Source organism: Isoptericola sp. NPDC058082 (genome assembly GCF_042885055.1).
GTDB lineage: Bacteria > Actinomycetota > Actinomycetes > Actinomycetales > Cellulomonadaceae > Isoptericola.
In genome coordinates, this window is the sequence record NZ_JBHVSQ010000006.1 from 19627 (window position 1) to 74346 (window position 54720).

General features: G+C 74.8%; 55 protein-coding genes and 1 pseudogene (1 of these 56 only partly in view). 35 read left to right on the plus strand and 21 right to left on the minus strand.

Annotation, left to right across the window (positions count from 1 at the left end):
* Positions 1 to 189: 189 nt before the first annotated feature.
* Entirely contained in the window at positions 190 to 1908 is a 1719-nt protein-coding gene (gene pgi / locus ACFVS0_RS10130; protein ID WP_430587866.1) for a glucose-6-phosphate isomerase, read from the minus strand.
* A gap of 103 nt (positions 1909 to 2011) precedes the next feature.
* Here pgi and ACFVS0_RS10135 point away from each other — a divergent pair, with 103 nt between their 5' ends.
* Positions 2012 to 2497, plus strand: coding sequence for a DUF1269 domain-containing protein (locus ACFVS0_RS10135; RefSeq protein ID WP_430551489.1), 486 nt, complete (start codon positions 2012 to 2014; stop codon positions 2495 to 2497).
* Between the two features lie 90 nt (positions 2498 to 2587).
* Here ACFVS0_RS10135 and ACFVS0_RS10140 read toward each other — a convergent pair whose 3' ends face one another.
* Complete coding sequence (locus ACFVS0_RS10140; protein WP_430551488.1) at positions 2588 to 2875, minus strand: hypothetical protein; 288 nt, start codon at positions 2873 to 2875, stop codon at positions 2588 to 2590.
* A gap of 218 nt (positions 2876 to 3093) precedes the next feature.
* Here ACFVS0_RS10140 and ACFVS0_RS10145 point away from each other — a divergent pair, with 218 nt between their 5' ends.
* The 3 genes from ACFVS0_RS10145 to ACFVS0_RS10155 all read left to right on the plus strand — a co-directional run bounded on the left by ACFVS0_RS10145 (position 3094) and on the right by ACFVS0_RS10155 (position 5119).
* The gene (locus ACFVS0_RS10145; RefSeq protein WP_430588013.1) at positions 3094 to 3831 is read left to right on the plus strand and encodes a copper homeostasis protein CutC; all 738 of its coding nucleotides are present in this window, start codon (positions 3094 to 3096) and stop codon (positions 3829 to 3831) included.
* Entirely contained in the window at positions 3828 to 4544 is a 717-nt protein-coding gene (locus tag ACFVS0_RS10150; RefSeq protein WP_430551487.1) for a DedA family protein, read from the plus strand. The genes ACFVS0_RS10145 and ACFVS0_RS10150 overlap by 4 nt, the downstream gene beginning before the upstream one ends.
* Before the next feature lie 74 nt (positions 4545 to 4618).
* Complete coding sequence (locus tag ACFVS0_RS10155) at positions 4619 to 5119, plus strand: hypothetical protein (protein ID WP_430564826.1); 501 nt, start codon at positions 4619 to 4621, stop codon at positions 5117 to 5119.
* Positions 5120 to 5180: 61 nt separating this feature from the next.
* Here ACFVS0_RS10155 and ACFVS0_RS10160 read toward each other — a convergent pair whose 3' ends face one another.
* The gene (locus tag ACFVS0_RS10160) at positions 5181 to 6227 is read right to left on the minus strand and encodes a LacI family DNA-binding transcriptional regulator (protein WP_430551485.1); all 1047 of its coding nucleotides are present in this window, start codon (positions 6225 to 6227) and stop codon (positions 5181 to 5183) included.
* A 197-nt stretch (positions 6228 to 6424) separates the two neighbouring features.
* On the opposite strand from ACFVS0_RS10160, the gene ACFVS0_RS10165 reads away from it, so the two are divergent.
* Genes ACFVS0_RS10165 through ACFVS0_RS10180 form a run of 4 tightly spaced genes read left to right on the plus strand, consistent with a single transcriptional unit; the run spans position 6425 to position 12078 of the window.
* Positions 6425 to 7741, plus strand: coding sequence for an ABC transporter substrate-binding protein (locus ACFVS0_RS10165; RefSeq protein WP_430587867.1), 1317 nt, complete (start codon positions 6425 to 6427; stop codon positions 7739 to 7741).
* Positions 7742 to 7748: 7 nt separating this feature from the next.
* Complete coding sequence (locus tag ACFVS0_RS10170; RefSeq protein ID WP_430587868.1) at positions 7749 to 8717, plus strand: carbohydrate ABC transporter permease; 969 nt, start codon at positions 7749 to 7751, stop codon at positions 8715 to 8717.
* Entirely contained in the window at positions 8714 to 9613 is a 900-nt protein-coding gene (locus ACFVS0_RS10175) for a carbohydrate ABC transporter permease (protein ID WP_430551482.1), read from the plus strand. Before ACFVS0_RS10170 ends, ACFVS0_RS10175 begins: the two co-directional genes overlap by 4 nt.
* Positions 9610 to 12078, plus strand: a complete 2469-nt coding sequence (locus tag ACFVS0_RS10180; RefSeq protein WP_430587869.1) for a beta-glucosidase — start codon at positions 9610 to 9612, stop codon at positions 12076 to 12078. The genes ACFVS0_RS10175 and ACFVS0_RS10180 overlap by 4 nt, the downstream gene beginning before the upstream one ends.
* 12 nt (positions 12079 to 12090) lie before the next feature.
* Here ACFVS0_RS10180 and ACFVS0_RS10185 read toward each other — a convergent pair whose 3' ends face one another.
* The gene (locus ACFVS0_RS10185; RefSeq protein ID WP_430585246.1) at positions 12091 to 12495 is read right to left on the minus strand and encodes a hypothetical protein; all 405 of its coding nucleotides are present in this window, start codon (positions 12493 to 12495) and stop codon (positions 12091 to 12093) included.
* 16 nt (positions 12496 to 12511) lie between these two features.
* Here ACFVS0_RS10185 and ACFVS0_RS10190 point away from each other — a divergent pair, with 16 nt between their 5' ends.
* A complete protein-coding gene (locus tag ACFVS0_RS10190; RefSeq protein ID WP_430587870.1) occupies positions 12512 to 13003 on the plus strand; it encodes a nitroreductase family deazaflavin-dependent oxidoreductase in 492 nt (163 codons plus the stop codon).
* Positions 13004 to 13006: 3 nt separating this feature from the next.
* Here the strand turns inward: ACFVS0_RS10190 and ACFVS0_RS10195 are convergent, their stop codons facing one another.
* The gene (locus ACFVS0_RS10195) at positions 13007 to 13921 is read right to left on the minus strand and encodes a helix-turn-helix domain-containing protein (protein WP_430587871.1); all 915 of its coding nucleotides are present in this window, start codon (positions 13919 to 13921) and stop codon (positions 13007 to 13009) included.
* A 55-nt stretch (positions 13922 to 13976) separates the two neighbouring features.
* On the opposite strand from ACFVS0_RS10195, the gene ACFVS0_RS10200 reads away from it, so the two are divergent.
* Genes ACFVS0_RS10200 through ACFVS0_RS10235 form a run of 8 tightly spaced genes read left to right on the plus strand, consistent with a single transcriptional unit; the run spans position 13977 to position 25000 of the window.
* Positions 13977 to 17276 carry a DUF5107 domain-containing protein gene (locus ACFVS0_RS10200; RefSeq protein WP_430587872.1) on the plus strand — a complete coding sequence of 1100 codons (3300 nt, stop codon included), beginning with the start codon at positions 13977 to 13979 and terminating at the stop codon, positions 17274 to 17276.
* 39 nt (positions 17277 to 17315) lie between these two features.
* Positions 17316 to 19745: a beta-galactosidase gene (locus ACFVS0_RS10205; RefSeq protein ID WP_430587873.1), complete on the plus strand. Its 2430-nt coding sequence runs from the start codon at positions 17316 to 17318 to the stop codon at positions 19743 to 19745.
* Positions 19736 to 21064 (plus strand): ABC transporter substrate-binding protein, encoded by a 1329-nt coding sequence (locus ACFVS0_RS10210; protein WP_430587874.1) that lies wholly within the window; start codon positions 19736 to 19738, stop codon positions 21062 to 21064. Before ACFVS0_RS10205 ends, ACFVS0_RS10210 begins: the two co-directional genes overlap by 10 nt.
* On the plus strand, positions 21061 to 21996 hold the full coding sequence (locus ACFVS0_RS10215) for a carbohydrate ABC transporter permease (protein ID WP_430551472.1): 936 nt from the start codon (positions 21061 to 21063) through the stop codon (positions 21994 to 21996). The genes ACFVS0_RS10210 and ACFVS0_RS10215 overlap by 4 nt, the downstream gene beginning before the upstream one ends.
* Positions 21993 to 22889 carry a carbohydrate ABC transporter permease gene (locus tag ACFVS0_RS10220; RefSeq protein ID WP_430587875.1) on the plus strand — a complete coding sequence of 299 codons (897 nt, stop codon included), beginning with the start codon at positions 21993 to 21995 and terminating at the stop codon, positions 22887 to 22889. Before ACFVS0_RS10215 ends, ACFVS0_RS10220 begins: the two co-directional genes overlap by 4 nt.
* A complete protein-coding gene (locus ACFVS0_RS10225) occupies positions 22886 to 24265 on the plus strand; it encodes a cellulase-like family protein (RefSeq protein WP_430587876.1) in 1380 nt (459 codons plus the stop codon). Before ACFVS0_RS10220 ends, ACFVS0_RS10225 begins: the two co-directional genes overlap by 4 nt.
* A 10-nt stretch (positions 24266 to 24275) precedes the next feature.
* Entirely contained in the window at positions 24276 to 24707 is a 432-nt protein-coding gene (locus ACFVS0_RS10230; RefSeq protein WP_430551469.1) for a GNAT family N-acetyltransferase, read from the plus strand.
* Positions 24708 to 24751: 44 nt separating this feature from the next.
* The gene (locus ACFVS0_RS10235; protein WP_430551468.1) at positions 24752 to 25000 is read left to right on the plus strand and encodes a DUF2630 family protein; all 249 of its coding nucleotides are present in this window, start codon (positions 24752 to 24754) and stop codon (positions 24998 to 25000) included.
* A 63-nt stretch (positions 25001 to 25063) separates the two neighbouring features.
* Here ACFVS0_RS10235 and ACFVS0_RS10240 read toward each other — a convergent pair whose 3' ends face one another.
* The 5 genes from ACFVS0_RS10240 to ACFVS0_RS10260 all read right to left on the minus strand — a co-directional run bounded on the left by ACFVS0_RS10240 (position 25064) and on the right by ACFVS0_RS10260 (position 30168).
* Positions 25064 to 26500, minus strand: coding sequence for a DUF2252 domain-containing protein (locus ACFVS0_RS10240; protein WP_430587877.1), 1437 nt, complete (start codon positions 26498 to 26500; stop codon positions 25064 to 25066).
* 84 nt (positions 26501 to 26584) lie between these two features.
* Positions 26585 to 26950, minus strand: a complete 366-nt coding sequence (locus ACFVS0_RS10245; RefSeq protein ID WP_430587878.1) for a DUF2255 family protein — start codon at positions 26948 to 26950, stop codon at positions 26585 to 26587.
* On the minus strand, positions 26947 to 27675 hold the full coding sequence (locus ACFVS0_RS10250) for a carboxymuconolactone decarboxylase family protein (RefSeq protein ID WP_430587879.1): 729 nt from the start codon (positions 27673 to 27675) through the stop codon (positions 26947 to 26949). Before ACFVS0_RS10250 ends, ACFVS0_RS10245 begins: the two co-directional genes overlap by 4 nt.
* 3 nt (positions 27676 to 27678) lie before the next feature.
* Positions 27679 to 28569: an aldo/keto reductase gene (locus ACFVS0_RS10255; protein WP_430587880.1), complete on the minus strand. Its 891-nt coding sequence runs from the start codon at positions 28567 to 28569 to the stop codon at positions 27679 to 27681.
* A 195-nt stretch (positions 28570 to 28764) separates the two neighbouring features.
* Complete coding sequence (locus tag ACFVS0_RS10260) at positions 28765 to 30168, minus strand: MFS transporter (protein WP_430587881.1); 1404 nt, start codon at positions 30166 to 30168, stop codon at positions 28765 to 28767.
* A gap of 101 nt (positions 30169 to 30269) precedes the next feature.
* Between ACFVS0_RS10260 and ACFVS0_RS10265 the strand changes: the two genes are divergently transcribed.
* A complete protein-coding gene (locus ACFVS0_RS10265; protein ID WP_430587882.1) occupies positions 30270 to 31187 on the plus strand; it encodes a helix-turn-helix transcriptional regulator in 918 nt (305 codons plus the stop codon).
* Complete coding sequence (locus tag ACFVS0_RS10270; protein ID WP_430563377.1) at positions 31184 to 31600, plus strand: cupin domain-containing protein; 417 nt, start codon at positions 31184 to 31186, stop codon at positions 31598 to 31600. Before ACFVS0_RS10265 ends, ACFVS0_RS10270 begins: the two co-directional genes overlap by 4 nt.
* Before the next feature lie 6 nt (positions 31601 to 31606).
* Here ACFVS0_RS10270 and ACFVS0_RS10275 read toward each other — a convergent pair whose 3' ends face one another.
* Together ACFVS0_RS10275 and aspA are read right to left on the minus strand one after the other, a co-directional pair.
* The gene (locus ACFVS0_RS10275) at positions 31607 to 32914 is read right to left on the minus strand and encodes an anaerobic C4-dicarboxylate transporter (RefSeq protein ID WP_430587883.1); all 1308 of its coding nucleotides are present in this window, start codon (positions 32912 to 32914) and stop codon (positions 31607 to 31609) included.
* A gap of 134 nt (positions 32915 to 33048) precedes the next feature.
* Positions 33049 to 34482 (minus strand): annotated as a pseudogene (gene aspA / locus ACFVS0_RS10280) (aspartate ammonia-lyase); the annotation flags it as partial.
* A gap of 147 nt (positions 34483 to 34629) precedes the next feature.
* Here aspA and ACFVS0_RS10285 point away from each other — a divergent pair.
* The 10 genes from ACFVS0_RS10285 (at position 34630) to ACFVS0_RS10330 (ending at position 41269) form a co-directional block, all read left to right on the plus strand.
* A complete protein-coding gene (locus ACFVS0_RS10285) occupies positions 34630 to 35556 on the plus strand; it encodes a hypothetical protein (RefSeq protein ID WP_430587884.1) in 927 nt (308 codons plus the stop codon).
* A 16-nt stretch (positions 35557 to 35572) separates the two neighbouring features.
* The gene (locus ACFVS0_RS10290) at positions 35573 to 35761 is read left to right on the plus strand and encodes a hypothetical protein (RefSeq protein ID WP_430551458.1); all 189 of its coding nucleotides are present in this window, start codon (positions 35573 to 35575) and stop codon (positions 35759 to 35761) included.
* Positions 35758 to 36018, plus strand: a complete 261-nt coding sequence (locus tag ACFVS0_RS10295) for a hypothetical protein (protein WP_430551457.1) — start codon at positions 35758 to 35760, stop codon at positions 36016 to 36018. Before ACFVS0_RS10290 ends, ACFVS0_RS10295 begins: the two co-directional genes overlap by 4 nt.
* Before the next feature lie 3 nt (positions 36019 to 36021).
* Positions 36022 to 36282, plus strand: coding sequence for a hypothetical protein (locus ACFVS0_RS10300; protein WP_430587885.1), 261 nt, complete (start codon positions 36022 to 36024; stop codon positions 36280 to 36282).
* Positions 36279 to 36878, plus strand: a complete 600-nt coding sequence (locus tag ACFVS0_RS10305) for an NADPH-dependent FMN reductase (RefSeq protein ID WP_430551455.1) — start codon at positions 36279 to 36281, stop codon at positions 36876 to 36878. The genes ACFVS0_RS10300 and ACFVS0_RS10305 overlap by 4 nt, the downstream gene beginning before the upstream one ends.
* A 76-nt stretch (positions 36879 to 36954) precedes the next feature.
* Positions 36955 to 38283: a sensor histidine kinase gene (locus tag ACFVS0_RS10310; RefSeq protein WP_430587886.1), complete on the plus strand. Its 1329-nt coding sequence runs from the start codon at positions 36955 to 36957 to the stop codon at positions 38281 to 38283.
* Positions 38280 to 38933, plus strand: a complete 654-nt coding sequence (locus ACFVS0_RS10315; RefSeq protein WP_430585228.1) for a response regulator — start codon at positions 38280 to 38282, stop codon at positions 38931 to 38933. The genes ACFVS0_RS10310 and ACFVS0_RS10315 overlap by 4 nt, the downstream gene beginning before the upstream one ends.
* A 12-nt stretch (positions 38934 to 38945) precedes the next feature.
* Positions 38946 to 39305, plus strand: coding sequence for an RNA-binding S4 domain-containing protein (locus tag ACFVS0_RS10320; protein ID WP_430587887.1), 360 nt, complete (start codon positions 38946 to 38948; stop codon positions 39303 to 39305).
* 9 nt (positions 39306 to 39314) lie between these two features.
* Entirely contained in the window at positions 39315 to 40532 is a 1218-nt protein-coding gene (locus ACFVS0_RS10325; protein WP_430587888.1) for a dipeptidase, read from the plus strand.
* A gap of 56 nt (positions 40533 to 40588) precedes the next feature.
* Complete coding sequence (locus ACFVS0_RS10330) at positions 40589 to 41269, plus strand: response regulator (protein WP_430587889.1); 681 nt, start codon at positions 40589 to 40591, stop codon at positions 41267 to 41269.
* Here ACFVS0_RS10330 and ACFVS0_RS10335 read toward each other — a convergent pair.
* The gene (locus ACFVS0_RS10335) at positions 41221 to 42942 is read right to left on the minus strand and encodes a GAF domain-containing protein (protein ID WP_430587890.1); all 1722 of its coding nucleotides are present in this window, start codon (positions 42940 to 42942) and stop codon (positions 41221 to 41223) included. The two genes, ACFVS0_RS10330 and ACFVS0_RS10335, sit on opposite strands and share 49 nt — an antisense overlap.
* A gap of 177 nt (positions 42943 to 43119) precedes the next feature.
* Here ACFVS0_RS10335 and ACFVS0_RS10340 point away from each other — a divergent pair, with 177 nt between their 5' ends.
* Positions 43120 to 44016 (plus strand): universal stress protein, encoded by an 897-nt coding sequence (locus tag ACFVS0_RS10340; RefSeq protein ID WP_430587891.1) that lies wholly within the window; start codon positions 43120 to 43122, stop codon positions 44014 to 44016.
* 60 nt (positions 44017 to 44076) lie between these two features.
* Here the strand turns inward: ACFVS0_RS10340 and ACFVS0_RS10345 are convergent, their stop codons facing one another.
* Entirely contained in the window at positions 44077 to 44373 is a 297-nt protein-coding gene (locus tag ACFVS0_RS10345) for a hypothetical protein (protein WP_430587892.1), read from the minus strand.
* 106 nt (positions 44374 to 44479) lie between these two features.
* Here ACFVS0_RS10345 and ACFVS0_RS10350 point away from each other — a divergent pair, with 106 nt between their 5' ends.
* Positions 44480 to 46540 (plus strand): hypothetical protein, encoded by a 2061-nt coding sequence (locus ACFVS0_RS10350; protein WP_430587893.1) that lies wholly within the window; start codon positions 44480 to 44482, stop codon positions 46538 to 46540.
* On the opposite strand, the gene ACFVS0_RS10355 is transcribed toward ACFVS0_RS10350, so the two are convergent.
* Together ACFVS0_RS10355 and ACFVS0_RS10360 are read right to left on the minus strand one after the other, a co-directional pair.
* Positions 46424 to 46990 (minus strand): GNAT family N-acetyltransferase, encoded by a 567-nt coding sequence (locus ACFVS0_RS10355; RefSeq protein ID WP_430587894.1) that lies wholly within the window; start codon positions 46988 to 46990, stop codon positions 46424 to 46426. The two genes, ACFVS0_RS10350 and ACFVS0_RS10355, sit on opposite strands and share 117 nt — an antisense overlap.
* 10 nt (positions 46991 to 47000) lie before the next feature.
* On the minus strand, positions 47001 to 47564 hold the full coding sequence (locus ACFVS0_RS10360) for a TetR/AcrR family transcriptional regulator (RefSeq protein ID WP_430587895.1): 564 nt from the start codon (positions 47562 to 47564) through the stop codon (positions 47001 to 47003).
* Between the two features lie 102 nt (positions 47565 to 47666).
* Between ACFVS0_RS10360 and ACFVS0_RS10365 the strand changes: the two genes are divergently transcribed.
* Positions 47667 to 48569 (plus strand): SDR family oxidoreductase, encoded by a 903-nt coding sequence (locus ACFVS0_RS10365; RefSeq protein WP_430587896.1) that lies wholly within the window; start codon positions 47667 to 47669, stop codon positions 48567 to 48569.
* Between the two features lie 15 nt (positions 48570 to 48584).
* Here ACFVS0_RS10365 and ACFVS0_RS10370 read toward each other — a convergent pair whose 3' ends face one another.
* Positions 48585 to 49166 carry a 1-acyl-sn-glycerol-3-phosphate acyltransferase gene (locus ACFVS0_RS10370; RefSeq protein WP_430587897.1) on the minus strand — a complete coding sequence of 194 codons (582 nt, stop codon included), beginning with the start codon at positions 49164 to 49166 and terminating at the stop codon, positions 48585 to 48587.
* Positions 49167 to 49229: 63 nt separating this feature from the next.
* Here ACFVS0_RS10370 and ACFVS0_RS10375 point away from each other — a divergent pair, with 63 nt between their 5' ends.
* Positions 49230 to 49610 (plus strand): VOC family protein, encoded by a 381-nt coding sequence (locus ACFVS0_RS10375; RefSeq protein WP_430587898.1) that lies wholly within the window; start codon positions 49230 to 49232, stop codon positions 49608 to 49610.
* 22 nt (positions 49611 to 49632) lie between these two features.
* Positions 49633 to 50223: a phosphoribosylglycinamide formyltransferase gene (locus ACFVS0_RS10380; protein ID WP_430587899.1), complete on the plus strand. Its 591-nt coding sequence runs from the start codon at positions 49633 to 49635 to the stop codon at positions 50221 to 50223.
* A gap of 81 nt (positions 50224 to 50304) precedes the next feature.
* Here ACFVS0_RS10380 and ACFVS0_RS10385 read toward each other — a convergent pair whose 3' ends face one another.
* On the minus strand, positions 50305 to 50772 hold the full coding sequence (locus tag ACFVS0_RS10385) for a luciferase family protein (protein ID WP_430585222.1): 468 nt from the start codon (positions 50770 to 50772) through the stop codon (positions 50305 to 50307).
* 33 nt (positions 50773 to 50805) lie between these two features.
* Positions 50806 to 51984 (minus strand): SLC13 family permease, encoded by a 1179-nt coding sequence (locus ACFVS0_RS10390; RefSeq protein ID WP_430587900.1) that lies wholly within the window; start codon positions 51982 to 51984, stop codon positions 50806 to 50808.
* 68 nt (positions 51985 to 52052) lie between these two features.
* Here ACFVS0_RS10390 and ACFVS0_RS10395 point away from each other — a divergent pair, with 68 nt between their 5' ends.
* Positions 52053 to 52634, plus strand: a complete 582-nt coding sequence (locus ACFVS0_RS10395; protein WP_430551439.1) for a hypothetical protein — start codon at positions 52053 to 52055, stop codon at positions 52632 to 52634.
* A 27-nt stretch (positions 52635 to 52661) separates the two neighbouring features.
* On the opposite strand, the gene ACFVS0_RS10400 is transcribed toward ACFVS0_RS10395, so the two are convergent.
* Positions 52662 to 53585, minus strand: coding sequence for a phosphotransferase family protein (locus ACFVS0_RS10400; protein ID WP_430587901.1), 924 nt, complete (start codon positions 53583 to 53585; stop codon positions 52662 to 52664).
* 16 nt (positions 53586 to 53601) lie between these two features.
* Positions 53602 to 54720 carry the 3' portion of a hypothetical protein gene (locus tag ACFVS0_RS10405; RefSeq protein ID WP_430587902.1) on the minus strand. Its footprint extends 240 nt past the window's final position, so the window shows 1119 of its 1359 coding nt (coding positions 241-1359); its start codon lies off the right edge, out of view; the stop codon is at positions 53602 to 53604.

Genomic DNA, 54720 nt, shown 5'->3' on the forward strand with positions numbered 1-54720 from the left:
AAAAAAAAAGAAAAAACAACCCGAAGGATGGACGGTTGTGGGGGGGGGGGGGGGGGGGAAAAGAAAAGGGGGCAAAAAGCGACGGGACCCCCGCCCCACCGTCGCCCCCCCCCGCTCCCGTGACCTGCGGTGCGTTCCTCGCGCTCCCGCAGATTTCACCCGCTCGCCGTCAGGTTCAGGCGCGCAGGTTCAGGCGCGGTGCTCCCGGTAGTAGCGGATGAGCGCCTGCGTCGAGGAGTCCTGCGCGGCGAGGGCGTCGTCGTCCCCGGACACGGCCGGGGCGATCTCCAGGGCGAGCTTCTTCCCGAGCTCCACCCCCCACTGGTCGAAGCTGTCGATGCCCCACACGACGCCCTGCACGAAGGTGATGTGCTCGTACAGCGCGACGAGCTGGCCCAGCACCGACGGCGTGAGCGCCGGCGCGACGATCGACGTCGTGGGCCGGTTCCCGGAGAAGACGCGGGCCGCGACGATCTCCTCGGGCGTGCCCTCGGCGCGTACCTCGTCGGCCGTCTTGCCGAAGGCGAGCGCCTTGGTCTGGGCGAAGAAGTTGGCGAGGAACAGCTCGTGCACGTCGGCGCCCGCGGCCACGGTCTTCCCGTCGCCCTCGTCGTCCTTGAGGGGGTAGGCGGGGGTGGCGACGGCGATGAAGTCCGCCGGGATGAGGCGCGTGCCCTGGTGGATGAGCTGGTAGAAGGCGTGCTGCCCGTTGGTGCCCGGCTCGCCCCAGAAGACCTCGCCCGTCTGGGTGGTGACGGGGGAGCCGTCCCAGCGCACCGACTTGCCGTTGGACTCCATCGTCAGCTGCTGCAGGTACGCGGGGAAGCGGTGCAGCTGCTGCGCGTACGGCAGGACGGCGTGCGTGTGGGCGCCGAGGAAGTTGTTGTACCAGACGTTCAGCATGCCCATGAGGACGGGCACGTTGGCCTCGAACGGCGTGCTCCGGAAGTGCTCGTCGACGGCGCGGAAGCCCGCGAGCAGGTCGCGGAAGACGTCGGGGCCGAACGTGATCGCCAGCGACGTGCCGATGGCGGAGTCCACGGAGTAGCGGCCGCCGACCCAGTCCCAGAAGCCGAACGCGTTGGCCGGGTCGATGCCGAAGTCGGCCACCTTGTCGAGGGCGGTCGAGACGGCCACGAAGTGCGCCTTGACGGCGGCCTGCTTCGCGTCGGGGTCGTCCTCGATGACGCCCGCCGCGATGAGGCGCTCCCACAGCCACGCCCGGGCGAGCCGCGCGTTGGTGAGCGTCTCCAGCGTCCCGAACGTCTTGGACGCCACGATGAACAGCGTGGTCTCCGGGTCGAGGTCCGCCGTCTTCTGCGCGACGTCGGTGGGGTCGATGTTGGAGACGAACCGGGCCTCGATGGCGTCGTCGCCCGTGCGGCCGTACGGCTTGAGCGCCTCGTAGACCATGACCGGCCCGAGGTCGGAGCCGCCGATGCCGATGTTGACCACCGTGCGCACCGGCTTGCCCGTGACGCCGGTCCACGCCCCGTCGCGGACCTGGTCGGCGAACGCGCTCAGCTTGTCGAGCTCGGCCTGGACGTCGGCGTCGACGTCCTGCCCGTCCACGACCAGCGGCGGCTGCGTGCCGGGGGCACGGCGCAGCGCCGTGTGCAGGACGGCGCGGTCCTCCGTGACGTTGATGTGCTCCCCGGTGAACATCGCCTCGATGCGCTCGGGCAGGCGCACCTCGTTCGCGAGGCGGACCAGCAGGTCCAGCGTCTCGTCCGTGGCGAGGTTCTTGGAGAGGTCCACGTGCAGGTCGCCCGCGACGTGGGTCATGCGCGCGGCGCGGCCGGGGTCGGCGGCGAACCAGCCGCGCAGGTCGCCCCGGAACTCCTGGTAATGGGCGTACAGGTCGCCCCAGGAGGTCGTGGTGGTGGGATCGACGGGGGAGGAGGTCATGGGGCCAACGGTACTGACCGCCCGGCCCGGTTGCGCGGTCTGTTCACGCTGCCAGGATGACCATCAGCCGGGGACGGACCCGGCCCGGCGTCGGGAGGTACTCATGGCGAATTTCACGGTCTGGAAGTTCGACGACCCGGGTGCGGCCGACCGCGCCTTCAAGGCCGTCAAGGGCGGCGAGGCGGACGGCCTGGTGAAGGTCGTCGACCACGCGGTCGTGAGCTGGCCGGAGGGCGAGCGGAAGCCGGACACCCACGGTTCGCACGACGACACCGCCAAGGCCACGGGCTGGGGCGCGGTCTGGGGCCTGCTGCTCGGCGCGTTGTTCTTCCTGCCGGTGCTGGGCGCGGCCGCCGGCGCGGCGATCGCCGGCATCACCCGGTCGCTGTCCGACGTCGGGATCACCGCGAAGGACCTCGAGAAGATGAAGAAGGAGATCGTGCCCGGCACGTCGGCCCTGTTCATCGTCACCGAGCCGATCGACCCCGACCGGCTGGCGGAGCGGCTGCACGGGATCGACGCGACCCTGGTCAGCACCAACCTCACCGACGCGGAGCGCCGGAACCTGCTCGACGCCTTCGGGCAGTGAGCACCCGGGCGGCCCTGGCGCCGCCCGCACGGCGAGCCCGTCGCGCCCCTCGGGGCCGGCGGGCTCGCCCGTGCCGTCGGGACCGCCGTGTCAGGCGGGCTGCCAGCGGTTGCCCCACCGCCGGGTGAGCGTGCCGCCGAACGTGTCGGCCAGCGTGTCGACGCGGTCGTGGACGGCGTCCGCCACGCGGTGCGCGGCGGCGTCGTCCTCCGCCGTGAAGCGGACCGTGACGCGTGCCCGGCCCCGCACCACCCCCACGTCGTACGCCTCGACGGTGACGAGCCCGCGCGCCGCGTCCGCCGCGGCGGGCAGCACGTCGGCGGGATCGACGCCCGGCTGCAGCAGGCCGACGGCGAGGCTCACGCGGTAGGAGGGCACCCGGCGATCCTGCCACCCCGCGGGCAGGCACCTCCGACCGGCACCTCCGAGCGGCACCTCCGAGCGGCACCTCCGACCGGCACCGTCCCGTCACACGTCGCCCCGGTCGTCGTCACCTGCGCCCCCGTAGACTCGCGGCCGTGACTGCGGACCCTTCGACCGAACCCGTCCCCGAGCCCGTCAGCCCCGCTCAGCCGCGCGATCGCCGTGGCGTCGCCCTGGAGATCGCGGTGCAGGACGTCGCGGGCGCGCGCGTCGCCGCGGCCGGCGGCGCGGACCGTCTCGAGCTGTGTGCCGCCCTCGCCGGCACGGGGGGACTCACCCCGTCGACCGGCATGGTCGCCGCCGTCGCCGACGCGCTGCGCGGCTCGGGCGTCGGCGTGCACGTCCTGGTGCGCCCCCGGGCCGGGGGCTTCGTGTTCGCGCCCGACGAGGTCGACGTGCAGGTGCGCGACGTGCGCGCGGTGCTCGACGCCGGTGCGGACGGCGTCGTCGTCGGCGCCATGACGGCGGCCGGCGAGGTCGACGCCGCGGCGCTCGCCGCGTTCGTGGCCGCGGCAGACGGTGCGGCCGTCACGTTCCACCGTGCGATCGACCAGGTGCCCGACCCGGTCGCCGTCCTCGACGTCCTCGCGCGCTCCGGCGTGCGCCGCGTCCTCACCTCCGGCGGCGCCCCGCGGGCCGGGGAGGCCCTCGACGTGCTGGCGGCGCTCGCCGCGCGCGGCCGCGAGCTCGGCGTCGAGATCATGGCCGGCGGCGGCGTCCGCGTGGACGACGTCCCCGCCCTCGTCGGCGCCGGCGTGCACGCCGTCCACCTCTCCGCCCGGCGCACCGTGGTCGCCGACGGCGGCCCCGGGGGCGGCGGTGCCGGCGGGTACGACGTCACCGACCCCGGCGTCGTCGCCGCGACCCGCGCCGCCCTCGACGCGGCTCTCCAGGACGAGGCGGGCGCGTGACCGGCGTCGTGCACGCCGCCGCCGTCGCAGCCTCGGCGACGGACCCGTCCGCCGAGTACGACGGGTTCATCGGCTGGGTGCTGAGCCTGATGACCACGCTCGGCGAGGTCGGCGTGGGGGCGGCGGTGCTGATCGAGACGTTCGTGCCGCCCATCCCGTCCGAGGCCGTGCTGCCCGGCGCGGGCTTCCTCGCCTACGCGGGGCACATGAACGCGTGGCTGGCGATCCTCGCCGCCACGATCGGCGCCGTCGTCGGCGCCTGGATCTGGTGGTACCTGGGCTGGCTGCTCGGGCGCGACCGCACCCGCGCGATCGTCGACGCCATCCCCCTCATGGACGGCTCCGACTTCGACAAGGCCGAGGCGTTCTTCGCGAAGTGGGGGCGCGTCGCGGTCCTCGTGGGGCGCTGCGTGCCGCTCGTGCGCAGCTTCATCTCCATCCCCGCGGGCATCGAGCGCATGCCGTTCTGGTCGTTCACGCTCTACACGGCCATCGGCTCGGGCGTGTGGAACGGCATCTGGGTGGGTCTCGGCTATGCCTTCGGCCCCGCCATCGAGCCCGTCCTGGCGCAGTGGAGCGGCATCATCTCGAACGCCGTGCTCGTGGTCATCGGCCTGCTCGTGCTCTGGTTCGTCGTGGTGCGGCTCCGGCAGCGCCACCTCGCCCGCCGTGGCCCGCGCGAGCCCGAGCGTCGGCACCGTCGGGCGCGCTGACCCTGCCGAGGTAGCTCCGGGCCCGGCGAGGTAGTCAGGTCCCGTGAGGTCGCGCGGGTCGCTACGCTCCGGACATGCGGACCCGTGACGGGTGGAGGGGCGGCGCGGCCCTGGCGGTGACGGCGCTCGTCGCGGCCTGCGGCCCGGCCGGCGACGACGTCGGGTTCGACACGCCCCAGGTGGCGGCACTCGACGAGCCGCAGCTCCGGGAACACTTCACCAGCGGGACGACGCCGCTGGCCGGCACGCTCCGAGCGCTCGCGAACGGGTGCCTGGTGGCGGTGATCGACGGTGTCGACCACGTGGTGTTCTGGCCGGACGGCACCGTGGCCGAGGACACGGGCGAGCCCGTCGGGCGATACGCCGTCACCCTGCCCGACGGGCGGATGCTCCACGCCGACACGACCGGCGGCGAGCGGTTCTCCGCTGTCGGAGAGGTGGCGGCCTCGGGCGGGGTGATCGCCGTCGACCCCGACCACCCCGACGGCGACTTCGCCGGAAGCTACCTCGGGTTCTGCGGCGTCGACACGCCGCCCGTGATGTTCCCCGACGCCGCGACGTTCGACGTCGGCTGAACTACCTCGGCACGGTTCGGACTACCTCGCCGAGTCCTCGACTACCTCGCGGGGGTTCGGGCTACCTCGGCGGGGGCGCCGTCGAGGCACGGACGACGAGCGACGTGGGCAGCCGCAGGTGGCGCTCGCGGGCGGTGCCCTCGAGGAGGTCGAGCACCATGCGCAGCGCCTCGGCGCCCATGCGGTGCAGGGGCTGCGCGACGGTGGTGAGCGGGGGAGCGCTGCCCCACGACTCGGGGATGTTGTCGAAGCCGACGACGGACAGGTCCTCGGGGACTCGCAGGCCGAGCTCGCCGGCCACCTCGAGCACGTGGATGGCCGACAGGTCGTTCGCGGCGAACACGGCGGTGGGGCGGTCCGGCCGGTCGAGCAGGGTGCGCACGGGCGCGTCGGCGAGGTCGGGGCGGTAGCCGCCCACCTTGATGAGGAGCGGGTCGACGGCGATGCCGGCGCCCTCGAGCGCCTGCCGGTAGCCGAGCTCGCGCAGCCGGGCGGACTCGAGGTCGGCGCGGCCGCCCAGGTGCGCGATCCGCCGGTGCCCGAGGTCGATGAGGTGCTCGACGGCCTCGCGGGCGCCGGTCGTGTTGTCGGAGTCCACGGTGGGGGTGCCCTCGGGCCCGGTGTGCGGGTCGACGGCGACGACGGGCACGGGGGAGTCGGCGGACATCACCATCGTCGGCGTCACGACGATCGCCGCGTCGACCAGGGTGCCGGCCAGACGGGACAGCGACCGCCGCTCCCAGCCCGTGCGCGCGCCGCCGTCCGTGCGGCCGGCGTAGGCGAGGAGCTCGTAGCCGGTGCCGTCCACGGCGGCCGAGATGCCCTTGAGCAGCTCGGTGGAGTACGGCTCGAACTCGGCGACGAGCACGCCGATGACGTTGGTGCTGGTGCGGCGCAGGCTGCGGGCGACCAGGGAGGACTCGTAGCCGAGCTCTTCGACGACGGCGAGCACCCGTTCGGACGTCCCGGCGGCCACGCCGTACCGGTTGTTGACGACCTTCGACACGGTGGCGACCGAGACCCCGGCGACGCGGGCGACGTCGGAGATGGTGACGCGCCCGGCGACAGGTGCGGTGGGACCCCTGGGCGGGTCGGCGGCGGTGCTCACGAGTCGACAGTATGCGCCATACGGGCGGCGATGACGCGTCGTCGTCGGCGTCCGAGCCGACGACGGGTGAGGTTTCGAAATCGTTATCGACAACGATTGACGAATCGACGGCCGGCCTGCCACTCTCGTGCCAGGAACACTCCTACCTTCGCGGCAGCGTCGCTGCCGTGCCCGTCGACGAGGACAAGGGATCGATGATGACGAGGACGAGGATCATCCGCGGCGCCACCGCGGTCGCGCTCGGGACCACCGTGGCGCTCCTGGGCGCCGCCTGCGCGGGCCAGGGCACCGGCTCGCAGGGCGACGACGGCGGCAGCAGCGCCGACGCCAGCACGATCACGTGGTGGCACAACTCGAACACCGGCGAGGGCAAGGAGTACTACGACAAGCTCGCCGCCGACTTCGAGAAGGACCACCCCGGCACCACCGTCGAGGTCAGCGCCATGGCGCACGAGGACATGCTCACCAAGCTCGACGCCGCCTTCCAGTCCGGCGACGCGCCCGACGTCTTCATGGAGCGCGGCGGCGGCGAGCTCGCCGACCACGTCGAGGCCGGCCTGCTCAAGGACCTCTCCGAGCCCGCCGCGGAGACCATCGACAAGCTCGGCGCGTACATGCCGGGCTTCCAGGTGGACGGGGCGTCGTACGCGCTGCCGTTCTCCATGGGGGTCGTCGGCTTCTGGTACAACAAGTCGCTCTTCGAGAAGGCGGGGATCACCGAGACCCCGACCACGATGGACGAGCTGTACGACGTCTTCGCCAAGCTCAGTGACGCCGGCGTCACGCCCGCCTCGGTGGGCGCAGGCGACAAGTGGCCCGCCGCGCACTACTGGTACTACAACGTCATCCGGCAGTGCGCCAAGGACACCCTCGACGCCGCCATCGCCGACGTCGACTACTCCGACCCGTGCTTCGTCAAGGCGGGCGACTCGCTCGACGAGCTGCTCGCCACCGAGCCGTTCAACAAGGGCTTCCTCACCACGCCCGCGCAGACCGGCCCCACGTCGGCCTCGGGCCTGCTCGCCTCGGGCAAGGTCGCGATGGAGCTGGCCGGCCACTGGGAGCCCGGCGTCATGCAGGGGCTCACGGAGGACGGCTCCGGCCTGGGCGACGACACCGGCTGGTTCCCCTACCCGTCGATCGACGGTCAGCAGGGCACCGACGGTGCGCAGATGGGCGGCGGCGACGCGTGGGCCGTGTCGAAGGACGCGCCCGACGTGGCGGTCGAGTTCGCCGAGTACCTGCTGAGCGACGAGGTGCAGACGGGCTTCGCCGAGCTCGACATGGGCCTGCCGACCAACCCGGCCGCGTCCTCGTCGGTCTCCGACCCGGCGCTGGCCGAGCTGCTCGAGGTGCGTGACGGCGCCCCGGAGATCCAGCTGTACCTCGACACGCTCCTCGGAGCGTCGGTCGGTGGCGCGATGAACGACGCGATCGCCCTGCAGTTCGCCGGCAAGGCGACCCCGCAGGACGTGGTCGACGCGGTGCAGTCCGCCGCGGAAGCGGACCAGTGACCGGACGATGACGGACACCGCAGTCCGGTCCGCCGACCCTGCCCCCGCACGGTCGGCGGACCGCCGTCCGGAGCGCCGCGGCCGTGCCGCCGCATGGCGCAAGCGGGCGGAGATCGCCCTGTTCGTGACGCCGGCGCTCGCGCTCCTCGTGGCCTTCGTGGTGGTCCCGATCGCCACCGCCGTGCAGATGTCGCTGTACAAGTGGAAGGGCTTCGGCCCGATGGTCGACTTCGTCGGCCTGCGCAACTACGTGTCGGTGCTGACCAACGAGGTGTTCACCGACGCCGTCGTGCACAACCTCATCATCGTGGTGGGCTCGATCCTGCTGCAGCTGCCGCTCGGGCTCGCGATCGCCCTGCTGCTCAACCGCAAGATGTGGGGCCAGGGCCTGCTGCGCACGATCATCTTCGTGCCGTACGTGCTGGCGGAGGTCATCGCCGGTGTCGTGTGGTTCCAGCTGCTGCAGCCGCAGTACGGCGTCATCGACACGCTGCTCGCCGCCGTGGGGCTGCACGGGCCGGAGCAGGGCTTCCTCGGCACGCCCGAGTACGCGCTGTGGACCGTGCTCGTGGTGCTCACCTGGAAGTACCTCGGCCTCGCCGTGATCCTCTTCCTCGCCGGCCTGCAGGGCGTGCCCGACGAGCTGTACGAGGCCGCACAGCTCGACGGCGCCTCCTGGTGGCAGGTGCAGCGCCGCATCACCATCCCGCTGCTCGGCCCGACCATGCGCACCTGGGGCTTCCTGTCGATGATCGGCTCGCTCCAGCTCTTCGACATGGTGTGGATCCTCACCGGCGGCGGGCCCGCGAACGCCACGACGACGATGGCGACGTTCCTCGTCAACGAGGGCACCAAGCGGCAGAACTTCGGCATCGCCGGCGCCGCCTCCGTGGTGCTGTTCGTCATCGCGCTGGTGCTCGCGCTCGCGTACCAGAAGTTCATCCTGAGCCGCGACAGCAAGGAGGGCGGCCGATGAGCGCCGTGACGACCCCCGCCCGCACCTCTGGCCGCAACCCTGCCCGTGCGTCGTCCGGCGGGGCGCGGAAGAAGTCGTTCTCCGGCGGGAGCCCGCTGGTCTACGCGATCGCCCTCGTCGTGGTGGCGGTGACCCTCGGGCCCGTGCTGTACGGCGTGCTCGGCGGGTTCCGCTCCAACGCCCAGCTCGCGGAGGACCCGGCCGGCCTGCCCAGCCCGTGGGTGTGGGACAACTACGCCGGCGTGCTCGCGGCGGACTCGCCGTTCTGGGGGTACTTCCTCAACTCCACGATCATCGCCGTCGTCACGACCGCCGTCGTCGTGGTGTTCGGCATCATGGCCGCCTACCCCCTCGCGCGGTACCGCTTCAAGGGTCGCGAGGCGCTGTTCATGGTGTTCGTGATCGGGCTGCTGTTCCCCGCCACGGTGGCGATCATCCCGCTGTTCATCCTCATCACGCAGAACTACCAGATGGGCAACACGTGGTGGGGCGTGGCGCTGCCGCAGGCGGCGTTCGCGCTGCCGATGACGGTCGTCATCCTGCGCCCGTTCCTCCAGGCGCTGCCCACCGAGCTCGAGGAGGCGGCGCAGCTCGACGGCGCCAGCCGCATCGGGTTCTTCTGGCGGATCCTGCTGCCCCTGTCCGGGCCGGGGATGGTGACCGTGGGCGTGCTCGCGTTCGTCGGCTCCTGGAACGCCTACCTCCTGCCCCTGCTGCTGCTGCAGGGCGACATGCGGACGCTGCCCCTCGGCGTCGCCGACTTCTCCTCGGAGCACTCGGCCGACACCGCGGGCGTGTTCGCCTTCACGACGCTGGCGATGATCCCTGCGCTGGTGTTCTTCCTCGCGATGCAGAAGCGCATCGTGAACGGCCTGCAGGGAGCCGTGAAGGGATGACCCAAGGAGAGCACGTGACCCACCCTGTCCCCACGGTGCCGGAGCTGCCGGCGCTGCCCGTGGTGTCCGAGCGCGTGACCGCGCTGCACGCCCGCATGACCCTGGAGGAGAAGCTCGCGCAGCTGGTCGGCTACTGGCTCGACAAGGGCGGCGAGGTCGTCGCCCCCATGCAGGGCGAGATGGCCGCCGGTGACGGCGGCCGCCTCGAGGAGGTCACCCGGCACGGCATCGGCCACTACACCCGCGTGTACGGCACGCGGCCGGTCGACCCGGCGGAGCGCGCCGCCTGGCTGTGGGCGGAGCAGCAGCGGCTGCGGCGCGAGACCCGCCTCGGCATCCCCGCCCTCGTGCACGAGGAATGCCTCACGGGCCTGTCCGCGTGGAAGGCGGCGACGTTCCCCACGCCGCTCGCCTGGGGCGCGTCGTTCGACCCGGACCTCGTGGCCGAGATGGGCGCCGTCATCGGCAGGTCCATGCGGGAGCTCGGCATCCACCAGGGCCTCGCGCCCGTGCTCGACGTCGTGCGCGACCCCCGCTGGGGCCGCGTCGACGAGTGCATCGGCGAGGACCCCTACCTCGTCGGCACGGTCGGCACCGCGTACGTGCGGGGCCTGCAGGACGCCGGCGTGCACGCCACGCTCAAGCACTTCGTCGGGTACTCGGCGTCGCGCGCCGGTCGCAACCACGCGCCCGTCTCGGCGGGCCCGCGGGAGATGGCCGACGTCTTCCTCCCGCCGTTCGAGATGGCGGTGCGCGACGGCGGCGTGCGGTCGGTCATGGCGTCGTACGTCGACGTCGACGGCGTGCCGATGCACGCCAGCGCGGAGCACCTCACCGGGATCCTGCGCGACGAGTGGGGCTTCGAGGGCACCGTCGTCGCGGACTACTTCGGCGTCGCGTTCCTCGAGGTGATGCACCGGGTGGCCGCGGACCGCGGGCAGGCGGCCGCGCAGGCGCTCGCGGCGGGCCTCGACGTCGAGCTGCCGTCGGGCGACGCCTACCTCGAGCCGCTCGCGGAGGTCGTCCGCACGGGCGGGCTCGACGAGCGGTACGTGGACCGCGCCGTGCTGCGCGCCCTCGCGCAGAAGGAGGAGCTCGGGCTGCTCGACGACGACGCCTTCGCCGGCGAGCCGCCCGCGGTCGTCGACCTGGACTCGCCCGCCCACCGGGACGTGGCGCGTCGTCTGGCGGAGGAGTCGCTCGTGCTCCTCAGCAACGACGGCGTGCTGCCGCTCACGCGGTGGAGCGCCGCGCCGGTGCGCGTCGCCGTCGTCGGCCCCAACGCGCACCGCAGCGACGCCCTCATGGGCTGCTACTCGTTCGCCAACCACGTGCTGGCGCACCACCCCGAGGTGCCGAAGGGCTTCCACATCCCCACCGTGTTCGAGTCGCTGGGCGGCGCGTTCCGCTCCGCGGGGCTGCCGCAGCCCGAGCTGGTGCACGCCGCGGGCTGCGACGTCGAGGGCGAGGACACGTCCGGCTTCGCGGAGGCGGTCGCCGCCGCGTCGTCGGCCGACGTCGCCGTCGTTGTCGTGGGCGACCACGCGGGCCTCTTCGGCCGCGGCACCGTGGGCGAGGGCAACGACGCGGAGTCGCTGGAGCTGCCCGGCGTGCAGCGCGGGCTCGTCGAGGCCGTGCTCGCCACCGGCACCCCCGTCGTCATGGTGGTGCTCAGCGGTCGGCCGTACGCGATCGACTGGGCGCTCGACGTCGCGGGCGACTCCGACGACCGGCGCCCGGGCGCGGTGCTGCAGGCGTTCTTCCCCGGCGAGGAGGGCGGCACCGCGGTCGCCGCGGCGATCGCCGGCGCGATGAACCCGTCGGGCCGCCTGCCGGTGTCGCTGCCCCGGTCGGCCGGGGCGCAGCCGTACTCGTACCTGCACCCCGTGCTGGGCGGGCCGTCCGACGTCACGTCCACCGACTCGACGCCGCTGCGGCCGTTCGGCTTCGGCCTGTCGTACACCACGTTCGCGTACACCGACCTGGCCGTCGACGGCGAGGTCGCCGCGGGCGGCACGTTCGCCGCGGCCGTCCGGGTGACCAACACCGGGACCGTCGCCGGGTCGGACGTCGTGCAGCTCTACGGGCGCGACGTGGTCGGGTCGGTGACCCGGCCCGTGGCGCAGCTGCTCGCGTACCGCCGCGTCGCGCTCGAGCCGGGGGAGTCCGTCGTCGTGACGTTCGCCGTGCCGACGACCCGGCTCGCGTTCGCCGACCGCCGCCTCGTGCGCGTCGTCGAGCCGGGCGACGCCGAGGTGTGGGTCGGGTCGCACGTGGCCGCCACGCCCGACGCCGAGGCCGAGGACGTGCAGCACGCCACCGGCGGAGCGATCACCAGCGCCCGGCGGTCGGAGAAGCGCGACCTGCCGGGGACGGCGACGCCCCGCGCGACGCTCGTCGTCACCGGCGACACCTACGAGGTGACCGTCGCCGACCCGCGGGTGGTGACGTCCACCGTGGCGTGACGCCCGGGCGGGTCATCCCGTCTCGGGCACCCGGCCGCTCGTCGCACGGAACCGTGCGGCGAGCGGCCGCGCCGTCACCAGCACGAACACGGCGAACAGCGACTGCGGGACGAGTCCGGCCAGGCCGTCGCCCGTGGCCGCGAGCATGCTTCCGTTCACCGCGACGTCGGCGACCATCACCACCACGCCCAGTGCCACCCCGGCCCGCCGCCGCAGCAGGACCAGCGTCACGACCAGCGGGTCGACGACGGTCAGCGCCACCCAGAACGCGCGGACGCCCGCGGGATACCCGGCGTAGACGTCGGTGCCGCCCAGCACCAGGTCGACCACGTGGGTCGTCGTCCCCACGAGGAACCCGGCCACCCAGAGCAGGCGCACCACGCCCAGGGCGCGTGCGGACGACCGTGGCGAGGGCACCACCCCAGAATGGGGCATGGCCAGCGTGCTGCACGTCGTCCGGTCCGTCGTCGCGCCGATCACCCGGACGCGCGCGTTCCGGGCCGTCGCCCCCGTGGCGCTGCCGCCCGTGGAGCGCGCGCTGGCGCGGCTCACGCGCGGCCGGTTCCAGCTCTCCGCCGTGCTGGTGCCCTCGTTGGTGCTGCACACCACCGGGGCTCGGTCCGGCGAGCCGCGCGACACGTACCTCATGTACACGCCCGTGGGCGCCGGACGCCTCGTGGTCGCGGGCACGTCGTTCGCGCGCGACCGCCACCCCGCGTGGACGTACAACCTGCTCGCGCACCCGGACGCCGCCGTCAGCGTCCGCGGACGGCGCTTCGACGTCCGCGCGACCCCCGTCACCGACGACGGCGAGCGGGACGCGCTGTGGGCGCGCATCGAGACGCAGTGGCCGGGGTATCGCACCTACGAGCGGGAGTCCGGCCGGGTGGTGCGGCTGTTCGTGCTCGAGCGGGCGGGCGGCTGACGGTCAGACGCCCCGCGCCCGGTACGCGGTGGGCGACACCCCGTGCGTGCGGGCGAACCGGCGCGAGAAGTACAGCGCGTCGTCGTAGCCGCACGCCTGCGCGACGGCGGCGACGGGCAGGTCGGTGGAGTCGAGCAGCTCGCGGGCCCGCGCGAGCCGCAGCCCGGTCTGGTACTGCAGGGGCGACGTGCCCACCCGGGCGCGGAAGCGCGCCCCGAGCTGGGACGGGCTGAGGCCGACCATCGCTGCGAGCGACCCGACCGACGTGCGGTGCGGCGTCGTCGACCGGAGGTGCTCGACGACCCGCTCTACCGGGTCCGGGGACGGGCCGGGGGACCGTCGCCCTGTCGCCACGACGTGCGCGAGCGCGTGCCACGCCGCTCCCGCGGCCCGGACCAGACCGCCCGCGGTGCCGTCGTCGAGCCCGTCGATGACCTGCGAGACGAGGCTGGCGACGGGCGCGGCGTCGCGCAGGTGGGAGATCGGCCCGCCGGCGGCGGCGCGGGCGGCGGTGGCGAGCTCGTCGGCGTCCCGGCCGGTGGCGTGCAGCCACCAGAGGGTCCACGGGTCGTGCGCGGCGGCGGCGTACTCGTGCGACGACCCGGCCGGCACCAGCACCACGTCCCCGGGTCGGACGTCGAACCGGCCGTCCGGCGTGCGGCACCAACCGGCGCCGTCGGTGCAGACCAGCAGGACGTGCTCCCGGGCGCCGTCGGGTCGCGACCGCCCGTGGCGGGCGGCGTGCGGGAAGAACCCGGCGTCCGTCACGACCAACCGGGCCGTCACGGGGCGCGCGAGGGCCGCGCGGACCGCCGGGCGCGGCACGACGACCATGCGCTGGCCGGCGAAGCCGTCGCGGAGCGCGCCCTCGCCCCCGACCTCGGTCGCGACGCCGCGTTCGGTCGTCGTTTCGTCCATGCGTCCCAGGGAATCGCCCATCGTGCCGCGCGGTCAAGCGGCCTACGTTCGTCGCATGCCAGGAGAAGAGTCGCGGATCGTCCTGCCGCCCGCCCCGGACAGCCTCGCCGACCGGCCCGTGCGCGGGTGGCGCGAGCCGGTGTCCATCGACACCTACGACATCGGCGAGCCGGACCGGTACCCGGCCTACCTGGACCAGCGGGTGTACCAGGGGTCGTCGGGGGCGGTGTACCCGATGCCGTTCGTCGACCGCGTCGAGCAGACCAAGGCGCCGCGCGGGTGGGACGCGATCCACCTGGAGAACGCGTACGTGCGGCTCATGGTGCTGCCGGAGCTGGGCGGGCGCATCCACGTGGGCCTCGACCGCACGCGCGGCTACGACTTCTTCTACCGCAACGACGTCATCAAGCCGGCGCTGGTCGGGCTGCTCGGGCCGTGGCTCTCGGGGGGCGTGGAGCTCAACTGGCCGCAGCACCACCGGCCCGCGACGTTCCTGCCGACGGAGGCGTGGATCGAGCACGAGCCGGACGGCGCGGTGACGGTGTGGTGCTCCGACCACGACCCGTTCGCGCGCATGCAGGGCATGCACGGCGTGCGGCTGCGCCCGGACAGCGCGCTCGTCGAGCTGCGCGTCCGCCTCGTCAACCGGACCGACGACGTGCAGACGTTCCTGTGGTGGGCCAACGTGGCCGCCGCGGTGCACGACGACTACCAGGCGTTCTTCCCCACGGACGTGACGGTCGTGGCCGACCACGCCAAGCGCGCCGTGACGACCTTCCCCGCGGCGTCGGGCCGCTACTACGGCGTGGACTACCCGGCGCAGCGCACGCCCGAGCGGCCGGACGGCGACCGCCTGGACCGGTACCGCAACATCCCCGTGCCGACGTCGTACATGTGCCTGGGCTCGCAGGACGACTTCTTCGGGGGCTACGACCACACCGCCCGTGCCGGGTTCGTGCACTGGGCGGACCATCGGGTCTCGCCCGGCAAGAAGATGTGGACGTGGGGGAACGCGCCGTTCGGCTGGGCGTGGGACCGGCACCTCACGGACACGAACGGCCCGTACGTGGAGCTCATGGCGGGGGTCTTCACCGACAACCAGCCGGACTTCGCGTTCCTGCGCCCGGGGGAGACGACGACGTTCTCGCAGTACTGGTACCCGATCCAGGACGTCGGGCCCGTGCACCAGGCGACCCGGGACGCGGCGGTGCGGCTCGACGTCGAGGGCGCGGCCGTCCGCGTCGGCGTCGCGGTCACCTCCCCGCGGCCGGGGGCGCGGGTGGTGCTGCGCGCCGGCGACGAGGTGCTGCTGGACGAGCGGGCCGACGTCGTGCCCGGGGCGCCGCTCGTGCGCGAGGTGGCCGGGCCCGCCGGCGTCGACCCGACCGCCTACGAGCTCGTCGTCGAGCACGACGGCGCGACGCTCGTCGCCTGGCGCCCGCGGCCCGCGGCGGACCCCGACGCCCCCGCGCCGGAGCCCGCCACCGAGCCGCCCGCGCCGGAGGACCTCGCGTCCGCCGACGAGCTGTACGTCACGGGCCTGCACCTGGAGCAGTACCGGCACGCCACGCGCTCGCCCGAGCCGTACTGGGCCGAGGCGCTGCGCCGCGACCCCGGGGACGCGCGCTGCGCGACGGCGCTCGCGGCCCGGCGGGCGCGCGCGGGTCGCCTGGAGGAGGCCGAGCGGCTGCTGCGCTCCGCGGTCGCGCGCCTCACGGTGCGCAACCCCAACCCGCGCGACGGCGAGGCGCACTACCGGCTGGGCGTGGTCCTCGCCCGCCGGGGCCGGACGGCCGAGGCGCGCGAGGCGCTGGGCACGGCGTCGTGGGACCAGGCGTGGCGCGACGCCGCGGCCGTCGCGACCGCGCGGCTCGACCTCGCCGAGGGGCGCGACGCCGAGGCCGCGGAGGAGCTCGACGCGCTGCTGCGCCGCAGCCCGGAGCACGTGCAGGGCCGCAACCTCGCGGCGGTCGCCGCGCGACGCCTGGGGGACGCGGACCGCGCCCGCGACCTGGTGCGTGGGACGCTCGCCGTCGACCCCCTCGACGCGTGGGCGCGCGACCTCGCGGCACGCCACGCGCTCGCCGTCCCGACGGGACCGACGCCCGACCCGACCATCGCGCTCGACGTCGCGCTGGAGCACGCGTCGGCGGGGGAGGTCGCGGACGCCGTCGAGCTGCTGGAGGACGTCGCGACGCGCCCGTCCCCGCGCGGGCAGCGGGACGTCCGCGCGCTCGCGCTGCTGCACCGCGCCGACCTGGAGCTGGCCCGGGGCGACCGGGCGGCCGCGGCGGACGCGCTCGAGCGGGCCCGGCGCGCCCCGCGCGACTGGGCGTTCCCGGCCGCCACGGACGACGACGCCCTCGCGCGGCTGCGCCGGGCGTGGCCGCAGGACCCGCTCGTCGCGGGCCTGGCCGGGCACCGCCTGTACGCGGCGGGCCGGCGCGAGGACGCGGTCGCGGCCTGGGAGGTCGCGGCCGCGGGCGACGGGACCGACGCCGTCGTGCTGCGGAACCTCGGCGTCGCGGCCTACAACGTGCGCGGCGACGCCGCGGCGGCGGCCGCCTGGTACGCCCGCGCGCGGGCCCTCGCCCCCGGCGACGCCCGCCTGCTGTACGAGGCGGACCAGCTCGAGGCGCGGCGCGGCACCGACCCGGAGCGCCGCCTGGCGACGCTGCTCGACCGGCCCGACCTGGTCGACGCCCGCGACGACCTGTCCGTGCAGCTCGCGGAGCTGCTCACCGCGCTCGGCCGCGCGGCCGAGGCGCTCGACACCCTGGCCGGCCGGTCCTTCCAGCCCTGGGAGGGCGGTGAGGGGCGCGTGCTGGGAGCCTGGGACGCCGCGCACCTCGCCCTCGGCCGGCGGGCCCTGGACGACGGCGACGCCGCGACCGCGCTGGCGCACGCCACCGCGGCCCTCACTCCGCCGCAGTCGCTCGGGGAGGCGCGCCACCCGCTCGCCAACACCGCCGACCTGCACCTGCTGCTCGGCGACGCGCTCGACGCCGCGGGCCGCGCCGACGAGGCCCGGGACGCCTGGCGCACCGCCGCCGACCAGCAGGGCGACTTCGAGGGCATGGCCGTCCAGGAGTTCTCGGAGCGCACGGCGGCCTCGGTGCTCGCGCTGCGCCGGCTGGGGCGTGCCGACGACGCACGGCACCTGCGGGACGGCCTCGCGCGGTACGTCGAGGCCGAGGACGGCCGCCGGGCGACCGTCGACTACTTCGCGACGTCGCTGCCCGCCATGCTGCTGTTCGCCCACGACGTCCAGCAGGACCACGACGACAGGGTCCGCGCCCTGCGCGACCAGCTCGCCGCCCTCGACCGGCACGTCGCCGCCACCGCGTCGGCCTGACCCGCCCGCCCCGACCCCGCTTCTCGAAGGAGAGAGCCCATGCCCGACGCCCTCGACGGCCGACGGTCCGTCACGCACCGCGTGCGGGCCCGCCGCCCGTCCCCACCGCGCCGCGACCACCTCGAGCTGGGCGACCCGCCCGGCGCGTCGGACGCGGTGGCCGTGACCAGCCGGTACCTCGAGCGGGCGGGGCGGCCCTGGTTCCCCGTGACGGGCGAGGTGCACTACTCGCGCGTCCCGCGCGACCGCTGGTCGGAGGTGCTGGGGCACGCGAAGGCGGGCGGGCTGGACTCCGTGGCGACGTACGTCTTCTGGCAGGCGCACGAGCCCGCACCGGGCGACTTCCGCTGGGACGGGAACCTCGACCTGCGCGCGTTCGTCGAGACCGCCGGCCGGCACGGGCTCGACGTCGTCGTCCGCCTGGGGCCGTGGGCGCACGGGGAGGCGCGGTACGGCGGCTTCCCCGACTGGCTCGTCGAGCGCGGGCTGGCGACGCGCACGAACGACCCCGCCTACCTCGACCTGGTGCGTGCCTACTACGCGCAGACGGTCGCGCAGCTCGACGGCCTCACGCACGCCGAGGGCGGGCCGGTCGTCGGGGCCCAGGTGGACAACGAGCTCTACGACCAGCCCGAGCACCTCGCCACCCTGCGCACCACCGCGGAGGAGCTGGGCCTGCGGGTGCCGGTCTGGACCGCGACCGGGTGGGGCGGCGCGCAGGTGCCCGCCACCCTGCTGCCCCTGTACAGCGCGTACGCCGACGGGTTCTGGGAGGACGCCGAGACCGAGTGGCCGGCGTTCTCGCCCGTGCACTTCCGGTACAGCACGGTGCGCGACGACCTCTCGGTGGGCGCCGACCTGCGCGAGGCACTCGACGGCATCGTCGTGGCGCCCGACGCGGTGGCGCTCAAGGACGACGACGCCCTGCCGTACGCGACCTGCGAGCTCGGCGGCGGGATGCACGTCGCCTACCACCGGCGGCCGCTCGTGACGCCCGACGACGTGGCCGCCCTCGCGCTCGCGAAGGTCGGCAGCGGCTCCGTCTGGCAGGGGTACTACATGTACGCCGGCGGCACCCAGCGCGTCGGGCCGCACGGCACGGAGCAGGAGTCGCACGCCACCGGGTACCCGAACGACGTGCCCACCCGCACCTACGACTTCGGCGCCCCCGTCGGCGAGCACGGCCAGGTGCGCCGCCACCACCACCTGCTGCGCCGCCAGCACCTGTGGCTCCAGGCCGACGGCGCCGAGATCGCGGCCATGACGACCACCGTGGGCGGGGGGAGCGACACCCCGGAGGACCTGCGCTGGTCGGTGCGGTCGGACGGCCGCCGCGGGTACGTCTTCCTCACCACGTACCAGCCGGCGCGCCGCCCGCTGCCGGCGCAGCCGGGCGTCCAGGTCGCCGTCGAGCTCGACGGCGCGACCGTGACCGTGCCCACGCGTCCGGTGGACCTGCCGGCGGGCGTCTCGGTCGCGTGGCCGCTCCGTTTCCCGCTCGCCGACGGGCTCGTGCTGCGCAGCGCGACGGCGCAGGTGCTCACCCGGATCGACGCCGGGCGGGACCTCGTCGTGCTCGTCGCGACCGACGGCGTGCCCGTCGAGCTCGTCGTCGACGGCGACGTCACGGCGACCGGCCCGGTGGAGGCGCGCGCCGAGGACGGCGCGACGGTCCTCGACCTCACCGGGCGCCCGGGTCCCGACACCCTGGTCCGGCTGGGCGGCCCGTCGGGCGGGGTCGACGTGCTGGTGCTCGACGAGGCGACGGCGGACCGGCTGTACCGCCTCGACGTCGGCGGCCGCGAGCGCCTGGTGCTCTCCGACGCCCCGCTGTACGCGCTCGACGGCGCGCTCGTCGTGCACACGGAGGAACCGGCGGTGACGGTGTCGATGCTGCCCGCGCCGGCCTCCCTGACGGCATCGCCCGCGGGCGCGGACGTCACCGTCGACGCCGCCTCCGGCACGGGGCCCGGCGCGCCCTGGTCCACGTGGACGCTGACCGTGCCCGCCGCCGGGCGCCGCCGGGTCGCGACGGAACTGCACCCGGGCGCCCCCGCCCCACCGGAGCCGGCGCACGGCGGCCCGATGGACCGGCTCAGCGCCCCGACCGACTACTCGGGCGCCGCCCGCGTGCCCCTGGACATCCCCGCCGACGCGCTCGCCGGCGTCGACCGCGCGCTGCTGCGCGTCGCGTGGACGGGCGACGTCGGCCGGGCGCTGGTGGGAGGGGAGGTCGTGAGCGACCACTTCTGGCACGGCCGCGAGTGGGACGTCGACCTCACGCCGTGGCGCGACGACGTCGCCCGCGACGGCCTGACGCTGGAGCTGCTGCCGTGGCGCGCCGAGACCGGCGTCTGGGTGGACCCGTCCGTGCGCGACGTGCCCGACGGGATCGCTGTCGCCGCGGTCGACGTCGTGCGGGTGGCGCGGGTGGTGCTCGCCGTGGGGGAGGAGCGGTCGTGGACCTGAACCGGCGCGAGGTGCTGCGGCTGCTCGGCGTCGCCGGCCTCGGCGTCGCGGGCGGCGGGGTGCTCGCGGGCTGTTCGTCCACGACCGCGGCCGCGCCGGTTTCTTCGGGAGCGGCGTCCCTCGGGCTGTGGACGCACGACCCCGGCTACGCGAGCTACTTCACGCAGGCGGCCACGGACTCCGCCGTCGTCGGCGGCAGCGCGTGGACCTTCGGCGTGGACGTCACGTCCGTCGCGCCGGCCGACATCGTCTCGCGCCTGGTGACGCAGGCGGTCGCGCAGCGGCCGCTGCCGGACCTGGCCGGGCTGGTGATCGACCAGTTCCCCCGCGTCATGCGGGCCGGGATCGCGGAGAACCTGTTCGTCGACCTCACCTCGCTGACGGCGCCCCTGGGCGGACGGCTGCTGAAGACCCAGCCGTACACCGTGGACGGCAAGGTGTACGCGCTGGAGTCGGACAACTCCATCTCGGTGATGTTCTACCGGGCCGACCTCTTTGAGGAGCTGGGGATCCCGGCGGACGTCGACACCTGGGAGGAGCTGCTCGAGGTCGGGGCCGAGGTCGCCGCGGACACCGGCCAGGCGATCGGGATGGTGGCCAACGGCGACAACGGCTCCATCGTCAACGGGTTCACGCAGCTGCTCCTGCAGCGCGGCGGGAACCTCTACGACGCCGCCGGAAACCTCGCCGTGCTCTCGGACGAGGCCGTCGAGGTGCTCGAGCTCATGGCCGAGGGCGTCCGGACGGGGGCGTTCGTCGCCCTCGCGGACCCGTACGGCGGCGCCGCCGCGGCGGCGCTCAAGGGGAGCCGGCTCGTCGCGACCGTCATGCCGAACTGGTACGAGGTGTACGGCCTCCAGGCGAACGCGCCCGACCAGTCCGGGCTGTGGCGGGCGCGCACGATCCCGCGGTTCGCGGGCGGGGGGCACGTCGCCTCCACGATGGGCGGCACCGCGTTCGCGGTGCTCAAGGACCAGCCCCTGACCGACGCCGCGACCGACTTCCTGCAGCGGGCCTACCTGTCCGAGGAGGGCCAGCTCGCCCGGTACTTCGCGGGCGCCTACATGCCCACCCTGGTCGACCTCTACGACGCGCCCGAGTTCCAGGAGATCACCGACCCGTACCTCGGCGGCCAGCGCGTCTTCGAGGTCTTCTCCGCCGCCGCGGCCGACATGCCGCTCTTCTACCAGTCCGCGGGCGCCTCGGTGCTGCGCGACAGCCTCGGCGGCCCCATCCTCCGCGCCATCAACGGTCAGGTCGGTGCCGAGGAGGCGCTGCGGGCCGGGGTGCGCACGTACGAGAGGCAGGTGCAGCAGTGAGCACCCTGACCAGGCCGCCGACGGCGACGGCCACCCGGGACGCCGCGCGCGCCCCCCGACGCGGGAGCGGGCGGCAGTGGGCGCCCTACCTCTTCATCTCCCCGTTCTTCCTGCTGTTCACGGTCTTCATGGTGGTGCCGGTCGGGGCGGGGATCTACCTGAGCCTCACCGACTGGGCCGGGCTGGGCAGCCCGGAGTTCGTGGGACTGGCGAACTACTCCCGGCTGCTGCGCGACGCGAGCTTCGGCGCCGCCCTGGCGAACACCGCCTTCTACACCGTCTTCGCGATGGTGGTGGTGCTGCCCCTGGCGCTGCTGATCGCGCTGGCCCTCGACGCCAAAGGGCTGCGGCTGCGGGACTTCTTCCGCCTCACGTACTTCATGCCGGTGGTGCTGTCGCCGATCGTCATCGCCCTGATCTTCGGGCTGGTCTTCGACGGCGAGTACGGGCTGCTCAACGCCACGCTCGAGGCCCTCTTCGGGTTCGGCGGCGTCTCCTGGCTCACCGACCCGTGGTGGGCGCGCGTCGTCGTGGTCGTGCTGGTGCTGTGGCGCTGGACCGGGTACCTCACGATCTTCTTCCTCGCCGGCCTGCAGAACATCCCGCGCGAGCTGCACGAGGCGGCCGAGCTCGACGGCGCGGGCGTCGTGCGCCGGTTCTTCGCCGTCACGCTGCCGCAGCTCAAGCCGGTCACGGCCTTCATCGCCGTGACGATGCTGGTGAGCACCGCGCAGATCTTCGAGGAGCCGTTCCTGCTCACGCAGGGCGGTCCCGGCGAGGCCACGCTGTCGGTCTCGATGTTCGTCTACCGGGCCGGGTTCCAGCGTCAGGAGCTCGGCTACGCCGCGGCCGCCGGCGTCGTCATGTTCGTCATCGTGTTCGTGCTGGGCCGGCTCGGCACCCGCGCGTTCGGCGTCGGGAGGAACCGATGAGCACTCCGACCCTCGCGCGGGCACCCCGCGCCGGGACCCCCGTGGCGGGGCGGGCGCCCCGCGCCCCGCGGCGCTTCCGCCCGGGCCGTGCCGCGCTGTACGCGGTGCTCGGTCTGCTGACCGTGGTCTACGTCGCGCCGCTGCTGTGGGCGCTGTCCTCGTCGTTCAAGGACCGCGGCGACATCTTCGCGTTCCCGCCCGCGCTGATCCCGGACCCGGCCACGCTGGACAGCTACGCGAACCTCCTCGCCACGCAGCCGTTCTGGCAGTGGATGCTGATGAGCACCGTCGTGGCCACCGTCAGCACCGTCGCCACCGTCTTCCTGTGCTCCCTGGCCGGCTTCGGGTTCGCCAAGTACGAGTTCCGCGGCAAGCGGGTGCTGTTCGACGTGATGTTCTCGTCGCTCGCCATCCCGTTCGCGGTGATCGTCGTGCCGCTGTTCGTCCTCGTCGCGAAGCTGGGGCTGGCGAACCCGTTCTTCGCGCTGGTCGTGCCCTGGGTGGCGCCGGCGTTCGGGATCTTCATGATGCGCCAGTACACCGAGCAGTCGGTGCCCGACGAGCTCCTCGACGCGGCCCGCATCGACGGGTGCTCCGAGCTGCGCACGTTCCTGTCGGTCGTCATGCCGCTGCTGCGGCCCGCGATCGGGGCGCTCGCGGTGTGGAGCTTCCTCAACTCGTACAACACGCTGCTGTGGCCGCTGGTGATCATCGCCGAGCCCGAGTTCTACACGCTGCCGCTGGGGCTGCAGGCGCTGTTCGGCGCCGAGGGACGGCAGTACGACCTGGTGATGGCGGGGTCGGTGCTCGCGGCCGTCCCCGCGCTGATCGTGTTCTTCGTGCTGCGCAAGCAGCTCGTCAACGGCCTGACCGCAGGGGCGGTGAAGGGATGAGCGAGATGACGGACCCCAAGATGGTGACGGACCGGTCGACGCCGGACCGGAGGCAGACGGGCGCGACGCCGGGAGGCACCGCCGCGGGGGTCCCCGCGCACCTGCCCCGCCGTCTGGCGATCACGCTGTGGGACTTCTCCTGGTACGTGCGCACCGGGCCGGGGGAGCCCTTCGAGGACCTGGACGCGGCGTTCGCCCGCGCCGCGGAGCTCGGGTACAACGCCGTGCGGGTCTGCGCGATGCCGTTCCTGCTGTTCCGCTCCGGCCTCGACACGACGGCGCTGCGGCTGGGGCCGATCGGCGGCGGGTACGCGTCGCGGGTGCGCTGGTACGACGTGCGCGAGCCGACGACCGTCGACGCCCGCGCGCACCTGCTGGAGCTGTTCCGCGGCGCCGACCGGCACGGCATGACGGTGATCGCCTCGTCGTGGGAGTACCAGCAGAGCCCGGCGTTCGCCGCGGACCGGGCCTGGTACGACGCCCTCCAGGCCGTGCACCCCGAGGACAGGCTGACCGTGCTCGGCGAGGCGACGGCCGACCTCGTGGACCTGCTGCGCGACGAGGGGCTCGACCACGTCCTGGCGTTCGTCGAGCCGCACAACGAGGTGCAGGCCGGGCACCTCACCGCAGGGCTGCCCGGCGTCGAGGACCCGGTCGTCGAGCTGCGCGACCGGCTCGAGCGCGGCATCGCCGCCTTCTCCGCGCGCCACCCCGACGTGCTGTGCGGGCCGAACTACGCCGCCGTGCCCGTCACCGCGATGCGGGGGCTGCCGCGCAACGCCCAGGTGCTCGGGGTCCACCCGTACGTGTACGGCGTCCTGGACGACCTGGTGCGGGAGTTCGCGCTGCGCGGCGACCCCGCCGACTTCCCGCAGGCGCGGGCCGACGCCGAGCTGCTCCGGCCGGGTGCGCCGCGGCTCGGCGAGTGGGCGCCGCCGCCGGACGAGGAGTGGAAGCGGCGCGCGTCGATCGTCGGGCACGCGGAGATCTACGTGCACGACTGGTGCGACCCGCAGGCCGTGGACCGGTGGCTGTACGAGCGGTACGGCGCGCACCGCATCGCGATGGCCGAGCGGCTGCGGGAGTGGATCGGCGTCGCCGCCGACCACGCGGCGCGCCTCGGCGTCCCGCTCGTGCTGGGGGAGGGCTGGGTGGGCTACACCCCGCGCGACACCCGGTTCGAGGAGGGTCCGGTCGGGGCGCAGCTCTGCCGGGACGCCGTGCGGCACGCGGACGCCGTCGGCGCCTGGGGCTCCGTCGTGTGCTCCAACGCCGCACCGCAGCACGCCATGTGGCTCGACGCCGACCTGCAGCGCGAGTGCACCTCCGTCATCCTCGGCGAGCCCGGGGACCCGGACGTCGCCGGCGCCGCCTAGGGTCGGCGGCATGACCGACGCCGCGGACCCGTACGAGCTCGTCCCCACCGCACCGGACGTCGAGGCCTACGTGCGGCTGCGTCGCGACGCGGGCCTGAGCCCGAAGACTCCCGAGCAGGCGGGGTACGCCGTCGCGAACAGCTGGGCGTTCGTCCACGTGCGGCACCGGCCGACGGGGGAGGCCGTCGCGATGGGCCGCGTGCTCGGCGACGGCGGCTGGTACTTCCACGTCGCCGACATGGCGACCCTGCCCGCCCACCAGCGCCAGGGCCTGGGGCGGCGGGTGCTCGGGTGGCTGCTCGACCAGATCGCCGAGCGCGCGCCCGCCGACCCGTACGTCACCCTCATGGCGGACGCGCCGGGCCGGCCCCTGTACCGCAGCATGGGCTTCGTCGAGTCCGCGCCGCACAGTCTCGGGATGGTCCTGGCGTCCCGGCCCTGAGGCTCCGGGCTGCCGCGCACGCCCCGGCGCGAGACCATCGGACGATGGCGACCGACCGCGACATCCAGCAGACCATCAGCGACCTCATCGCCCGGGAACGGGAGCTGCGCGAGCGGCTCGCGAAGGGTGAGATCGACGCGAGCACCGAGCACGACGAGCTCGCCGCGACGGAGACCCGGCTCGATCAGTGCTGGGACCTGCTGCGGCAGCGGCACGCGGCACGGGAGTTCGGCGGCGACCCGGACCAGGCGACCGTCCGCCCCGCGGAGGTCGTGGAGCGCTACCGCGGGTAGAGCCGGGACGGGACCGTGGGGCCGGTTCGCCGAGACCTCCATGCCCGTGCGGGGGCGCGCCCGTCACGCCTCCGCGGCCTCGAGCCGGCCCGACGCGACGGCGTCCAGGAAGGCGGCGTAGTCGCGGTCGTTCTGGTCCGCGTAGTCCGCGGCGAAGTCCGCGACCGCCCGGTCGAAGACGTCGCCGTGGCCGAGGTAGGCGGCGATCGCGACGCGGTCGCCGGAGCGGGCGTGCGCCCGCGCGAGCGCCTCTCCGCAGAGCTGGGCGTAGGCGCGCGCGCCCGGGGCGTCCATCGCCTCGACGTCCACCCCGCCCTTCCAGTCGTAGAGCTGGCGGAGGTAGTAGTCGCGGACGACGCCGTCCACGCCCGCGACGCGCTGCCAGCCGAGGAAGACGTCGCCGGCCGCCTGCATGAGCCGCTGCCCGCGCACCACGCGCTCGCCGTGGTTGGCGTACCGGCTGGCCGGCAGGAAGCGCTCCAGCACCGAGCGCTCCGCCTGCTTGGCCTGGAGCACGAGGGTGTCCCCCTCGTCGCGGCCGCGCAGCAGCACGACCCAGGCCCGCGTGCCGACGCTGCCGACGCCGACGACCTTGCGCGCCAGGTGCATGTACGAGTACTCCGCCATCGGGTGGTGCTCCGGCTGGAGCGTCGGCAGGTACGAGGCGATCAGGCCCCGCATCCATTCCTCCGCCCGCTCCCGGTCGCGCGCGAGGGGCACGAGGTCCTCGACGGGGACGACGAGCGGCGGGCTGGCCGCGATCCGCGGCTCGCCGTCGACCACCTCGACGAGCTTGGCGGTCGCGCGCGTGCTGTCCTTCGTCCGGGCTTTCGCGAGGTCGGCCTCCAGCCGGTCGACCTGCTTGCGGCCGACCCGCTTCGCGCGGTGCTCGGCCTCGACCCAGGCCACGACACGGTCCGTGTCGAGCCGGTCGTACCACCCCTCGAGCACGCCCGACCCCGCCAGCCGCAGCATGCGCTCGCGGTAGGCCCGCACGACGGCGAGGTCGATGTCGCGGCGCCGGCCGGCGTCGAAGCCGCGGTGCCGGCCCGCGACCTCGACGCTGGCGGCCAGCCGCTTGACGTCCCACTCCCACGGGCCGGGGAGCGTCTCGTCGAAGTCGTTGATGTCGAACACCATCGCCCGCTCGGGCGTGCCGAAGACGCCGAAGTTCGACAGGTGCGCGTCGCCGCAGACCTGCGTGACGATCCCCGACGCGGGCGTCCGGGCGAGGTCCGTCGCCATGAGCAGCGCGGCGCCCCGGTAGAAGGTGAACGGCGAGACCATCATCCGCCGGTGCCGGATCGGCAGGAGCTCCGGCACCCGGGTGGCCTCCTGCTCCTCGAGGAGGGCGACCGGGTCGGGGCGGTCGGGCGGGGGAGTCCATCCCGCGTGGGATGCCCTCGGGGTGCGGCGGCGGGCGCTCCTGCCGTGCTCGGCGCGGCGCGCGAAGTCGTGCGGCGGCGGGAGCTCCTCGGCCACGTCGTCACGGGTGCTCATGGGCCACCTCCGATGCCTCGTCCGATCGTCGGCCCCGCCGCCGACCGTCGCACCCGGGCGGTCCGGCCGAGGGTGCGGGGGAGGTCAGCGCGGTTCCACGCGCAGGGTGGTCGAGCGCGCGGTCGGGCTGGTGACCGACCGCACGGCCGAGCCGTCGCCGTACTTGGCGTGGTACGCGCGGTCGATCGCGTCGTCGTGGGCGTCGTCGCGGGTGAAGGTCACCTCGGCGCGGACGCCGCCGGCGTCGATCTCTCCGGTGCCGGTGCGCTGCACGCCCCGGTACCAGGCGCCCTCGGTACCACGCACGGAGCGCAGGTAGAGCGCGCCGTCCACGACGACGTGCCACACGATGCGGGGCGTGCGCAGCGTGCCGTCGGGGCGGTGCGCTGCGACGCGGAGCTCGCCGTCGCCGTCGATCGCCGCCAGGTCGGCGGGGTTCCAGTCGGTCATGACTCCTCCTCGGCGGGGAACGGGGCGGCGTCGTCGAGGGCGCGCAGGGCGTTGAGCGTGCGCGGGTAGCCGACGACGGGCAGCAGCTGGGTGACGACCGCGACCAGCGTGGCGCGGTCGTTGCCGACGTGGAGGTTCGCGCGCACGTGCCCGGCCACCTGCGGGTCGGCCCCGCCGAGCGCGACGAGCAGCGCCAGCGTGACCAGCTCGCGGGTCGGAACGTCGAGGCCGCCGCGCGTGTAGTGGTCGCCGAAGCAGTGCGCGGCCAGGGCGCGCTGCACGTGCTGCTCGTCGGCGGGGGCGTTCGCGTGCATGGCGTCGACCGCGTCGGCGCCGACGATCCGCTTCTGCACGGCGAGGCCGTCGGCGGCGCGCGTCGCGGGCGTCACCGTGGCCTGCCCGGGCAGCGGGAGCTCGACGTCGTGGTCGGCGAGCAGCTCGTTCGCCACCACCAGCGCGTCGACCGCCCGGCCGAGCCCCGCGTACGGGACCGCCTGGTACAGCACCTCCTTGAGCTCGACCGGCGTGACGCCGGCGGCGAGGGCGTCGTCGAGCTCGACCCGCAGGACGGCGGTGCCGCCGGTCGCGACGACGGCGGCGACCCGCAGCAGGCCCCGCAGGCGCGGGGCGAGCGGGGCGTCGCGCTCGACGTCGTCGGCGAACCGGTCCGCGATCGCGACCAGCTCCGGGTCGGTGGCGGCGAGCGAGGTGTCGGCGAGGGGCATCGGTCAGGCCTCCGGGATCTCGCGGCCGAACGTCTCCAGCGTGACGTCGGCGGGATCGGGGCCGCCGCGGCGGCCGGTGTCCAGGGCGTCGATGGCGGCGAGCTCGGGGGCGGTGAGCTCGAAGTCGAGCACGTCGAAGTTCTCCGCGATGCGGTGCGGGGTGACGGACTTGGGGATGGCGGAGCGGCCCTGCTGCAGGTGCCAGCGCAGCATCACCTGCGCGGGCGTCGCGCCGTGCGCCTCGGCGAGACGCAGGATCGTCGGGTCCTGCAGCGTGCTGGTGTGGCCGGAGTCGCGGTAGAACGTGATGCCGCCGATGGGCGACCACGCCTGGGTGAGGATGCCGTGCGCCGCGTCGGCGGCCAGCACGTCGGGCTGGCGGAAGTACGGGTGCACCTCGACCTGGTTGACGGCGGGCACCACGGACGTCTCGGCCAGCAGCCGGTCCAGGTGCTCGGGCATGAAGTTGCTGACGCCGATCGCGCGGACCCTGCCGTCCGCGAGGAGGGACTCGAGGGCCTTGTAGGCGTCGACGGTGAGGTCGAAGCGCGACGGCAGGGCCTGGTGCAGGATCAGCAGGTCGATCGTGTCGACGCCCAGCTTGCCGGCGCTCTTGTCGAACGCGTGCCGCGTCGCGTCGTACCCGTAGTCGCTGATCCAGACCTTCGTCTCGAGGAACACGTCCGCGCGGTCGACGCCGGAGCGGCGGAGCGCCTCGCCGACCTCGCGCTCGTTGCCGTACGCGGCGGCGGTGTCGATGTGCCGGTAGCCGACGCGCAGCGCCTCGGCGGTCGCCGCGACGGTCTCGTCCGGCGGGGTCTGGAAGACGCCGTACCCGAGGGCGGGCAGCTCGACGCCGTTGTTCAGGGTGAGGGTGGGGACGGGATTCGTCATGTCCTTCACGCTACGAGCGGGTCGCCAGGTGCGGGAGGTCCTGCTGGTACCCCGCCCGGGGGAACCTCCCGCAGAGCCGCTGCGAATCCACGAGCAGGACGCCGCGAATCCACGAGCAGGACGCCGCGAATCCACGAGCAACAGGTCGCGGGTCCACGAGCAGGCTTCGCAATGTACGTGCTGGCGACGAGCGGCTCACGCACCTGGGCTTCGACGTGCCGAGGGGAGCACGAGCAGGACGGCGGCGACGAGCGCGGCCAGCAGCAGCACCGCGCCGGCGGTCATGGCCGCGGCGTACGTGCTGGTCAGGGCCAGCACGAGGCTCATGCCGAGCGCGCCGCCGAGCTGGTGCACCGCGTTCACGACCCCCGACGCGGCGCCGGCCTGCGATCGGTCGACGCCCGCGATGCCCGACGCCGTGAGCGGCCCGAACGCGAGGCCCTGCCCGGCGCCGACGAGCGTCATCGGCAGCGCGATGCCGACGGTGTACGAGGTGCCGGCGTCGACCGCGCCCAGCCACGCCATGCCCGCGACGGCGAGCACCAGCCCGGCCACGAGCAGCACCGGGCCGCTCGTCCGTCGTTGCAGGCGCGGCACGGCGAGCGCGACGGCGAAGTTGACCGCCGTCATCGGGAAGTAGGCGAAGCCTGCCGCGAGCGCCGAGAAGCCGCGTTCGTCCTGCAGGTACTGGCTGGTGAAGAGGAAGAAGCCCATCATCGCGCCGATGAAGAGCAGCCGGGCCGCGTAGGCGCCCACGCGCTCGCGGCTGGCGAACAGCCCGAGCGGCAGCACCGGCTGCGCGGCGCTGCGCTCGACGACCACCAGGGCGACCAGGAGCGCGACGCCGAGCCCGAGCGCCGCGAGGGTCCCGCGATCGGCCCAACCGTCGTCCCCGGCGCGGACGAACCCGTAGACGAGCGACGACGGGCCGAGCGTGGCCAGAAGCGCCCCCGGGACGTCGAAGCGGCCGGGGGACCGGGGCGTCTCCGGCAGCACCCGCAGCCCGGCGACCAGCATGACGACGCCGACGGGCAGGTTCACGAGGAAGCCCGCGCGCCAGGAGACGAGGTCGGCGAGCAGGCCGCCGACGACGAGCCCGACGCTCGCGCCGATGCCTGCCACCGCGCCGTAGGCCGCCGTCGCGCGGGTCCGCTCGGGCCCCTCGGGGAAGCTCGCCGTGAGCAGCGCGAGGGTCGACGGCGCGAGCACCGCGGCGCCGACGCCCTGCACGGCGCGCGCCGCGACGAGCCAGCCGCCCGTCGGCGCGAGCCCGACCGCGACGGACGCGAGCGTGAACAGCGCCAGCCCGACCACGAACATGCGCCGTCGCCCGAGGATGTCGCCCGCGCGGGCGCCGAGCAGCAGCAGGCCGCCGAAGGTCAGCAGGTAGGCGTCCTGCACCCAGGCGAGAGCCGTCGCGGACATGCCGAGCTCGGCCTGGAGGTGCGGCAGCCCGGTGATCACGATCGAGTTGTCCAGGATCACCATGAAGTAGCCGACGAGGATGATCGCCAGGACCGCGGTGGTGCCGCGACGGGTCGGGGGCTCTGCGGTGGTCCTGGTCAGGACGCCGGTGGGAGCGGAGGGTGCGCTGGTCATGCCGTCCATCAGACGGCGGCCCGCGCGGGCGGGGGAGTCCCGGGCGTCCCCGGTAACGCCAGTACCTCCCGGGGCCGGGGGCGCCGACGTACCGTCGAGGCATGGACCTGAAGGCGGAGACGCGCGAGTTCCTGGCCACCCGCCGGGCGCGGATCACCCCGGACAAGGCCGGCCTGCCCGCGTACGGCGGCAACCGGCGCGTGCCGGGGCTGCGGCGCGAGGAGGTGGCGATGCTCGCGGGCGTGAGCGTCGACTACTACACCCGGCTGGAGCGCGGGAACCTCGGCGGGGTGTCCGAGGAGGTGCTGGAGTCGCTCGCGGAGGCGCTCCAGCTCGACGAGGCGGAGCGGCTGCACCTGTTCGACCTCGCGCGGGCCGCCAACGCGTCCGGCGCGGCCCGGTCGCGGGCGCGCCGCACCCCGCCCGGCTCCGTGCGCCCGGCCGTGCAGCGGATCCTCGACGCCATGGGCGACGTCCCCGCCTTCGTCCGCAACGGACGGCTCGACGTCCTTGGCACGAACGTCCTGGGCCGCGCCCTGTACGCGCCGCTGTACGACTCGCCGGAGCAGGTCGCGGGCAAGCCGGTCAACAGCGCCCGTTTCCACTTCCTCGACCCCGACGCCGCCGCGGCGTTCTTCGGCGAGAAGTCGCCGCGGATGGCGCACGACGCCGTCGCGATCCTGCGCGCCGAGGCGGGCAAGAACCCGTACGACAAGGCCCTCACCGCCCTGGTGGGCGAGCTGTCCACGCGCAGCGAGGACTTCCGCCGGCTGTGGGCGTCGCACGACGTGCGCCTGCACCGCACGGGCACGAAGGTGTTTCACCACCCGGCGGTCGGGCTGCTCGAGCTCGACTACGAGGCCCTCGTGCTGCCCGCCGACCCGGGGCTGCAGATGAACGTCTACAGCGCGCAGCCCGGCTCGCCGTCCGAGGACGGGCTCAAGCTGCTGGCGTCGTGGGCGGCCACCACGCTCACGGCGCCCGCCGCCTCCGCCCGAGAAGGAGCCACCGACCGATGAAGAAGCTTCCCCGCCCCGCGACCACGAAGAACCCGCCCGAGCAGTTCCGCGGCGACGTGTGGCTCGACCCGATCGTCACGCCGCAGGAGGGCGACCAGCGGATGGTCGTGGCGCTCGTGCGGTTCGCGCCCGCGGCCCGCACCGCGTGGCACTCGCACGCCCGCGGGCAGACGCTGCACGTCGTGTCGGGTGTCGCGCTGGTCGGCACGCGCGACGGCGTGGTCGTCGAGGCCCGGCCGGGCGAGACGGTCTACTGCCCGCCGGGGGAGGAGCACTGGCACGGGGCGTCGCCGGACGACTTCATGGAGCACCTGGCGATGCTCGAGAACGCCGACGACCCGGCCGCCACGACCACCTGGCTGGAGCACGTCACGGACGAGGAGTACGCCCGCGCGCCCTGGCTCGACGTCTGACGGCGGTCAGATCAGCAGCGGCGCCAGGCCGAAGCCGATGGCGACGGCGGACGCGACGGCCACCAGCCCCGGCACCATGAACGAGTGGTTGAACAGGTACTTCCCGATGCGGGTGGTGCCGGTGTCGTCGAGCTCGATGGCGGCGACCACGGTGGTGTAGGTCGGCAGCAGGAACAGGCCGGTGACGGCGGGGAACGACGCGACCATCGTCGTGGCCGCCACGCCCATGCCGGCGGCCACCGGCATGAGGGCGATCGTCGTCGCCGCCTGCGAGTACAGCAGCGCCGACGCGAGCAGCAGCACGACCGCGAGCATCCACGGGTAGCGCTCGATGATGTCGCCGCCCAGCTCCTCGATCTCGGCCGTGTGCCCCTGCACGAACGTGTTGCCCAGCCACGCGACGCCGATGATGCAGACGGCGGCGCTCATGCCGCTGCGGAACGTCTGCTGCGTGATGACCGTGCCCACGTCGATCTTGCACAGCAGGGCGATGAGCAGCCCCGCCAGCAGCATGAACGTCATGATGGCGCCGCTGCGCGTGATGGTGGGGTTCTCGATGAGGCCCACCGAGTCGGACACCGCCGTCGAGTAGAGCACGACGACCAGCAGCGCCGCCGCGAAGATGAACAGCGACAGCAGCGCCCGCGGCTTGGCGACGAACTCGGTGCGCTCGCGGCGCTTCACCAGCCCCTTGGCGAGCCGCTCCTGGTAGACGGGGTCGTCCTGCAGTTCCACCCCCTGCCGGGACGCGACGACGGCGCCGACCATGCAGCCGACCAGCGTCGAGACGCCGGCCACCGTGAGCAGCGTGATGTAGTCGACGCCCAGCGGCTCCACGACGGCGGCCATCGCCACCACCGCCGCGGAGATGGGCGAGGCGGCGATCGCCATCTGCGACGCCACCACCGCGATGGACAGCGGCCGCGACGGCCGCACGTTCGACTCCTTCGCCACCTCCGCGATCACCGGCAGCGTCGAGAAGGCGACCTGACCGGTGCCGGAGAACACCGTCATGACGTACGTGACGAGCGGCGCGAGGAAGGTGATGCTGCGCGGGCGGGCGCGCAGCAGCACCTCCGTCTTCGCCACGAGGTAGTCCAGCCCGCCGGCGGCCTGCATCGCGGCGATGGCCGCGATGACGCACATGATGATGCCCAGCACGTCCCAGGGGACGCCCGTCGCCGGGTCGACCTCGAGGCCCAGCAGCCCGAGGACGATGACGCCGGCGCCGCCCGCCAGCCCGATCCCGATCCCGCCGAGGCGCGCGCCGATGAAGACGAAGAGGAGGAGGACGGCGAACTGGACGACGATCACCGGGCGGCCTCACCCGTCTCGTCGGAGGCCTCGTCGTGCTCGTGCCCGGGGTCGGACGGCGCGCCCGTCGCGTCGTCGGACTCCACGACGCGCGAGGACTCGCCCTCCTCGCCCAGCGGCGGGATGCCGCGTTCGTCGGGCGCGTAGAAGCGGCCGCTGTAGCGCGGGTGCAGGAAGTTCTCGGTGGTGAGGATCTTGTCCACCTCCTCGGCGGTGAGCAGGCCGCGCGCGACGACGACGTCGCGCACCGAGGCGCCGGTGCGGGCCGCCTCCTTGCCCACGAGGTCGCCGTTGTGGTGCCCGATCACCTCGTTGAGGTAGGTGACGATGCCGATGGAGCCGAGCACGTGCTGCCGCATGACGTCGGCGTTCGCGGTGATCCCGACGACGCACTTGGTGCGCAGCGCGTCGCACGCGTTGGTCAGCAGCCGGATCGACTCGAACATCGACTCCGCCAGCACGGGCTCCATGACGTTGAGCTGGAGCTGCCCGGCCTCGGCGGCGTGCGTGATGGTCACGTCGTTGCCCATGACCTTGAAGCAGACCTGGTTGACGACCTCGGGGATCACCGGGTTCACCTTGGCGGGCATGATCGACGAGCCGGCCTGCAGCTCGGGCAGGTTGATCTCGTTGAGCCCCGCGCGCGGCCCGGAGGACAGCAGGCGCAGGTCGTTGCAGATCTTCGACAGCTTGGCCGCGAGCCGCTTCACCGCGGAGTGCACGGCCAGGTAGGCGCCGTTGTCGTAGGTGGCCTCGACGAGGTTCTCCGCCGGCACCGTGCCGAGCCCGGACACCTCCGCGAGCCGCCGCGCCGCCACCTTCGGGTAGCCCGGCGGGGTGTTGAGGCCGGTGCCGATCGCCGTCGCGCCCAGGTTCACCTCGAGCAGCAGGTCGGCCGCGTTCCGCAGGCGCTTGACCTCCTCCGCGACGTTGACGGAGAAGCCGGCGAACTCCTGCCCCAGGCTCATCGGCACCGCGTCCTGCAGCTGGGTGCGGCCCATCTTCGGCAGGTCGGCGAACTCCGACGCCTTCTCGTCGAACGCCCGCGACAGGCGTCGGACCGCCACCACGAGCGACTCGGTCAGGGCATGGACGGCCAGGCGGAAGCCCGTGGGGTAGGCGTCGTTCGTGGACTGGGACTTGTTGACGTGGTCGTTCGGGTTGATGACGTCGTAGCGGCCCTTGGGGAAGCCGGACAGCTCCAGCGCGAGGTTCGCCACCACCTCGTTGGTGTTCATGTTGACGCTGGTGCCCGCGCCGCCCTGGAACACGTCGATCGGGAACTGGTCGAGGCAGCGCCCCTTGACCAGCACCTCGTCGCACGCGCCGATGATGGCGTCCGCGACGTCCCGCTGGATGGCGCGCAGCTCCCGGTTCGCGAGCGCCGCCGCCTTCTTCACCATCACCATGCCGCGGATCATCTCCGGCACGTCGTTGATGGTCGTCCCGGAGATCGGGAAGTTCTCGATCGCCCGGACGGTGTGGATCCCGTAGTACGCCTGCGCAGGGACCTCTTTCGGTCCGAGCAGGTCTTCCTCGACGCGCACGTCAGCCGTGGGTTCAGCCATGGGGCAGACGCTAGCAACGCCACCGGCCGGGCACCCGACGAGAGGTGGGCGTGCGTGCATGCGGGGTCCGGCGTGTGCTGGAGGGGCACGAAGTCGTCAGGGGGCGCCATCGGTGGTCGTTCGGCTGCCCGAGTCGAGGAGGAGCCCATGACGAGGACCAACCCGATGACGTGGCTGGGCAGGCAGGCCCGGCGCGGCGTGACGGACCTGCCGCGCAACGTCCTGTGGATGCTGGACGCGGGCGTCAAGAGCCCGGCCCGCACGGCCGGCCGCACCGTGCAGTCCGCCGGCCGCACCGCACAGTCGGCCGGGCAGCAGGCGGTCGCCGCCCTGGCCGACGCCAACCCCTTCCCGGGCGACGGCGACCAGCGCCGTCTGAGCCGGGTGGACGCCGCGATGGAGCGGGCGCACGAGCTCGAGGTGCGGGCGCACGACGAGGCCCGCCATGCGAAGGAGCAGGCCGACGCCGTGGCCGAGGCCGAGGCCGAGGGCGACCGCCGGGTGGCCGAGGCCCGCGCGGAGGGCGACCGCGAGGTGAAGCGGGTCACCGCGGAGGCGCAGCGCGAGGCGGACGAGTACGTCGCGGCGAAGCGCGGGCGGGCCACCGAGCTCGCCGCCCGACGGGTGGAGGAGACGGAGGCCGACGTCGGCAAGCACGTGGAGCAGGTCAGGGCGGAGGCCGACCGGGCTCGCGCGAAGGCCGAGGAGGCGGTCGAGCGCGCCCGCCAGCAGATGACGCGAGCCCGGGAGCTGGCCGAGGCCGCGGCGGAGGACGCCCGGCGCGCGGCCGACGAGGCCAGGGCCCGGGCCGACCGGCTCGCGGGTGAGGCCGAGGAGGAGGCGGAGCAGGCCCGACGGCGGGTCGAGGAGGCCGACGAGCGCCGTCGGGAGGTGGCGTCCGAGGGACGGCAGCTCGGAGCGGACGCCGACACCGGCCCGCTGGACCTCAAGGCGATGACGAAGGACGAGCTGCGCGCGCTCGGGGTGGAGATGGGCCTCGACCTGCCGACGTCCCTGCGCAAGGAGCAGATCGTCACGAGGATCCGCAGGCACAAGGACGAGCACGACCGATAGGGACGGGAGCACGACGATGACGTGGTGGCGCAAGAAGACGTTCGCCGACCGGGTCGCGGAGGCGCTGGGGCGCAGGTCGCGGCGGTCGGGCGGCACGGCGGTGCGGTCGGGGCTGATCGCGCTCGGGTCGGTCGTCGGCGTGACGGCCGCGAGCGCGGTCGCGTCGGCGATCCGCACGCGGCAGGGCCAGGAGGGGTCAGGATGATCGGTCGGAGGACGCTCGGCCGCGCCCTGTTCTTCGGGCTCGGGTACGTCGTGGGCACCCGGGCCGGGCGGGAGCGGTACGCACAGATCGAGGCCGGCGCCCGAGCGCTCGTCGCGGGCCTGCGCGCCCGCCTCGACGGCGAGGACGACGGCGGGAGCGTCGACGACGACGGCGGTCGCGACGGCGAGGCGCGCCGCCGGTCCGGGTCGTCGCGCGCGGGGGCGGACCCGTACGGGGACATCAGGCTCGGCGGGTGACCCGTGGCCGTGATCATCCGGGTGCACCTGCTCGCGCGGCTCCTGCGCATCCCGCTGCTGCGGGTCGTGGGCGCGGTGGAGCTCCGGGACGACGACGGCCCCGGTGGCGCCGCCGTCACCCGACGGATGGTCGTCGAGGAAGCCGTCGGCGGCACGCTGCCCGGGGAGCGCCGCGTCCCGGCGGTGTACGGCCGTGACCTGGCCGCCGCGGAGGCGCTCCTGGCGCAGCTGCCGCGGCACCGGAGGAACAGGGAGACGTCATGACGTACCAGATCGGCTACATCGTCGGGAGCCTCGCGAAGGGCTCCATCAACCGCACGCTGTCGCGGGCGCTCGTCCGGCTGGCGCCGGAGGACCTCGAGTTCACGGAGATCCCCATCGGGGACCTCCCGCTCTACAGCTGGGACTACGACGCCGACTACCCGCCCGAGGGGAGGGCCTTCAAGACGGCGGTCGAGGCGTCGGACGGCCTGCTCGTCGTGTCGCCGGAGTACAACCGGTCGATCCCGGGCGCCCTGAAGAACGCCATCGACTGGGGCTCGCGCCCGTGGGGCCAGAACTCCTTCGCGCGCAAGCCCGTCGGCATCATCGGCGCGTCCCCGGGCGGCATCGGCACCGCCGTCATGCAGTCGTCGATGCGCGCCGTCCTCAGCTTCCTCGACGCGCCGCAGCTCAACGCCCCGGAGGCCTACATCACCTTCGTCGCCGACGACTTCGGACCGGACGGCGAGGTGTCGAACGAGAGCACCGCCGGCTTCCTGCGGCACTACATGGACGAGTACTGCGCGTTCGTGCAGCGCGTGCTCGCCGTCACCGCGCCCGGGCACATCGGCGACAGCGACCCGGCGTCGACCAAGTAGTCCCCCCGCGCGGGGGACCGGATCTCCCCCGCTCGGCGGTGGTGGGCGGGGCGTCCGAGCGGCCATGATCGTCGCCATGACCTCGACCGTCGCCGCGCCGAACCCCCTCCGGCCCGCCCGCGCGTGGGTCGCGCCCGCGGCGATGGCCGCGGTGCTCGGCCTCTTCCTCCTGGCGTCGCCCCTGCGGGTCGAGGAGGCACCGCTCGCCGTCGAGCAGCCGGACGGCACCTGGGACACCCCCGCGGGCACGCCCTACCTGGTCGAGACCTCGTGGCTCGACTCCGGGTACTTCCTGTGGTTCGTCGCCTGGGCGGCGGGGCTGAGCTGCGTCACCGCGGTGCTCGTCGCCCGCCGTCGTCCCGTCCTCGCGACGCTCCTGGCGGCCTGGCCGTTCCTCACGGTCCCGCTGCTCGGGACGTTCGTGTGGGGCTGGTGGCTGGCCCTGCTGATGATCACGTGCCTGGTGGTCCAGGACTCGTGGCGCCGCGCCGTCGTGCCGCTCGTGGTCACCCTCGCGGGAGCGTGGCTCTACGCGCTCACCAACGTGCCCGCGGCGCTCCCGATCGGCCCGGTGCACGCCGGGAGCTACGACGGCGAGCGTCCTGCCGAGGCGGGCCTGATCTACACGGTGGCCGTGGCGCTCGTCGTCGGGGTCGCCGCCGTCGTCCGCACGGCGCGCGCGTCGTCGCGGCGCTCGCTGGCCGCCGCCGCCACGGAGCGCCACGCGCTGGAGGTGGAGTCCGTCGCCGTCGAGCGCGCGCGCCTCGCCCGCGACCTGCACGACGTCGTCGCGCACCACGTGTCCCTCGTGGCCGTCCGCGCGGAGTCGGCCCCGTACACGTACCCGGACCTGGGCGACGACGCCCGCCGGGTGCTCGCCGACATCGCCGGGGACGCGCGCGAGGCGTTGGGCGAGCTGCGTCAGGTGCTCACCGTGCTGCAGCGCACGGACGGGACCGCCCGGGCGCCGCAGCCGACGGCCTGCGACATCGCCGGCCTCGTCGAGCAGGCACGGGCGGCGGGCCAGGACGTCGCGCTCGCCGGGGACTGCGAGGACGTGCCCGCCGCGCAGGGCTATGTGCTCTACCGGGCCGCGCAGGAGGCGCTGACGAACGCCCGGCGGCACGCGCCCGGCGCGCCGACGACGATCACGCTTGCGCTCGTGTCGGACGTCGCCGGGCTGCGGGTCACCAACCCGGTCGACCACCCGGCCGGGGCGGGCGACGTCGTGCCCGGGGGCGGGCTGATCGGCATGCGGGAGCGGGTCGAGGCGCTCGGCGGCGTCGTGACGGCGGAGCGGGAGGGGCCGGAGTTCGTGCTCGTCGTCAGCCTGCCGGTCGGCCCGCGCGAGGCAGTGCCCGCCGTCGGACGCGACGTCCGGCGCGACGCCGCGGGCGTCGCGTGACACGGGTCGTCGTCGCCGACGACCAGCCGGTCGTGCTGCACGGGTTCACCGCGATCCTCGGCTCGGCGCCGGACCTGGAGGTGGTCGGGACCGCCGGGGACGGCCGGGACCTGCTCGACCTCGTCGCCCGCACGGAGCCGGACGTGGCCGTGGTCGACGTCCGCATGCCGGTGCTCGACGGCATCGCCGCGACCGCCCGGATCGCTGCCGACCACCCCGCCACGCGCGTGCTGATCCTCACGACGTTCGACCTCGACGAGTACGTGTACGACGCCCTGCGGTCCGGGGCGAGCGGGTTCCTGCTCAAGGACGTGACGGGGGAGCGGCTGATCGAGGGCGTCCGCCTCGTCGCGGACGGGTCGATGCTGCTCGGCCCCCAGGTCACGCGGCGGCTGGTGGACGACTTCGCGGCCCGGGCGGCCGCACGGCGTCCGGCGCCGGAGCTGGGCACGCTCACGCCGCGGGAGACGGACGTCCTGCTCGCCGTCGCGCGCGGGCTGTCGAACGCGGAGATCGCCGACGCCCTGTTCATCGGGGAGCAGACCGTGAAGTCGTACGTGTCGGAGGTGCTGCGCAAGCTCGGGTGCCGCGACCGCGTACAGCTCGTCATCGCGGCGTACGAGAGCGGCCTGGCCGGGCGGTCGTCGTGAGAGGCTGACGTCGTGCGCGTGGACGTGTGGCTGTGGGCGGTGCGGCTCTTCAAGAGCCGGTCGTCGTCGGCCGCCCTGCTCCGGTCGGGGCGGGTGCGGGTGAACGGCACGGTGGCCAAGCCGTCGACGTCCGTCACCGTGGGCGACACCGTCACCTGGCGCGACCCGCTGCGCGACCGCAAGGTCGTCGTCGTCGAGCTGCTGCCCAAGCGGGTCGGCGCTCCGCTGGCCGTCAAGGCGTACCGCGACGAGAGCCCGCCGGTGCCCACCCGCCAGGAGCGGGAGGTCGTCGGCGTGCGCGACCGCGGCGCCGGCCGCCCCACCAAGCGCGAGCGGCGCGAGATCGACCGGCTGCGCGGCGGCCGTCGCTAGGTTCGGGGGATGACCAGCTCAGCGGACCACACCGACCGCATCGCCGCGCTCCTGCGCGAGCATCCCGTCTGGGACGGGCACAACGACCTGCCGTGGGAGGCGCGCGACCAGGTCGCGTACGACTGGTCGCGGCTGGACCTGGAGGCCGGTACCGACGGCCGTACGCACACCGACGTGCCGCGGCTGCGCGCGGGGGGCGTGGGCGCGCAGTTCTGGTCGGTGTACGTGCCGTCCAACCTGCCCGGCAGCGCCGCGGTCACGGCGACGCTCGAGCAGGTCGACGCCGTGCGCCGCATGGTGGCGCGCTGGCCCGAGCACTTCCGCCTCGCGACGAGCGCCGACGACGTCGTGGCCGCGTGGGCGGAGGGCCGGGTCGCGTCGCTCATGGGCGCGGAGGGCGGGCAGTCGATCGACTCGTCGATGGGCGCCCTGCGCATGCTGTACGAGCTGGGCGTGCGGTACATGACGCTCACGCACAACCACCACAACCCGTGGGCGGAGTCGGCCACGGACGAGCGCCCCGCGGACGGGCGGTTCGACCAGGGCGGGCTGACGCCGTTCGGCCGCGAGGTCGTGCGCGAGATGAACCGGCTGGGCATGCTCGTGGACCTCTCGCACGTCTCGGCGGGCACGATGCGCGCCGCCCTCGACGTCTCCGAGGCGCCGGTGATCTTCTCGCACAGCTCCGCGCGCGCGGTCGCCGACGTGCCGCGCAACGTGCCCGACGACGTCCTGGCGCGCCTCGCCGAGAACGGCGGCGTGTGCATGGTGACGTTCGTGCCGAGCTTCGTCACCCCGGCCATCGGCGAGTGGCGGGCGCAGGCCGGGGCGGCCGCGAGGGCCGCGGGGATCGCGCCGAACGACATCGCCGAGTTCGACCGGTTCTCCACCGCCTGGGCCGCGACGCACCCCAAGCCGCCGACGACGCTCGACGACGTCGTCGCGCACGTCGAGCACGTGCGCGAGGTCGCGGGGGCGGCGCACGTCGGCCTGGGCGGCGACTACGACGGCGCGGGAGGGTTCGCCGACGAGCTGCGCGACGTCTCCGGCTACCCGGCACTGCTGGCGGCGCTGGCCGACCGCGGCTGGTCGGACGCCGACCTGGCGGGTCTGACCAGCGGCAACGTGCTGCGCGCGCTGCGCGCCGCGGAGGACGTCTCCGCCCGGCTGCGGGCCGAGCGGGAGCCCAGCGTCGCGCGCCTCGAGGACCTCGACGGCGGCGTCTGACGGTTGCCCGCGACGGCCGCCCGGCCGAGGGCGCGCCGGAGGGCTAGCGTGAGCCCATGACCGGTGCGCCCGTGCGGGTGTTCCTCGTCGACGACCACGAGGTGGTGCGCCGCGGCGTCGCCGACCTGCTCGGCATGGAGGCCGACCTCGAGGTCGTCGGGACCGCCGGGACGGCGGCGGAGGCCCTCGCGCGGGTCCCGGCCCTGCGGCCCGACGTCGTCGTCCTCGACGTCCGGCTGCCCGACGGCGACGGGGTCAGCGTCTGCCGGGAGCTGCGCTCGCGCACCGACGTGGCGGTCCTCATGCTCACGTCGTTCGACGACGACCAGTCCCTGTTCGACGCGATCCTCGCCGGCGCGTCCGGCTACGTGCTCAAGCAGGTGCGCGGCACCGACCTGGTCGCGGGCATCCGGACGGTGGCGGCGGGCGGCTCCATGCTGGACCCGCGGGCCACGGGCCGCGTGATGGCACGCCTGCGCGAGAAGACCGCGGCCGACGACCCGCTCGCCGACCTCACCCCCCAGGAGCGGCGCATCCTCGTGCTCGTGGGCGAGGGCCTGACGAACCGGCAGATCGGCGCCGAGCTGTTCGTCGCCGAGAAGACCGTGAAGAACTACGTGTCGAGCCTCCTGGCGAAGCTGGGCCTCGAGCGCCGGGTGCAGGCGGCGGTCCTCGCGGTGCGGCTCGATCAGCTCGGCCGGCCCGACGACCCCGACAAGCCGTCCGCCGCCTCCTGACCCGCGCCGGCGACGCCGCTGCCCCCGGGCACGAGCGGCACCCGCCAGCGCAGCGCCGTGCCGCCGGCCCTGCCCGGCCGCACCTCGAACGAGCCGCCCAGCTCCGCCGCCCGCCGCGAGAGGTTCGCGAGCCCGCTGCGGGGCGCGTCGGCGGCGATCCCGACGCCGTCGTCGACGACGGTCAGCATCAGGTCTCCGTCGGCGCGCAGGCCGACCCGCACCCGTGTGGCGCGCGCGTGCCGGGCCGCGTTCGACAGGCTCTCCCGCAGCACGGCCACGAGGTGCGCCGCGACGGTGGAGGGCACCTGGGCGTCGATCGGGCCCTCGAACCGGACGGTCGGGGCGAAGCCGAGCGCATGGGTCGCGGCGTCGGCCTCCGCGAGGAGCAGCGAGCGCGTGCCGACGCGGTGCGGGAGGTCGCCGCCCGGGTCGCGCAGCCCGCGGATGGTGGTGCGGATCAGGTCGATCGTCTCGTCGATCTGGTCGATCGCCGCACCGACCCGCCCTGCCGTCTCACGGGTCTCCTCGGGGGCCAGGGGGCCCGGGGCGGCGAGGCGGCGGTCCACGGTCTGCAGGGAGAGCCCCGTGGCGTACAGGCGCTGCACCGCCAGGTCGTGCAGGTCGCGCGCGATGCGGTCCCGGTCGCGCACCACGGCGAGCCGGGCCGCGTCCGCGCGCCGCTCGGCCAGCTCGAGCGCGACGGCGGCCTGGTTCGCGAACGCCCCCAATGCCTCGACGACGACGGTCGGGAAGGGGTCGGCGCCGCGCACCCGCCCGACGACGAGGACGCCGCGCGCCCGCCGCCCGCGGCCCACGAGCGGGAAGGCGGCGACGGGGCCGAGCGTGCCGTCCGGGTGCAGGGCGACGTCGGCGCGGTCGTCGGTGGTGGCGTCGGCGGTGACGACGGGCCGCCCGTCCACGAACGCCATCGCGCTGAACGAGCGTGGCGGGGTCAGCACCTGCCCGCGCAGGCTCTCCGCCCGGATCCCGACCGCCGAGCGGACGACGAGGACCGGGGGGTCCCGGTCCGGGTCGTCGTCCACCGGCACGGCGATCCCGGCCGTGTCGGCCGCGGCCACGCTGATCGCCTCCGCCGCGACCAGGTCGAGCACGCTGTCCGGGTCCTCGCCGGACAGCAGGCGCCGTGCGATCTCGTCGTCGGCCCGCAGCCACCGCTCCCGCAGTCGCGTCTCCTCGTACAGGCGCGCGTTCTCGACGGCGAAGCTCGCGGCGGTGGCGAACCCCTCCAGCAGCCGCTGGTCGTCATGGGTGAACTGCCCACCCCCACGCTTCTCGGTGAGGTAGAGGTTGCCGAACGGCTGCCCGTGCACCTTCAGCGGCACGCCGAGGAAGCTGCGCATCGGCGGGTGGTGCGCCGGGAACCCGACGGAGCGCGCGTCCGCGGCGATGTCGGGCAGCCGCAGCGGACGGGGGTCGCGGATGAGCTCGCCGAGGATCCCGTGCCCCGTCGGGAACGGGCCGATGGCGCGGATCTCCTCCTCGGACATGCCCACGGTGAGGAACCGGGCGATGCTCCGGTCGTCGCCGAGCACGCCGAGGGCGGCGTAGCGGGCGTCGACGACCGCGGCGGCGGCCTGCACCACCCGGTGCAGCGTCGTCTCCAGCTCGAGGCCCCGGCCCACGGACACGACGGCGTCCAGGAGGACGTCCATGTCCCGCTCCCGGCGACCCTGCCGCGGACTCACGTCACACACGCTAGAAGCACCGACGGGTGCCCGCCCGTTGTCCCGGTCGTCCCGATCGGGACCTTCGGCCCGTCCGACGGGGCGTTCGGCACTGCCGCGCGGCCCGGCGCGCGTGGCCCACTGGTGCGGTCGGAGGAGGACGACATGGCGATCAGCAGCGTGGAAGGCCCGGCCCGGGACGTCGTCGTGGGTGTCGACGGCTCGGAGGGCGGCTACCACGCGATGGCGTGGGCGGCGGGCGAGGCACTGCGCCTGGCGGCGCGCCTCGTCGTCGTGCACGCCTACGCCCAGCCGGTCGGTCTCGGGGCGGTGACCGCAGGGTCCCGCGGGCCGGATCCGCGGGCCGAGGCGGAGGCGCTGGTCGCGCGGTCCCGGGTCAGGTTCGAGCGCACGACGGCGGCGCGGACGCTCGGCACGTCGCCCGGCGCGGTCGAGTTCGTGGCCGTGCGCGGCGACGCCTGCGCCGTCCTCGTGCACCACGCCCGGCGCGGCGCCGTCGTCGTGGTGGGACGCCGGGGCGTCGGCACGTTCGACCGCGTGCCCATGGGCTCGATCTCGTCCGCCGTGGCGGCGCTGGCCCCCGGCACGGTGGTCGTCGTCCCGCGGGCCGCCCGCGCCCAGGAGCCGCGCCGCGTGGTCGTCGCCGTCGACCCTCGCGAGGCCTCCGACCGCGTGCTCGAGGCAGGGTTCGACGAGGCCGACCGCGCCGGTGTGTCCCTGACGGCGGCGCACTCCGCCGACGAGGGGATGTTCGCGGGCGCCACCGACGGCGACCTCGGGTGGCTGGAACGGCTGCGCGCCGAGGCGCGGGCCGACCTCGAGGCCCGGGTCGCGCGGTGGGGCGAGAAGTACCCCGCCGTCGGCTGGACGGTCGAGACGCGCGGGGGTGTCGCGCCGGGCGCGCTGCTCGCCGCGCTGCGGTCGGACGACCTGGTGGTGACCGGCGGCCGTGCCGCCTCGCTGCAGGTCGGCCGCGTGCGCGGCGGTCCCGACCGGATCGTGCGCCACGCGCCGTGCGCCGTGACGGTGGTGCACGACTAGCTTGCCGCCGCGCGCCCGTCGACTCCCCCGGCGGGCCGCGGCGGCAGGATCCCGTGCGGCTCAGGCGCTCAGTGAGCGCTGCGACCAGCTGGTGCCGAGGGCGCGCAGGACGTCGTGCGGGTCGCGCCGCGTCGCGTCCGTGTAGGCACGCAGGGACATCACCGACGCCGTGAGCATGGTGGTGATCACCTCGCGCGCGAGCCGGGGGTCGGTGCTCGCCTCGTCGAGCAGCTCCTGCACGATGCGGGAGCGGATGCCGAGGTCGGGTTCCGAGCACGCCGTGAGCAGGGCGATGGTGAGTGAGCCGGCGTCCGCGCCGGCGGAACCGTCGCCGGCACCTGTGCTGTCAGTACCCATGGCGTCCCCCTCCGCGGCCCGACGGGTTCCGGTCTACCGCACGGGGCGACGTCGCGCACCCGGGCGGGCTTGCGGCGTGCCGACGGCAGGCGCAAGGATGCGCGCGATGATCCCCTCGCCCGCGCCTCGCCGACGTGCCGCGCCGCACCTGCTGCCCGGTCTGCTCGGCGTCGGGCTGGCCGGCGCCCTGCTGCTGGCGGGCCCCGCCGCCGTCGCCGACGAAGGGCTCACGGAGGAGTCCCACAGCCGGTACGTGCTGCGGGCGAAGGACACCGAGGTGCGGGCGACGTCGACCACCACCATCGGCAACGTCACGCCCGACCGCGGGCTGACGTACTACTACTTCACGTCGTACTCCATCGCCGTGCCGGCGGGGGCGGAGGACGTGCGCGCGACGAGCGGCGGTGCCTCGCTGCCGGTGCGGCTGGAGGCGACCGAGGACCCGAGCACCCGGTACGCGGTGACGACGTTCGCACCGCTGCGGTACGGGCAGACGCGCACCATCGAGTGGAGCTTCGTCGTGCCGGGCGAGCCGGTGCGCTCGAAGGACTACACGCGGGTGGGCGACGGCTTCGCGACCTTCGCGGCGTCGGGCGTGGGGGACACTGGCCGGACGACGGTCGAGGTGGTGCTGCCGGCGTCGATGACGTTCGACGCGACGTCCGACGTGTTCACGCAGGAGCGCTCCGGGAAGACCACCACGTACACGGCCACGGAGAACACCGACAAGGACGGGATCTGGGCGGTCGTCTCGGCGCGCGACCCGGAGAAGGCGGACGAGAAGGTCGTCGAGGTGGGCGGCACCACCCTCACCCTGCAGAGCTTCCCGGGCGACGAGAAGTGGACGGCGTTCGTGGGGAAGCGGCTGCAGCAGGGCCTGCCCGTGCTGGAGGACCTCGTCGGGCGGCCGTGGCCGGGCGGGCTCGACACGATCCGCGAGGACGTGTCGCCCAAGGTGCTCGGGTACGCGTGGTTCGACCCGGACAAGGACGAGATCGTCATCCCGGAGGACCTCGACCCGGCGACGCTCTACCACGAGCTCGGGCACGCCTGGCTCAACCCGGACCGCCTCACCGAGCGGTGGCTGTCCGAGGGCGTGACGGAGGTGGTGGCACAGCGGGTCGTCGAGCGGACGGGCGCGTCGAGCGACCCGTGGTCGGCGCCCGACCGCCACGCCGACGTCGCCGTGCCTCTCTCGGACTGGGACGCGCACCCGGGCGAGCTGGACGCGGACGCCGAGCAGTACGGGTACGCGGCGTCGTACACCGTGGTGCGGAAGCTGCTGGGCGGGCTCGACGACGACGCGTTCACGGCCGTGGTCTCGGCGGCCCAGGCGGGGGAGAGCGCGTACGAGCGCCCGGGCTCCATGGAGGAGAACGGCGGCCGGACCGACTGGCGGCGCTTCCTCGACCTGGTGGAGGAGCGGGGCGACGTCTCCGGCGCGCCGAAGGTGCTGCGCACGTGGGTGCTCGACGCCGAGCAGAAGGCCGCGCTGAAGCCCCGGGCCGCCGCGCGGAAGGCGTACGCGGCCCTGGACGAGGCCGACGGCGGCTGGGCGCCTCCGCTCGGGCTGCGCACGGCCATGACCCGCTGGGAGTTCGACGAGGCGAAGGACGTGCGGTCCGCGCTCGACGGCGCGGCGCAGGACGCCGGGGCCGTGCAGTCAGCGGCCGAGCGGGCCGGGCTGGACGCGCCGGCGGCGGTGCGCGCGGCGTACGAGGAGGCGTCCGACGCCGACGCGTACGCGGAGCTCGCCACCCTGCTGCCGCGGGCCGCCGAGGTGACGACGAGCGTCGGCGCGGCCGTCGAGGCGTCCGACGCCGACCGCGACCCGGTGACGGAGCTGGGGGCGCTGGTGCTCGGCGTCGACCGGGCGGCCGAGCGGGCGCGGGGCGACCTCGCTGCCGGCGACCTCGATGCCGCCGCCGAGCATGCGGCCGCGGCGTCGGACCGGGCAGGGCTCGCGACGGCCGCCGGGGCCGGCGTGGTGGTGCTGGTCCTCGCCGCGGGGGGCGGCGTCGTCGCTCTCGTGGTGCGCCGTCGACGGAGGTCAGTCGTGGAGGATGCGCTGGAAGAGGGCGTGGTCCTGCCAACGGCCGGCGATCCGGAGGTAGGACGGCGCGGTGCCGATGCGGTCGAACCCGGTGCGCGCGAGCACCTTCTGTGACGCCGTGTTGTGCAGCAGCGTCGCCGCCTGGACGCGGTGCAGGCCCAGGTCGTCGCGGGCGTGCGCGCACGCGGCGTCGACCGCCGCGGTCATGACGCCGCGCCCGGCGAGCGAGGCGTCGACCCAGTAGCCCAGATGGGTGTTGCGGAACGCGCCGAGCACGATGTCGGACAGGTTCACGCGGCCGACGATCTCGCCGGCACGCACCAGGACGAGCGGCACCGACCGGCCGTCCTCGTGCGACCGCAGCTCCGTCGCGACGAGCCCGGCCTGCCGGTCGGCGTCGTAGAACTCCGGCGGACGCACCGGCTCCCACGGCTCCAGGTGAGCCCGGTTGCGGGAGTACGCCGCCGCGAGCGCCGGTCCGTCGTCCTCGTCCAGGAGGCGCAGGGTGACGCCGTCGGGCAGCGCACCGGAGGGGACGGAGGGCGGGTTTCCGGTCGCGGGCACGACGGCGAGCCTAGCCCCGCGCCTGCGCGCGCAGGGCCGCGAGGGCGGACCGCACCTCGTCGGTGACCGGTCGGGACTGCCCGGAGGCGATCCAGGCCTGGAACCCGACCCGGAACGCCGCCACCCCGGCCTCGGCGACCATCGAGGCGTCCGGTTCGGGGACGCCGCGGCCGCGCAGTGCTGCCGCGGCGGCGTCGCGCAGCGCGGCGAGCTTGAGGAGCTCCCGCTCCTGCAGGCGCGGGGTCGCGGCGACGACGGCGGCGCGGCGGGCGGCGAACTCGCGGCGCTCCTCGAGCACCTCGACGGCGGTGGCGACGGCCTCGCCGACGACGTCGAGCGGCTCGTCGGCGTCGGGCGCGGCGGCGATGGCGGCCTCGACGGCCGCCTCGAGCTCGTGGGAGCCGTCGAACAGCACCTCGCGCTTGTCGGCGAAGTGCCGGAAGTACGTGCGCTCGGTGACGCCGGCGCGCTCGGCGATCTGGGCGGTCGTCGTCTGCTCGAACCCCTGCACGGCGTAGAGGTCGAGCGCGGCGCGCGTCATGCGCCCGCGCGCGTCGGGTTCCCATCGGGCCATGCGGGACAGTCTAGTGATGACGGTCCCTGACATCAGGTGTACCGTGAGTGATGTCAGCAACTGACATCACGGGCCGCGGCACGGCCCACGAGAGGAGAACCCATGCGCGTCTTCGTCACCGGAGCCTCCGGCTGGATCGGCTCCGCCACCGTCCCCCACCTCCTCGCCGCCGGGCACGACGTCCTCGGGCTCGCCCGCTCCGGCGCGTCGGCCCGCCGGGTCGAGGAGCTGGGCGCCACCGCCGTCCGTGGCGGGCTCGACGACCTGGAGGTGCTGCGGGCCGCCGCCCGCGACGCCGACGCGGTCGTCCACCTGGCGTTCAAGCACGACTTCGCCGACTACGAGGCCGCGGGCCGTACCGAACGGGCCGTCGTCCAGGCGTTCGTCGACGAGCTCGCTGACAGCGGGCGCGGCCTGCTGGTCGCGTCCGGCGTCGTCGGGCGGCCGGGCGTCGTGCTCACCGAGCACGACGCGTCGGCCTTCACCGGCCCGGACGCGCCGCGCGGCGGCTCCGAGGGTGTGGCGCTCGACGCCGCGGAGCGAGGGGTCCGGCCGGTGGCGCTCCGGTTCCCGGCGACCGTGCACGGCACCGGCGACCACGGCTTCACCGCGACGCTCGTGCGGACGGCGCGCGAGCGCGGCGTCTCCGGGTACGTCGGGGACGGCTCGGCCCGGTGGCCCGCGGTGCACGTCGGCGACGCCGGGCGCGCGGTCGCCCTCGCCGTCGACAAGGCGCCCGCGGGCTCCGCGGTGCACGCCGTGGCGGAGGAGGGCGTCCCGTCCCGCGAGATCGCCGAGGCGATCGGCAGGGTCGTGGGGGTGCCGGCGGTGTCCGTCGACCCGGCGGACGCGGCCGAGCACTTCGGCTGGCTCAGCCGGTTCTGGGGCATGGACGCCGTCGCGTCGAGCGCCCTGACGCGCGAGCTGCTGGGCTGGGAGCCGGTCGGCCCGACGCTGCTGGAGGACCTTGCCGCCGGCGCGTACGACCACGCGGCGCGCGGCTGACGCGTCGAGAGGGCGTCAGCCCTGCCGGTCCTCGTCGGCCAGCCGCGGCTCGGTGCGCAGCGCCGGGCGCAGGCCCGCCTTGTCCGCGTAGAACGCGCGGATGTCGTCCATGTCGGCGCGCACGTCGCCGGTGAGGCGGAGGGTGGGGCCGAGGCCCGTCGTCATCGTGGTGCGGTCGACGTACCCGAGCGTCACGGGCAGGTCCGCGGCCCGGGCGATGCGGTAGAAGCCCGACTTCCACCCGTCGCCCGACCGCGTGCCCTCGGGCGTGACGACGAGGTGGAACACCTCCCCGGCACGGACGTGGGCGAGCACGTCGTCCACCACCCGGCTGGGGTCGCGACGGTCCACGGGGATACCGCCGAGCGCGCGCATGAGCGGCCCGCGCCAACCGGCGAACAGGGTGTGCTTGCCCAGCCAGCGCACGTCCAGCCCGAGCCGCCACGCGATGGCGAGCATGAGCACGAAGTCCCAGTTGGACGTGTGCGGCGCGCCCACCAGCACACCCGGCTGCGCCGGGGCCGGCTCGCTGCGCAGGGTCCAGCGGCTGAGCCGCCAGTAGGTGCCGGCGAGCGCCCGCCGCAGGGTTCTGAGCATCGGGCGACTCTACCGGCCGGCGGACGGGGAACGGGTGTCGGAGGGCCGCGCCATGCTGCCGGGATGAGCGAGCACGCGCACGGCGTCCACCACACCATCGACTACCTCGAGCTGCCGGTGACCGACCTCGCGGCGGCCCAGGAGTTCTACGCCGCGGCCTTCGGCTGGGAGTTCGTCGCCTACGGGCCGCAGTACGCGGGCATCCGCACGGCCGCGGAGCGGGCGCCGGCGGAGGCGGGCGGGCTGCGTCTCGCCGAGGCCGCCGACGTCTCCCGGGGCGGCCCGTTCGTCCTGCTGTACTCCGACGACCTCGACGCGACGCTGGCCGGAGTGACGGCCGCGGGCGGCCGGGTGGTCGACGGCCCGTACGAGTTCCCCGGCGGTCGCCGCTTCCACTTCCTCGACCCCAGCGGCAACGAGCTCGGGGTGTGGGCGACGTCCTGACGGGCTCTGGCAGGCTCCTGCCGTGACCGCCGCCGCGAGCCCCTCCGTCCCGCTCCGTGCCGCCCTCCTCGGGTCGGGCGCGGGGAGCACCGCCGACCACGTCCTGGGGTCGGGCGCCGCCGATGTGCGCCTCGTGCTCGGGAACAACAGCCGGTCGGGGATCTTCGACGTCGCCCGGCGGCACGGCGTCCCGACCGCCCACCTCAGCGGTGTCACGCACCCGGACGCGGACGACCTCGACGCCGCCGTCCTCACCGCGCTCGACGGCGCCGAGGTCGACGTGGTGGTGCTCGCCGGGTACATGAAGAAGCTCGGGCCGCGGGTCCTCGCACGCTACGAGGGGCGGATCCTCAACACGCACCCCGCGCTGCTGCCGGAGTTCGGCGGCGCCGGCATGTTCGGCGACCACGTGCACGAGGCCGTCCTGGCCTCGGGCCGCACGGTCTCCGGCGCGACGGTCCACGTGGTGACGGCGGACTACGACGAGGGACCCGTCGTCGCGCAGACCGAGGTGCCGGTCGTCCCCGGCGACGACGTGCCCGCCCTGCGCGCCCGGGTGCAGGCTGCGGAGAAGGCGCTCCTCGTCGAGGTGCTGCGGGCCTGGCGCTCCTGAGCCGGCGGGTGCGCCGGACGAGCTCGCGACGACAACCCCTGGACCCCGACGGACACGCCGCGCCCGTCCCGGCGTGAGGCCTCAGCCCCGTGCGAAGGCGATGCTCTCGGCCACGACGGACACGACGGCGTCGACCTCCGCGGCGTCGCGCGGGCCGTAGACCATGTACTCGGTGCCGAAGTCCTCGTACTGGTGCGGCTCCGCCCACCCGAGCGCGACGAGCTCCTCGCCGCGCTCGTGCGGCAGCACCAGGTGCACGCTCGTGTCGGTCACGCCGTGCAGGTGCACGGGCTCGAGGCGACGTCCCGGGGCCAGGTTCGTCGCCGGCTCCCGCTCCTGCTCGAGTCCGGCGAGGAAGACCGCGCGCGAGGACTTCGGCGACACCTGGCTGTGGCCCTCCACGACGCCGTCGAGCGCGAACACTCGGGCGACCAGCTCGCCCCACAGTGCAGGGGTCGAGCGTTGGGTGAGCTGGCGGTGCGGGCCCTCGTCGGACGTGTCAGGACGGTCGCCCGGGCGGGCGGTGGTCAGGTGTGGGGAGGTCGGCACGGTGGCACCGTACCCGCCCCGGCAGCCGGGACGTCAGCCCACGACAGCCAGGGCGAGCACGCCGGCCGCGACGGCGAGCGGCGCCACGACGGCGCCCTGGGTGACGACGCGGCGCACCAGGCCCACCGGCGCGGAGAACGTGTGCCGCCGGTACTGCTGGAGCCACAGCAGCGTGGCGAGCGACGCCCAGGGCGTGACGAGCGGCCCGGCGTTGACGCCGACGAGCAAGGCCGCCAGCCGGGCGTCGTCGCCGGTCACGGTGGGGGCGAGGGCGAGGTAGGCGGGCAGGTTGTTCACCGCGTTCGCCGACGCCGCGCCGACGGCGGCGACCTGGGCGAGGGCGCCCGCGTCGTCGCCCGTGCCCACGAGCGGGGCGAGCAGGTCGGTGAGACCGTGCGCGTGCCACGTCCCGACGACGGCGAACAGGCCGGCGGTGACCACGACCGTGCGCCACGGCACCAGCTCGCGCACGGGGACGAGGAGCGGCACCCGGCGCCACGCCGTCGCGGCCCCGAGCGCGACGGCGGCGCCCAGCGCCACGGGCAGCACCGGCAGGCCGGCGGCGAAGCCGGCCCCCATGAGGACGACGACCGCGCCCGCCGTCCACAGCAGCACCGGGTCGGCGGCCCGGCGAGGCTCCGGGACGGCGTACGTGCCGCGCAGGGCGGGCGCGTGCAGGACGGCGAGCGCGGCGACCACGACGACGACCACCGCGACGGCGGGCGCCACCATGACGCCGAGGTACCCGGCGTCGAACGACGACGCGGCCATGAGGTTGGTGAGGTTGGAGACCGGCAGCAGGAGCGACGCCGTGTTGGCGAGCGCCAGCACCGTGAGCGCGAGGGGGAGCGGGTCGCGGCCGGCGCGGCGGGCGACGGCCACGACGGCCGGGGTGAGCAGCACGGCCGTGGTGTCGAGCGACAGGACGACGGTGCAGACGGTCGCGACCGCGGCCACGAGGAGCCAGAGCGCCACGGCCCGCCCGCGGGCGAGCCGGGCGGCGCCGTCCGCGACGGCGTCGAACAGCCCCGCGCCGGCGCAGAGCTCGGCGACCACCGTGAGCAGGACGACGAAGCCCAGCACCGGCCCGGTCAGAGCGGCGAGGGAGCGGGCCTCGGCGGCCGGCAGCGCACCCGACAGGGGCAGGGCGACGACGAGGAGGAGCGCCGGGACCCACAGGGGCGGCAGGAGCCGTCGCGCGCGGCGTGTCACGGGCTGAGCGTAGACGTCGGTTCGAAGGTCGGAGGTAGTGATCGGGCCTCGGCCGGCAACTGAGGGGTATGAGCACTCGACGCCGACGCCCCGGGGACGCCTCCGCGCCCCTGATCTTCGCGCTCGTGGCGCTCGGCTGCGCCACCGTCTGGGTCGTGTGGTTGGGCGTGCTGATGCTCACCGACGTCGCCGGGCCGCAGACGGCCGGCTGGGTGCTGACCGTCGGCGGCGTGACGGTGCTGGTCGCCGTCGGGCTGCTGGTGGCGTCGCTGCTCCGCGGCCCGACGCGCATCGTGGCGCACGACCCGTCCGGCGCGCGCTGGTCGCTGCGCGCGGCACCGGTGCCGGTGCGCCTGGCGACGTCGGACCCGCTCGAGCCAGGGTCGCGCGGCGCGGCGCTCGCCGCCCAGGTCGTGCGCGCCGCCACCCGGCCCGGCACCGCCGACCGGGTCGACCGGGCACGCGCCGTCCTGGTGCTGCGACAGATCCTCGAGGTCGCGCAGGGGTCGGACGGGCCCGGCGGCCCCGGCGACGGCGACTGGGCACGGGTGCGCGCCGCCGTCGTGGACCTGACGCTGAGGGCGTCCGACCACCCGCCGCACCCGGTCACCCTGCTGCCGTGGGAGGAGCACCTCACCGCGCCGCAATGAGCTGCCTGCGGCGCCCGTCCGGCCTGATCAGGGGCTCGTCGGGCGGGCGCCGCCGGCGTCGGCCAGCGCCTCCGCGACGAGGCGGTGGCCCTGCGCCTCGAACGCGTCGTCGCCCACCTGGTACGCCCAGCACGCGGTACCGATCGCCTCGCGCACCCGCGACCGGGACCACGCCCCCGGCTCGCGCGGGTCGGGCCCGTACCCGGCGAGGAACGCCTCCTCGGCGCCCGGGTACCGCCGGAACTCCCGCGACGCGAGCCGGTCGAGGTCGCTCATCGCCGGCCGCAGGTCCGCGCGGCCGAGGTCGATGACGCGCACAGTGCCACCGTCGTCCACCAGCCAGTTGCGTGCCTGCCAGTCGCCGTGCGTCGGGACGACGACGGCGGGCGGCGTGGGCCAGGAGCGGATCAGCGTGCGCAACCGCGCCACGTCCCCCGGGGCGATCCGGTGCGGACCGCCCAGCCACCGCTCGGACCGGGCGTTCGCCCTCGCCTCGTAGCCGACGTCCTCGACGGCGAGCTGCCCGTGCAGGGCCGCCAGCAGCCGCCCCGCCTGCTCGTAGGTGTCCGGGTCGGCGGCGGCCGCGTCGTCCTGGACCAGCCGGCCCGGCTGGTACGTCGTGACGAGCAGCTTGGCGTCGACGTCGGCGCGCACCAGGCGCCCGACCCGGTCCGCGTCCACCCGGTCCGCGTCCACCCGTGCGTCGAGGGCGTCCGCGAGCCAGGGCCCCGTCCACTCCCGGTGCGCCCGGACCTCGCGGGCGATGTGGTGATCCCGCTCGCCCCCGGCCTTGACGACGAGCGTCCGCCCGCCCGCGGCCACGCGGAGGACGGTCGTCTCCACCAGTCCCCAGCTCATGTCCTCCTTGACCGCGACGTCCGGCAGCCAGGCGCTCAGCAGCTCGCGCTGCCGGTCGGACAGGGCGCGGAGGTCAGGGACCGAACGAGACATCCGGGCAGGTTAGCGCTCAGTCCTCGTGCCGCGAGCCGTCGTCGAGATACCAGACCAGCTGTGCCTCGTCGAGGATGTCGCCGCCAGAGGTCGTGCTCCATGCGACCCAGTACCCGTCGGACAGCTCGGCGGGGACGACGGTGCCGTCCTCCGTCTCCAGCTCGACGCGCTCGACGTCCGTGCCTGCGAAGCCCGTCAGCACGTGGGCGCCGTCCGTCGAGGTGCCGATCTCCACCGCCGCCACGTCGCGCGCCGGGGCGGCGTCGGCCCTGCCGTTCGTCACGGTCCAGGCCTGGTACGGCGGGTACGCGTCCTGGACGCACATGACGAGCTCGCGCCGGTCGTTCATCATCGCGGTGAGCCCGAGGTCGTCGTAGCGTCGCTCGATCAGCGGCCGGAGGCCGGTGACGTCGGGGCCGTCCGTGCACCGCTGACGACGCTGCTCGGTGAGCGCCGTGGCCGGCTCCCCGTCCTCGGGCCAGGCGCTGTCGAGCGCCAGCGACCGGGCGGTGCCGTCCTCCCGCCAGAGCAGCGAGACGCGGGCGTCGGTCGGCACGCGGTCGCCGGGCATCATGACGGTCCAGCCGGCGCCGTCCCGGACAGTGTCGACGACGAGCAGGGAGCCCGGGGCTCCGGCGTCGCGCGGCGGTTCCACCTGGAGCCGGACGTCCCTGGCCCCCGAGCCGACATCTCCCCAGGCGACGTACCAGTCGTCGTCCATGACCCCGCCGAGCGTGACCTCCCCGGCAGACGCCGTGGGCGCGGGATCGGTCCACAGGGTGTTCGTCCTGGTCGAGCCCGCCGCGTCACTCGTGTCCGCGCAGAATCCGGTCAGCTTCTCGGGCGACCGCAGCATCGTCAGGCTCGCCCCGCCGACGGTGTCGTGGGCGAGCGACGACCAGGCCGGGTGGAGGTCGAACCGCTCGGGCAGGGACGCGGTGAGCTGCTCGGCGCACGACGACTCGGGTGACGCCGGCCCGGGAGCGGGTCGCGGTGCCAGCACCAGCCCGACGGCGACGACGCCGACGACGCCGGCCGCGGCGGCGCCGAGCTGCACGCGCCGACGGCGGCGCTCGCGCGCGGTGCGGCCGCGGTCGAGCGGCACGACGAGGTCGTCGTCGACCAGGGGGAGGGG

Excerpts from the sequence above, each read along its gene's own strand:
- ACFVS0_RS10340 (WP_430587891.1), top strand. The coding sequence starts at position 43,120 with ATGGCGATCAGCAGCGTGGAAGGCCCGGCCCGGGACGTCGTCGTGGGT.
- ACFVS0_RS10375 (WP_430587898.1), top strand. The coding sequence starts at position 49,230 with ATGAGCGAGCACGCGCACGGCGTCCACCACACCATCGACTACCTCGAG.
- ACFVS0_RS10135 (WP_430551489.1), top strand. The coding sequence starts at position 2,012 with ATGGCGAATTTCACGGTCTGGAAGTTCGACGACCCGGGTGCGGCCGAC.
- ACFVS0_RS10195 (WP_430587871.1), bottom strand. The coding sequence starts at position 13,921 with ATGGACGAAACGACGACCGAACGCGGCGTCGCGACCGAGGTCGGGGGC.
- ACFVS0_RS10240 (WP_430587877.1), bottom strand. The coding sequence starts at position 26,500 with ATGAGCACCCGTGACGACGTGGCCGAGGAGCTCCCGCCGCCGCACGAC.
- ACFVS0_RS10190 (WP_430587870.1), top strand. The coding sequence starts at position 12,512 with ATGGCCAGCGTGCTGCACGTCGTCCGGTCCGTCGTCGCGCCGATCACC.
- ACFVS0_RS10310 (WP_430587886.1), top strand. The coding sequence starts at position 36,955 with ATGACCTCGACCGTCGCCGCGCCGAACCCCCTCCGGCCCGCCCGCGCG.
- ACFVS0_RS10265 (WP_430587882.1), top strand. The coding sequence starts at position 30,270 with ATGGACCTGAAGGCGGAGACGCGCGAGTTCCTGGCCACCCGCCGGGCG.
- ACFVS0_RS10255 (WP_430587880.1), bottom strand. The coding sequence starts at position 28,569 with ATGACGAATCCCGTCCCCACCCTCACCCTGAACAACGGCGTCGAGCTG.
- ACFVS0_RS10335 (WP_430587890.1), bottom strand. The coding sequence starts at position 42,942 with ATGGACGTCCTCCTGGACGCCGTCGTGTCCGTGGGCCGGGGCCTCGAG.
- ACFVS0_RS10260 (WP_430587881.1), bottom strand. The coding sequence starts at position 30,168 with ATGACCAGCGCACCCTCCGCTCCCACCGGCGTCCTGACCAGGACCACC.
- ACFVS0_RS10175 (WP_430551482.1), top strand. The coding sequence starts at position 8,714 with ATGAGCGCCGTGACGACCCCCGCCCGCACCTCTGGCCGCAACCCTGCC.
- ACFVS0_RS10235 (WP_430551468.1), top strand. The coding sequence starts at position 24,752 with ATGGCGACCGACCGCGACATCCAGCAGACCATCAGCGACCTCATCGCC.
- ACFVS0_RS10180 (WP_430587869.1), top strand. The coding sequence starts at position 9,610 with ATGACCCAAGGAGAGCACGTGACCCACCCTGTCCCCACGGTGCCGGAG.
- pgi (WP_430587866.1), bottom strand. The coding sequence starts at position 1,908 with ATGACCTCCTCCCCCGTCGATCCCACCACCACGACCTCCTGGGGCGAC.
- ACFVS0_RS10305 (WP_430551455.1), top strand. The coding sequence starts at position 36,279 with ATGACGTACCAGATCGGCTACATCGTCGGGAGCCTCGCGAAGGGCTCC.
- ACFVS0_RS10345 (WP_430587892.1), bottom strand. The coding sequence starts at position 44,373 with ATGGGTACTGACAGCACAGGTGCCGGCGACGGTTCCGCCGGCGCGGAC.
- ACFVS0_RS10365 (WP_430587896.1), top strand. The coding sequence starts at position 47,667 with ATGCGCGTCTTCGTCACCGGAGCCTCCGGCTGGATCGGCTCCGCCACC.
- ACFVS0_RS10350 (WP_430587893.1), top strand. The coding sequence starts at position 44,480 with ATGATCCCCTCGCCCGCGCCTCGCCGACGTGCCGCGCCGCACCTGCTG.
- ACFVS0_RS10370 (WP_430587897.1), bottom strand. The coding sequence starts at position 49,166 with ATGCTCAGAACCCTGCGGCGGGCGCTCGCCGGCACCTACTGGCGGCTC.
- ACFVS0_RS10245 (WP_430587878.1), bottom strand. The coding sequence starts at position 26,950 with ATGACCGACTGGAACCCCGCCGACCTGGCGGCGATCGACGGCGACGGC.
- ACFVS0_RS10200 (WP_430587872.1), top strand. The coding sequence starts at position 13,977 with ATGCCAGGAGAAGAGTCGCGGATCGTCCTGCCGCCCGCCCCGGACAGC.
- ACFVS0_RS10270 (WP_430563377.1), top strand. The coding sequence starts at position 31,184 with ATGAAGAAGCTTCCCCGCCCCGCGACCACGAAGAACCCGCCCGAGCAG.
- ACFVS0_RS10360 (WP_430587895.1), bottom strand. The coding sequence starts at position 47,564 with ATGGCCCGATGGGAACCCGACGCGCGCGGGCGCATGACGCGCGCCGCG.
- ACFVS0_RS10230 (WP_430551469.1), top strand. The coding sequence starts at position 24,276 with ATGACCGACGCCGCGGACCCGTACGAGCTCGTCCCCACCGCACCGGAC.
- ACFVS0_RS10205 (WP_430587873.1), top strand. The coding sequence starts at position 17,316 with ATGCCCGACGCCCTCGACGGCCGACGGTCCGTCACGCACCGCGTGCGG.
- ACFVS0_RS10400 (WP_430587901.1), bottom strand. The coding sequence starts at position 53,585 with ATGTCTCGTTCGGTCCCTGACCTCCGCGCCCTGTCCGACCGGCAGCGC.
- ACFVS0_RS10285 (WP_430587884.1), top strand. The coding sequence starts at position 34,630 with ATGACGAGGACCAACCCGATGACGTGGCTGGGCAGGCAGGCCCGGCGC.
- ACFVS0_RS10295 (WP_430551457.1), top strand. The coding sequence starts at position 35,758 with ATGATCGGTCGGAGGACGCTCGGCCGCGCCCTGTTCTTCGGGCTCGGG.
- ACFVS0_RS10165 (WP_430587867.1), top strand. The coding sequence starts at position 6,425 with ATGACGAGGACGAGGATCATCCGCGGCGCCACCGCGGTCGCGCTCGGG.
- ACFVS0_RS10290 (WP_430551458.1), top strand. The coding sequence starts at position 35,573 with ATGACGTGGTGGCGCAAGAAGACGTTCGCCGACCGGGTCGCGGAGGCG.
- ACFVS0_RS10225 (WP_430587876.1), top strand. The coding sequence starts at position 22,886 with ATGAGCGAGATGACGGACCCCAAGATGGTGACGGACCGGTCGACGCCG.
- ACFVS0_RS10220 (WP_430587875.1), top strand. The coding sequence starts at position 21,993 with ATGAGCACTCCGACCCTCGCGCGGGCACCCCGCGCCGGGACCCCCGTG.
- ACFVS0_RS10325 (WP_430587888.1), top strand. The coding sequence starts at position 39,315 with ATGACCAGCTCAGCGGACCACACCGACCGCATCGCCGCGCTCCTGCGC.
- ACFVS0_RS10395 (WP_430551439.1), top strand. The coding sequence starts at position 52,053 with ATGAGCACTCGACGCCGACGCCCCGGGGACGCCTCCGCGCCCCTGATC.
- ACFVS0_RS10330 (WP_430587889.1), top strand. The coding sequence starts at position 40,589 with ATGACCGGTGCGCCCGTGCGGGTGTTCCTCGTCGACGACCACGAGGTG.
- ACFVS0_RS10250 (WP_430587879.1), bottom strand. The coding sequence starts at position 27,675 with ATGCCCCTCGCCGACACCTCGCTCGCCGCCACCGACCCGGAGCTGGTC.
- ACFVS0_RS10155 (WP_430564826.1), top strand. The coding sequence starts at position 4,619 with ATGCGGACCCGTGACGGGTGGAGGGGCGGCGCGGCCCTGGCGGTGACG.
- ACFVS0_RS10170 (WP_430587868.1), top strand. The coding sequence starts at position 7,749 with ATGACGGACACCGCAGTCCGGTCCGCCGACCCTGCCCCCGCACGGTCG.